Source organism: Mucilaginibacter tolerans, assembly GCF_030519375.1.
In the GTDB taxonomy this organism is placed as follows: Bacteria; Bacteroidota; Bacteroidia; order Sphingobacteriales; family Sphingobacteriaceae; genus Mucilaginibacter.
Genome location: NZ_JAUMKB010000014.1, coordinates 57,672 through 115,342, shown reverse-complemented (window position 1 = coordinate 115,342; position 57,671 = coordinate 57,672). Strand labels below are relative to the sequence as shown.

General features: G+C 42.1%; 56 protein-coding genes and 1 tRNA gene (2 of these 57 cut by a window edge). 23 read left to right on the top strand and 34 right to left on the bottom strand.

What is annotated here, in order from left to right; translation table 11 throughout:
- The 3 genes from Q3A68_RS18200 to Q3A68_RS18190 all read right to left on the bottom strand — a co-directional run.
- Positions 1 to 1,085, bottom strand: the 5' portion of a protein-coding gene (locus tag Q3A68_RS18200) for a glycoside hydrolase family 43 protein (protein WP_302902549.1). It extends 490 nt beyond the left edge of the window; the window shows 1,085 of its 1,575 coding nt (coding positions 1-1,085); it begins with the start codon at positions 1,083 to 1,085; the stop codon falls past the left edge of the window.
- 37 nt (positions 1,086 to 1,122) lie between these two features.
- Positions 1,123 to 3,234, bottom strand: coding sequence for an alpha-L-arabinofuranosidase C-terminal domain-containing protein (locus tag Q3A68_RS18195; protein WP_302902548.1), 2,112 nt, complete (start codon positions 3,232 to 3,234; stop codon positions 1,123 to 1,125).
- 1,296 nt (positions 3,235 to 4,530) lie between these two features.
- Complete coding sequence (locus tag Q3A68_RS18190; RefSeq protein ID WP_302902547.1) at positions 4,531 to 6,201, bottom strand: molybdopterin-dependent oxidoreductase; 1,671 nt, start codon at positions 6,199 to 6,201, stop codon at positions 4,531 to 4,533.
- 523 nt (positions 6,202 to 6,724) lie between these two features.
- On the opposite strand from Q3A68_RS18190, the gene Q3A68_RS18185 reads away from it, so the two are divergent.
- The 4 genes from Q3A68_RS18185 to Q3A68_RS18170 are packed head-to-tail and all read left to right on the top strand — an operon-like array spanning position 6,725 to position 11,024.
- Positions 6,725 to 7,138 carry a hypothetical protein gene (locus Q3A68_RS18185; RefSeq protein ID WP_302902546.1) on the top strand — a complete coding sequence of 138 codons (414 nt, stop codon included), beginning with the start codon at positions 6,725 to 6,727 and terminating at the stop codon, positions 7,136 to 7,138.
- A gap of 9 nt (positions 7,139 to 7,147) precedes the next feature.
- Complete coding sequence (locus tag Q3A68_RS18180; RefSeq protein WP_302902545.1) at positions 7,148 to 8,344, top strand: acetate/propionate family kinase; 1,197 nt, start codon at positions 7,148 to 7,150, stop codon at positions 8,342 to 8,344.
- Positions 8,337 to 10,721 (top strand): phosphoketolase family protein, encoded by a 2,385-nt coding sequence (locus Q3A68_RS18175; RefSeq protein ID WP_302902544.1) that lies wholly within the window; start codon positions 8,337 to 8,339, stop codon positions 10,719 to 10,721. The genes Q3A68_RS18180 and Q3A68_RS18175 overlap by 8 nt, the downstream gene beginning before the upstream one ends.
- Before the next feature lie 24 nt (positions 10,722 to 10,745).
- A complete protein-coding gene (locus Q3A68_RS18170) occupies positions 10,746 to 11,024 on the top strand; it encodes an adenine nucleotide alpha hydrolase family protein (protein ID WP_302902543.1) in 279 nt (92 codons plus the stop codon).
- A gap of 299 nt (positions 11,025 to 11,323) precedes the next feature.
- Here Q3A68_RS18170 and Q3A68_RS18165 read toward each other — a convergent pair whose 3' ends face one another.
- The 6 genes from Q3A68_RS18165 to Q3A68_RS18145 all read right to left on the bottom strand — a co-directional run bounded on the left by Q3A68_RS18165 (position 11,324) and on the right by Q3A68_RS18145 (position 16,101).
- Positions 11,324 to 11,989 carry an AAA family ATPase gene (locus tag Q3A68_RS18165; protein WP_302902542.1) on the bottom strand — a complete coding sequence of 222 codons (666 nt, stop codon included), beginning with the start codon at positions 11,987 to 11,989 and terminating at the stop codon, positions 11,324 to 11,326.
- Positions 11,990 to 11,993: 4 nt separating this feature from the next.
- Positions 11,994 to 12,266, bottom strand: coding sequence for a hypothetical protein (locus Q3A68_RS18160; RefSeq protein WP_302902541.1), 273 nt, complete (start codon positions 12,264 to 12,266; stop codon positions 11,994 to 11,996).
- Positions 12,267 to 12,328: 62 nt separating this feature from the next.
- Positions 12,329 to 13,270, bottom strand: a complete 942-nt coding sequence (locus Q3A68_RS18155) for a site-specific integrase (protein WP_368045689.1) — start codon at positions 13,268 to 13,270, stop codon at positions 12,329 to 12,331.
- A gap of 57 nt (positions 13,271 to 13,327) precedes the next feature.
- A complete protein-coding gene (locus Q3A68_RS23205; RefSeq protein ID WP_368045688.1) occupies positions 13,328 to 13,552 on the bottom strand; it encodes an Arm DNA-binding domain-containing protein in 225 nt (74 codons plus the stop codon).
- Between the two features lie 250 nt (positions 13,553 to 13,802).
- A tRNA-Ser gene (locus tag Q3A68_RS18150) sits at positions 13,803 to 13,889 on the bottom strand.
- Between the two features lie 145 nt (positions 13,890 to 14,034).
- A complete protein-coding gene (locus Q3A68_RS18145; RefSeq protein ID WP_302902540.1) occupies positions 14,035 to 16,101 on the bottom strand; it encodes an HD family phosphohydrolase in 2,067 nt (688 codons plus the stop codon).
- A 212-nt stretch (positions 16,102 to 16,313) separates the two neighbouring features.
- On the opposite strand from Q3A68_RS18145, the gene Q3A68_RS18140 reads away from it, so the two are divergent.
- The 7 genes from Q3A68_RS18140 to Q3A68_RS18110 all read left to right on the top strand — a co-directional run bounded on the left by Q3A68_RS18140 (position 16,314) and on the right by Q3A68_RS18110 (position 24,099).
- A complete protein-coding gene (locus Q3A68_RS18140; protein WP_302902539.1) occupies positions 16,314 to 17,492 on the top strand; it encodes an acetyl-CoA C-acyltransferase in 1,179 nt (392 codons plus the stop codon).
- An 8-nt stretch (positions 17,493 to 17,500) separates the two neighbouring features.
- Positions 17,501 to 18,421 carry a hypothetical protein gene (locus Q3A68_RS18135; RefSeq protein ID WP_302902538.1) on the top strand — a complete coding sequence of 307 codons (921 nt, stop codon included), beginning with the start codon at positions 17,501 to 17,503 and terminating at the stop codon, positions 18,419 to 18,421.
- Positions 18,422 to 18,596: 175 nt separating this feature from the next.
- The gene (locus Q3A68_RS18130; protein WP_302902537.1) at positions 18,597 to 20,099 is read left to right on the top strand and encodes a POT family MFS transporter; all 1,503 of its coding nucleotides are present in this window, start codon (positions 18,597 to 18,599) and stop codon (positions 20,097 to 20,099) included.
- Between the two features lie 94 nt (positions 20,100 to 20,193).
- Complete coding sequence (locus tag Q3A68_RS18125; protein ID WP_302902536.1) at positions 20,194 to 20,925, top strand: polyprenol monophosphomannose synthase; 732 nt, start codon at positions 20,194 to 20,196, stop codon at positions 20,923 to 20,925.
- Positions 20,926 to 21,026: 101 nt separating this feature from the next.
- Complete coding sequence (gene ruvB / locus Q3A68_RS18120) at positions 21,027 to 22,049, top strand: Holliday junction branch migration DNA helicase RuvB (protein ID WP_302902535.1); 1,023 nt, start codon at positions 21,027 to 21,029, stop codon at positions 22,047 to 22,049.
- 72 nt (positions 22,050 to 22,121) lie between these two features.
- Positions 22,122 to 23,198, top strand: coding sequence for a Gfo/Idh/MocA family protein (locus Q3A68_RS18115; protein ID WP_302902534.1), 1,077 nt, complete (start codon positions 22,122 to 22,124; stop codon positions 23,196 to 23,198).
- An 82-nt stretch (positions 23,199 to 23,280) separates the two neighbouring features.
- Positions 23,281 to 24,099 (top strand): polysaccharide deacetylase family protein, encoded by an 819-nt coding sequence (locus Q3A68_RS18110; protein ID WP_302902533.1) that lies wholly within the window; start codon positions 23,281 to 23,283, stop codon positions 24,097 to 24,099.
- Here the strand turns inward: Q3A68_RS18110 and Q3A68_RS18105 are convergent.
- Positions 24,096 to 24,479, bottom strand: coding sequence for a pentapeptide repeat-containing protein (locus Q3A68_RS18105; RefSeq protein WP_302902532.1), 384 nt, complete (start codon positions 24,477 to 24,479; stop codon positions 24,096 to 24,098). The two genes, Q3A68_RS18110 and Q3A68_RS18105, sit on opposite strands and share 4 nt — an antisense overlap.
- A gap of 180 nt (positions 24,480 to 24,659) precedes the next feature.
- Here Q3A68_RS18105 and Q3A68_RS18100 point away from each other — a divergent pair, with 180 nt between their 5' ends.
- Positions 24,660 to 25,142: a nuclear transport factor 2 family protein gene (locus tag Q3A68_RS18100; RefSeq protein ID WP_302902531.1), complete on the top strand. Its 483-nt coding sequence runs from the start codon at positions 24,660 to 24,662 to the stop codon at positions 25,140 to 25,142.
- A gap of 2 nt (positions 25,143 to 25,144) precedes the next feature.
- Here Q3A68_RS18100 and Q3A68_RS18095 read toward each other — a convergent pair whose 3' ends face one another.
- Entirely contained in the window at positions 25,145 to 25,384 is a 240-nt protein-coding gene (locus Q3A68_RS18095) for a hypothetical protein (protein WP_302902530.1), read from the bottom strand.
- An 11-nt stretch (positions 25,385 to 25,395) separates the two neighbouring features.
- Complete coding sequence (locus tag Q3A68_RS18090) at positions 25,396 to 25,863, bottom strand: SpoIIAA family protein (protein WP_302902529.1); 468 nt, start codon at positions 25,861 to 25,863, stop codon at positions 25,396 to 25,398.
- A 103-nt stretch (positions 25,864 to 25,966) separates the two neighbouring features.
- Between Q3A68_RS18090 and queG the strand changes: the two genes are divergently transcribed.
- Entirely contained in the window at positions 25,967 to 26,911 is a 945-nt protein-coding gene (gene queG / locus Q3A68_RS18085; RefSeq protein WP_302902528.1) for a tRNA epoxyqueuosine(34) reductase QueG, read from the top strand.
- Between the two features lie 15 nt (positions 26,912 to 26,926).
- On the opposite strand, the gene Q3A68_RS18080 is transcribed toward queG, so the two are convergent.
- The gene (locus Q3A68_RS18080; protein WP_302902527.1) at positions 26,927 to 27,967 is read right to left on the bottom strand and encodes a 3'-5' exonuclease; all 1,041 of its coding nucleotides are present in this window, start codon (positions 27,965 to 27,967) and stop codon (positions 26,927 to 26,929) included.
- 122 nt (positions 27,968 to 28,089) lie between these two features.
- Here Q3A68_RS18080 and Q3A68_RS18075 point away from each other — a divergent pair, with 122 nt between their 5' ends.
- Complete coding sequence (locus tag Q3A68_RS18075) at positions 28,090 to 30,069, top strand: transglutaminase family protein (RefSeq protein ID WP_302902526.1); 1,980 nt, start codon at positions 28,090 to 28,092, stop codon at positions 30,067 to 30,069.
- A complete protein-coding gene (locus Q3A68_RS18070) occupies positions 30,066 to 31,973 on the top strand; it encodes a DUF3857 domain-containing protein (protein WP_302902525.1) in 1,908 nt (635 codons plus the stop codon). Before Q3A68_RS18075 ends, Q3A68_RS18070 begins: the two co-directional genes overlap by 4 nt.
- On the opposite strand, the gene Q3A68_RS18065 is transcribed toward Q3A68_RS18070, so the two are convergent.
- Positions 31,974 to 32,096 carry a hypothetical protein gene (locus tag Q3A68_RS18065; protein WP_302902524.1) on the bottom strand — a complete coding sequence of 41 codons (123 nt, stop codon included), beginning with the start codon at positions 32,094 to 32,096 and terminating at the stop codon, positions 31,974 to 31,976. It lies immediately after the preceding gene.
- Between the two features lie 29 nt (positions 32,097 to 32,125).
- On the bottom strand, positions 32,126 to 32,695 hold the full coding sequence (locus tag Q3A68_RS18060; protein WP_302902523.1) for a C40 family peptidase: 570 nt from the start codon (positions 32,693 to 32,695) through the stop codon (positions 32,126 to 32,128).
- A 113-nt stretch (positions 32,696 to 32,808) separates the two neighbouring features.
- Here Q3A68_RS18060 and Q3A68_RS18055 point away from each other — a divergent pair, with 113 nt between their 5' ends.
- The gene (locus Q3A68_RS18055) at positions 32,809 to 33,228 is read left to right on the top strand and encodes a hypothetical protein (RefSeq protein WP_302902522.1); all 420 of its coding nucleotides are present in this window, start codon (positions 32,809 to 32,811) and stop codon (positions 33,226 to 33,228) included.
- 8 nt (positions 33,229 to 33,236) lie between these two features.
- On the opposite strand, the gene mutS is transcribed toward Q3A68_RS18055, so the two are convergent.
- The 4 genes from mutS to Q3A68_RS18035 form a co-directional block, all read right to left on the bottom strand.
- The gene (gene mutS, locus Q3A68_RS18050) at positions 33,237 to 35,846 is read right to left on the bottom strand and encodes a DNA mismatch repair protein MutS (RefSeq protein ID WP_302902521.1); all 2,610 of its coding nucleotides are present in this window, start codon (positions 35,844 to 35,846) and stop codon (positions 33,237 to 33,239) included.
- A 100-nt stretch (positions 35,847 to 35,946) separates the two neighbouring features.
- Positions 35,947 to 36,411: a DoxX family protein gene (locus Q3A68_RS18045; RefSeq protein WP_302902520.1), complete on the bottom strand. Its 465-nt coding sequence runs from the start codon at positions 36,409 to 36,411 to the stop codon at positions 35,947 to 35,949.
- 142 nt (positions 36,412 to 36,553) lie between these two features.
- Complete coding sequence (locus Q3A68_RS18040; protein ID WP_302902519.1) at positions 36,554 to 36,796, bottom strand: 4a-hydroxytetrahydrobiopterin dehydratase; 243 nt, start codon at positions 36,794 to 36,796, stop codon at positions 36,554 to 36,556.
- A gap of 853 nt (positions 36,797 to 37,649) precedes the next feature.
- On the bottom strand, positions 37,650 to 38,687 hold the full coding sequence (locus Q3A68_RS18035) for a right-handed parallel beta-helix repeat-containing protein (RefSeq protein ID WP_302902518.1): 1,038 nt from the start codon (positions 38,685 to 38,687) through the stop codon (positions 37,650 to 37,652).
- Between the two features lie 266 nt (positions 38,688 to 38,953).
- Here Q3A68_RS18035 and Q3A68_RS18030 point away from each other — a divergent pair, with 266 nt between their 5' ends.
- Both Q3A68_RS18030 and Q3A68_RS18025 read left to right on the top strand, forming a co-directional pair.
- Positions 38,954 to 39,337: a ribosomal maturation YjgA family protein gene (locus tag Q3A68_RS18030; protein ID WP_302902517.1), complete on the top strand. Its 384-nt coding sequence runs from the start codon at positions 38,954 to 38,956 to the stop codon at positions 39,335 to 39,337.
- Positions 39,338 to 39,384: 47 nt separating this feature from the next.
- The gene (locus tag Q3A68_RS18025) at positions 39,385 to 40,116 is read left to right on the top strand and encodes an oxygenase MpaB family protein (RefSeq protein WP_302902516.1); all 732 of its coding nucleotides are present in this window, start codon (positions 39,385 to 39,387) and stop codon (positions 40,114 to 40,116) included.
- On the opposite strand, the gene Q3A68_RS18020 is transcribed toward Q3A68_RS18025, so the two are convergent.
- On the bottom strand, positions 40,117 to 40,416 hold the full coding sequence (locus Q3A68_RS18020) for a DUF3175 domain-containing protein (protein WP_302902515.1): 300 nt from the start codon (positions 40,414 to 40,416) through the stop codon (positions 40,117 to 40,119).
- A gap of 2 nt (positions 40,417 to 40,418) precedes the next feature.
- Positions 40,419 to 40,682, bottom strand: a complete 264-nt coding sequence (locus Q3A68_RS18015) for a hypothetical protein (RefSeq protein ID WP_302902514.1) — start codon at positions 40,680 to 40,682, stop codon at positions 40,419 to 40,421.
- Between the two features lie 140 nt (positions 40,683 to 40,822).
- On the opposite strand from Q3A68_RS18015, the gene Q3A68_RS18010 reads away from it, so the two are divergent.
- The 3 genes from Q3A68_RS18010 (at position 40,823) to Q3A68_RS18000 (ending at position 42,673) form a co-directional block, all read left to right on the top strand.
- Positions 40,823 to 41,203, top strand: a complete 381-nt coding sequence (locus Q3A68_RS18010) for a hypothetical protein (RefSeq protein ID WP_302902513.1) — start codon at positions 40,823 to 40,825, stop codon at positions 41,201 to 41,203.
- 255 nt (positions 41,204 to 41,458) lie between these two features.
- Complete coding sequence (locus Q3A68_RS18005; protein WP_302902512.1) at positions 41,459 to 42,142, top strand: DUF4397 domain-containing protein; 684 nt, start codon at positions 41,459 to 41,461, stop codon at positions 42,140 to 42,142.
- 96 nt (positions 42,143 to 42,238) lie between these two features.
- A complete protein-coding gene (locus Q3A68_RS18000; RefSeq protein WP_302902511.1) occupies positions 42,239 to 42,673 on the top strand; it encodes a hypothetical protein in 435 nt (144 codons plus the stop codon).
- Between the two features lie 57 nt (positions 42,674 to 42,730).
- Here the strand turns inward: Q3A68_RS18000 and Q3A68_RS17995 are convergent, their stop codons facing one another.
- The 5 genes from Q3A68_RS17995 to Q3A68_RS17975 form a co-directional block, all read right to left on the bottom strand.
- Positions 42,731 to 43,492 carry a flagellar basal body-associated FliL family protein gene (locus tag Q3A68_RS17995; RefSeq protein ID WP_302902510.1) on the bottom strand — a complete coding sequence of 254 codons (762 nt, stop codon included), beginning with the start codon at positions 43,490 to 43,492 and terminating at the stop codon, positions 42,731 to 42,733.
- Between the two features lie 25 nt (positions 43,493 to 43,517).
- Positions 43,518 to 44,075 carry a DUF6252 domain-containing protein gene (locus Q3A68_RS17990; protein ID WP_302902509.1) on the bottom strand — a complete coding sequence of 186 codons (558 nt, stop codon included), beginning with the start codon at positions 44,073 to 44,075 and terminating at the stop codon, positions 43,518 to 43,520.
- 212 nt (positions 44,076 to 44,287) lie between these two features.
- Entirely contained in the window at positions 44,288 to 44,854 is a 567-nt protein-coding gene (locus tag Q3A68_RS17985; protein WP_302902508.1) for a GNAT family N-acetyltransferase, read from the bottom strand.
- On the bottom strand, positions 44,841 to 47,138 hold the full coding sequence (locus tag Q3A68_RS17980; RefSeq protein WP_302902507.1) for a glycosyl hydrolase family 95 catalytic domain-containing protein: 2,298 nt from the start codon (positions 47,136 to 47,138) through the stop codon (positions 44,841 to 44,843). The genes Q3A68_RS17985 and Q3A68_RS17980 overlap by 14 nt, the downstream gene beginning before the upstream one ends.
- Positions 47,139 to 47,175: 37 nt before the next feature.
- Complete coding sequence (locus Q3A68_RS17975; protein ID WP_302902506.1) at positions 47,176 to 49,233, bottom strand: glycoside hydrolase family 36 protein; 2,058 nt, start codon at positions 49,231 to 49,233, stop codon at positions 47,176 to 47,178.
- Between the two features lie 146 nt (positions 49,234 to 49,379).
- Here Q3A68_RS17975 and Q3A68_RS17970 point away from each other — a divergent pair, with 146 nt between their 5' ends.
- On the top strand, positions 49,380 to 49,709 hold the full coding sequence (locus Q3A68_RS17970; RefSeq protein WP_302902505.1) for a YbjQ family protein: 330 nt from the start codon (positions 49,380 to 49,382) through the stop codon (positions 49,707 to 49,709).
- Here Q3A68_RS17970 and cls read toward each other — a convergent pair whose 3' ends face one another.
- The 4 genes from cls to Q3A68_RS17950 form a co-directional block, all read right to left on the bottom strand.
- Positions 49,710 to 51,152 (bottom strand): cardiolipin synthase, encoded by a 1,443-nt coding sequence (gene cls / locus Q3A68_RS17965; RefSeq protein WP_302902504.1) that lies wholly within the window; start codon positions 51,150 to 51,152, stop codon positions 49,710 to 49,712.
- A 17-nt stretch (positions 51,153 to 51,169) separates the two neighbouring features.
- Positions 51,170 to 53,593, bottom strand: coding sequence for an alpha-L-rhamnosidase-related protein (locus Q3A68_RS17960; protein WP_302902503.1), 2,424 nt, complete (start codon positions 53,591 to 53,593; stop codon positions 51,170 to 51,172).
- Positions 53,594 to 53,658: 65 nt separating this feature from the next.
- Entirely contained in the window at positions 53,659 to 54,204 is a 546-nt protein-coding gene (locus Q3A68_RS17955) for a pyridoxamine 5'-phosphate oxidase family protein (RefSeq protein WP_302902502.1), read from the bottom strand.
- Between the two features lie 5 nt (positions 54,205 to 54,209).
- Complete coding sequence (locus Q3A68_RS17950; protein ID WP_302902501.1) at positions 54,210 to 54,407, bottom strand: hypothetical protein; 198 nt, start codon at positions 54,405 to 54,407, stop codon at positions 54,210 to 54,212.
- Positions 54,408 to 54,672: 265 nt separating this feature from the next.
- On the opposite strand from Q3A68_RS17950, the gene Q3A68_RS17945 reads away from it, so the two are divergent.
- Positions 54,673 to 54,885 carry a hypothetical protein gene (locus Q3A68_RS17945; protein WP_302902500.1) on the top strand — a complete coding sequence of 71 codons (213 nt, stop codon included), beginning with the start codon at positions 54,673 to 54,675 and terminating at the stop codon, positions 54,883 to 54,885.
- Positions 54,886 to 54,989: 104 nt separating this feature from the next.
- Here Q3A68_RS17945 and Q3A68_RS17940 read toward each other — a convergent pair whose 3' ends face one another.
- From Q3A68_RS17940 to Q3A68_RS17925, 4 genes are all read right to left on the bottom strand, one after another.
- Positions 54,990 to 55,367 carry a cupredoxin domain-containing protein gene (locus Q3A68_RS17940; protein ID WP_302902499.1) on the bottom strand — a complete coding sequence of 126 codons (378 nt, stop codon included), beginning with the start codon at positions 55,365 to 55,367 and terminating at the stop codon, positions 54,990 to 54,992.
- Between the two features lie 117 nt (positions 55,368 to 55,484).
- The gene (locus Q3A68_RS17935) at positions 55,485 to 56,351 is read right to left on the bottom strand and encodes a creatininase family protein (RefSeq protein WP_302902498.1); all 867 of its coding nucleotides are present in this window, start codon (positions 56,349 to 56,351) and stop codon (positions 55,485 to 55,487) included.
- Positions 56,352 to 56,421: 70 nt separating this feature from the next.
- On the bottom strand, positions 56,422 to 56,895 hold the full coding sequence (locus tag Q3A68_RS17930) for a CYTH domain-containing protein (protein WP_302902497.1): 474 nt from the start codon (positions 56,893 to 56,895) through the stop codon (positions 56,422 to 56,424).
- A 4-nt stretch (positions 56,896 to 56,899) separates the two neighbouring features.
- A protein-coding gene (locus Q3A68_RS17925; RefSeq protein WP_302902496.1) for a CHAD domain-containing protein crosses the window boundary here: on the bottom strand, positions 56,900 to 57,671 show its 3' portion. 17 nt of this gene lie beyond the right edge of the window; the window shows 772 of its 789 coding nt (coding positions 18-789); the start codon falls outside the window, past its right edge; its stop codon occupies positions 56,900 to 56,902.

The window sequence follows — 57,671 nt, the reverse complement described above, 5'->3', positions numbered from 1 at the left end:
GTGGTGAGTCGTAAATATCCTTTCCGCGCTGTAACAGACCACAAGCTATTATCCGGGTTATGGTTCCATTGCCAAACCAGTGGTAATGCCAGTGCGCGTTTTTTACGGGTAAACTCGTCCGAAGCCACAATGCCCGGGATCAAACCTTTGCCGGCCGGCAGGTCGAGTGTATCGGTCACTTTGCCGCCAGTGCCCAAAACGGGCCAGCCATCCACCCACTTTACAGGCACCAAATAGGGAATACGGCCCACCGAGCCATAATCACGAAACAAATAAGAATACCATGCCCCATTTGGCGCTTCGACCAATCCGCCTTGCGCCACACCCAGATCCTGGAGGGCAATTCGTCCTTCATACGGACCGGTGATCTTATCTGCCCGGTGTATTGTAACAGTGCGTACGCTGCCCTTTGGCCATGTAATATTGAAAAGGTAATATTTGCCGTTTATCTTAAACAGCTGAGAGCCCTCCGGACCGAGGCCGGTACCGCCCGAAGGCTCTCCTGCCTTTTCAACGATAATTTTGTCCGTTCCGCCGAGTTTTATACCGGAAAGATCATCCTTTAATTCAACTAATCTTAAATCTCCGCTCCCGCTGATCATATACACTTTTCCGTCATCATCAAAAAATAAGGAGTGGTCACCCAGGTCGGGGGCAAATGACCTGGCTTTCCACGGACCTTTTTTGATATTTTTAGTACTGTAAATGTGCGTTTTATTGGTATTTGCAGAAAATGTGCTTACATAATAGGTGCCATTATGGAAACGAATAGAACTTGCCCACGACCCCTGCCCATACATGTTTTTGCCATTTGTGAGATTCGTTGCGTCAATATTTGCTAAAGTATCATATGCATAACCCACCGTCTTCCAGTTCACAAGGTCGTTCGACTTCATAATTGGTACACCGGGACTCATGTGCATCGTTGTGCTGCTCATGTAATAGCTATCGCCTACGTGTACTATTGATATGTCCGGTACATCTGCATAAATAATAGGATTAGTTGCTTTTTGTGCATATAAACACGGCGCTATAAGCGTGATAATTAAGGCCGTCATCCCTAACCTGTAGATCGCATTTCTCATATTGACTTTTTTTCCTGGTATTCTTACCTGGTTTTAATTATTTTGTTAATGTATTTATTTGAAGCACGCTTACTGAATATGGATCAAAAGTCCTTGTAAATTTAGCGCCGGGCACTTTTACTTTGGTGGTAACCGGAACTATTTTTACCGGATCGTTTATCGTGTTCGTATCTCCCGGTTTATCACCTTTTATTACTACGATGATACCCTCGGGAGAAAGCTTTCCGGCCCCCTTCAGATCAATATCAACCTGCTGCGGCTTTCCTGTTGCATTTACTACTTTAAGAAACAGTTTTCCCGTTTTTGTGTCCCGGGTGGCTACATAAAACATGGCTGGTATAGGTTTGGGCATGTTGTTCGCCGCGCTGTCCTGCTTGGTGGCAGGCCGCGTTTGGGTTGGTATATTTACACCTGCCACGGGAACCACCTTATTGCCGATATAGCTGTTAAACATCTTCTGCACATAATATGATGGCGAACCAAAACTTGTCAATGCATCATAACCTATCAGGTTTGATTCCCATTGCCATGCTTTCGGCGCAGTTGCGGTAGCCTTATTTACATTTGCAAATAAAGGCGCATAGCATGAGCGGATAACCAGGTCCGAATTTCGCTCCATACCGGTCATCCAGGCTGCATCGCCAAGGGCGGCATTCAAATTGGTGGTGGGCATGCCTTCTGTTGTTGCCCATTCACCTACAAACACTTTATATCCTTTGCGATCATAGTTATCATAATGTGCCGCGTCCTCTTCCATCCCCCAGGCATTGCGGTAATAATGTTCATCTACAATTTCGGGCTTGCGAATTGTTAATTTACTCCTGGTCCCAAGCCAGTCCTTACCGCCGATGGTTGCTATACAGTGAAGGTTAGGATATTTGGCTTTAATGCCATCATAAAACTGGGCAAAACGTCCGTCGTAACTGCCAGACGCGTCAAACCCATCTTCGTTACCAATCTCCACATAGCTGAGTTTAAAAGGTGCCGGGTGCCCATCGGCTGCACGCTTAGCGCCCCAGTAGGTGTGTATATCGCCCGTAACATATTCAATTTCATCAAGGGCATCATCTACATATGGCTTTAAAAGCGGGCCTGCGTCCACATGGTCGCCATCGAGTGAATAGCCGGCATGAACGGCAAGCAGCGGTTCCATTTTCAGGTCTTCGCACCATTCTAAAAATTCAAGTAAGCCCATTCCATCAGTGGGGCGGTATCCCCATGAGCCTGTATGGCCGGGACGATTTTCAAGCGCGCCTAAAGTGGTCTTCCACGGGAACGCATCATTTAGTTTCGGGCCTTCAAGAAAATTACCACCGGGGAAACGTAAAAAACGGGGTTTCATGTCGGCCAGTAATTTCATTATGTCTACCCGGTTCCCATTTGGGCGGTTATGATAAGTTGGCGGAAATAACGAGACGAGGTTAAAATAATAAACCCCGGTACGGTCTGTTGAAATAACAAAACGGGCGTCAGTTGTTGGTTTAACACCAGCGCCGGTTGTTAATTTAAGTTCATATTTTTTCCAAAAGGCACTTTTTATCAAATTAATAGTACCCGAAGCATATACCGTTTTACCGTCGTTGCTTTCTATACTTACGGTTATTGGTCCGGCCGTGTTATCAGCAATTACAGGGACTGCAGTTTTAGGTGCGGGAGCCCATTGCTCGTTCAATGGCTTGCTTTCCATACCTTTAATATAAAAAGAGGCGTTGTAAGTTGTATTAGGCAAAACCGGTATGCCCCAATAACCTTCATTTGCAATACCGACCCGGCCACCTCCGGTATCAACCAATAATCTTAAACAAGTGGTTAACGCGCCATTAATTGCATGGCGCCGCTCATCTGCAGGTATATAGTTGGGGTTTGCGGCAACTAGTTGCATTGTAGCCTTTGCGCCACCTTCCTTGATTACGCCCCATGCTTCCGGCGTATTTGGGTTGTCTTTAAATATTCTGTTTCTGATCAGCTCGGCATACAAGCCCCCATCGTACGAATGGTTGATCTCTTCGGTCATCAACCCATACAGTTGTGGACTTACATTTGCGCCGGGCTTAGTTAAATCAAGTGTTAGCTTAGGGGTCTGTGCTTTAAGGCTTGTTGCTGTGAACAGGAACAGGCACAAACTTGAAATGGGGAATAACTTTTTCATCGTGAAATTTAATATTATTTATTGTGTTTTTTACACTTATTTTACAGGGCCAACGGGTCATTTCCATTGTTCGGAACACGCCCAAACATTGGCATACTTTTTTCTAAAATCTATTTAGCAATATTTGAATTGGTACCAGGTTTATTGATTGAGCGGTAAAACTAAAGAAGAGATAATTTAATGATGAGAGATAAAAGTTAAAAAATAGGGCGCTAAATGTTAACTTGTAAAAAAAAGTACATTTTTTAAATGCCTTCCTAATGACTATGCTTCAAAATTTTGCAATACAATGCTTTGAAGCCAGAGCAAGGCAAAGCTGTTTCGACCGGGTCAAAACGGGGCTTGCCGGGACATAGTCCTTCCCGTAACTAATAGTTTGGCCCTTCACTGCATTTGTAGCTACTATGGCCGCTCCTGACTCCTGGACGCTCAGCCGAATGTCTCCATCGGGGTTGTTACTTAGCAGAACCGCGTGCCCGTTCAGCTAACGTCCCGTTCAGGTCTCCCCGGGTAATGCGCCTCTACCTTCCCGCTTATGTCTGCCACATCTACCCTCATGCCTTCCAGGTAAGTATTGGACTTCGAAGATGTTGGCCTCCTTGTCCGGCATGAAAGCCTCGTATGCGGTTTCTGTTCGTCAAACCAGCGTTTTGCCTAATGCTTCCTTCAGATTCCGGGTCGCCCCGCACACCCTTGCCTTCGGCTAATCGTTCCCCTTACCCGGCCCATAGTGGACTTCCACCACGGAGTAAAAGCGCCCTGCCGGGCGCACCAAAAAAAAGCCTATAAATATATGATTTACAGGCTTTTGGTGTTTTTTGACTATCCAATCAGCGGTGAGGGAGGGAATTGTATGCCTCTTAAACCGAATTGATATTCAATACTTTACGTGGTTCTTATTTCTTACTCGCCGAAAAACTCACCACTTATTTAATACAGATTAATTGCAAATCTATCATACAAATATAAGTATTATTGGATTGAAAGTCTACAACCATAGCCTAATTGAATGTGGCCTTCAAATAAATAAAATCTCTCTGCAGACCAATGAATAGCTTGCCCTGCTTTTTACAATGAATACCAGTCTATTTTCATATTTGGTGCGCAAAAAACGTATTAGGGTATATTAATATAATTAGCACTGAGTGAGTATTCGTTATTGGGAAAAAAGCGATAAAAGATTAGTTCATTATCGCTTTTGACAAACTAATTTTTCCGCGTCCGGCCCATATACAAATGAAAGAGGAACTTAGAGTCCTACTTTCGCAACCGTGAAACATTTCCAACAAATTGGCTCTACGTATCAGCCAGCAGGTCAAAATATTCGTCATCTTCATTTTTACCGCCGTAACCTTTACCTACGAATTCAGCCGTTTCTAAAAATTCGATCTTATTGATCCATTTCACCATTTTGTAGCCCAGCTGGTTTTCAATTCTTAGTCTGAGCGGCGCGCCGTACTTTTGCGGCAGCGACTGGTAATTCATTTCCCAGGCGAGGATAGACTCGGGTTTCAAGCAATTATCCAAACTGTGGGTATCATAATAATTCCCGCCGTATAGGCCCTCGCCAAAAGAGTAAAATATTACGGTAGTCGCGGACGGATGGGGTTTAACAAGTTCCGCGAGCGCTTTGATCGGAATGCCGCCCCATTCGGCAATACCCGACCATCCTTGGATACAATGGTGCATCGTAATATTTTGTTCCAGTCCCAGTTCTTTGAGCTTTTCGAGCGATAGCTCTACCGGATTTTCAACCAAGCCGCCTATTTTAAGCTTAAAATCTTTAAAATCATTAGCTGCCAGGTTTCGCCATTCGGCTGATTCGGGCATTTTGCCGTTTACCCAGAAATAAGGCGATATATCTTTTTTCGTAAAATATAGCTTTGGTTTTAACTTATTAATAGAGTTAAGCCATAAAATGCCATTAATATCGGCCTCTGTTTTTTGCAGCAAACGGGGCCTTTGCCATGAAACCCAATGGGCGAAGAAACCAAAAGCCACCGTAAATAAAACAATACCCGCGCCAATATAGAGGCCTGTATGGCTAACCGCATTATCAGTACCGACAGTAATATGGTTCATATTACGGGTTAACCCTGTCGCCGCAACCATCGCTACATGAATGATGATAAAACCCACAAATGCCAGCATAACCAAAAAATGAACAGAACGGGCGCCCTGCCGGTTGCCAAATAGTTTGGGGACCCAGTGAAACCTGTTCTCGATAGCGGGGGACATTGACATTCCGCTAAGCATGGCTACCGGCGCTAAAATAAAGACCACGGCAAAGTAGGAAATTTGTTGCAAGGCATTAAAATGATAAAACCCGTTTGGCTCGATAGGCATGTGAAAGGTGGCATAATGCACGAAGACATTCCAGGAATCTGGCAATATCCGCCACGATACTGGAACTAACCGCTTCCATTGATCCGTAAGGAACAGGAGCGCAACACATACCACGCCATTGAAAAGAAAAAAAGGAACGGTTATAAAATGCCAGCAGCGTGCCAGCCCTACCGAATGGCGGTAACCCGGCAGACCTGCTACCGGATTTAAATAACGGCCATCCTCTTTAGCCGTATAAACCCTGTCGTCAGGAACTTTTACCGGGGTAAAACGAATCCACTCTGAATGCGGCGAACAGCCACGGTTCCAATACAGGCGGGGATGATCAGCCAGTATGGAAAGTCCGCTCCTGATGATAAGTACTAGGAAAAAGAAGTTAACCCAATGGCTGAGAGATAGCCATAACGGAAATCCTTTAGGGCCTGTTGGAGTTATCGCAGGGAAGGCGACAGAAGGGTCGGATGGTAAACCGAACACCAGGTATTGCATCCATGCAAGCCCGACTGTTGCCATCAATAGTATAAAGAGTATAATAAGTGCATAGGGATTAATACCTATAAACAAGCGCCTGTCATCTGGAAATTTTATTGCGTGTTCGGCTTCAGTAAAGTAGGTAAACATTATTACTTGTAATTAAGTGTTAAATTGGTTTTACTTCAACCTATATGAAGCAGGTGCACAATTTGGGCATATATGATTTAAAGCCTTAGGAAATCAGACCTTTGAATCGTTATGGTTCACTGCAAGAGGCTTTAAAAGAGCTTATTTGTAATTTACAATCTCCAGCCTCCCTAAACAGGGAACGGTATTTATTCCTTTAAGTTTTTAATATAATTATCAACCAAAACTATTTCCCTCAAAATTTATCCATGCTTTATTTAAAAGATGTTGCAAAGGAAATAATCATTGGTTTTCCTGCGAATATCAAATTATATTATAAAAAACAATTGTTGTTAATCGAAGTTATCTTAAGCATAACGCTCATAAAGGACAGGCATAAAAATCAACACCTGTTTTACGCAAAAATGAAGGCTTAGATTGACAGCACCTTTCATTTTTCTATAATCACCTCCACTTAGGAATTGCCATTATTCTACTACGGTGATATTTAAGTTTTACTAACAATTTTACAGGAAACCAAAGCATGAAACAGCGCAATTATATCCGATACTTCCGTGTTTTTAAGAATGACACTGTTGTAACAGAAGTTTCTACAAACGATTTTCAGCCTTTAAAGTTTAAACCCTTTAAGAAGGATTGGCTTATTGGAAACACTAAAGATGTGTTTTGCGCTATCGCAAGCGTTAATTATAGCTTACCAATTGATGACGCGTTATTTTATGGTTACAGTACACGGGCCAAAGCCATGGAAATGGCTAAAGCAGGCGCATTGGCGCATATTAACGCCTTAATAGTTATGGGCAAAGATGGGGAACTGGCCCTTTATGAATATCGTTTTCATCATTACCAGGACCTCACCGTCAGTTTGGTTGAGGCAAATATTCACGAAGCGGAACCTAAAACCGCAAATGCACGGCTTGAAAAAGAAATTCAATAAACACCAATCATGATACTTACCATTAATGGCGGTTCGTCCAGCATAAAATTTGCTTTGTTCGAGGTGGACAACTCGCCCGAAAAAGTATGTTACGGCCAGCTAACCCGCGTGGGTACTACCGGCACCAGGTTTACCGTAAATAGCGACGCTACCTCTTTGCCGGTTACAGCAACAACTTACAAGGGTGCTATTGATTTCCTGGTGGAATGGCTCGAACAAAATATAACATTTTCTGATGTTAAAGCCATCGGCCATCGCATCGTGCACGGCATGCAGCATACCGAACCCAGCCTGATCGATGCCGAACTATTGAAAGACCTGAAAAATATCGGCGCCTACGATCCCGATCACTTGCCTTTTGAAATACTCCTGATAGAAGGGTTCAAAAAAAATCATGCAGAGATTAGTCAATTTGCCTGCTTTGATACGGACTTTCATAAAGATATGCCGCAGGTAGCAAAGCTACTACCCATTCCACGCAGGTTTGATAGATCAGGCATCCATCGTTACGGATTTCACGGACTCTCCTACCATTACCTGATGCAGGAACTGGAACACTTAGCAGGCAGACAAATAGCAGACGGTCGTATCATCATTACCCATTTAGGAAACGGTGCCAGCCTCGCCGCTATCAAACATGGTAAAAGCGTCGATACCAGTATGGGCTTCACACCTGATTCGGGCGTACCGATGAGCACCCGCACCGGCGATCTTGATCCCGGCGTTGCCTGGTTCATGATAAAGTCGGAACAGCTTACGCCCAAACAGTTTAATCATCTGATCAGCAGCGAATCCGGCTTACTGGGCATTTCGGAAACCAGCGGAGATATGCACGACCTGTTGGAACTAGAAGCGACCGATATACGTGCGGCAGAGGCAGTAAGCTTATTCTGTTACCAGGTAAAAAAATGGATCGGCAGCTTTGCCGCCGCTTTGGGCGGCCTTGACACTCTCATATTTACCGGCGGTATCGGCGAAAATGCACCGTCCATACGCGCAAGGATCTGTGAAGGCCTGGGCTTTTTGGGCGTAGAGCTCAATGATGAACGCAACCAGAAGAATGCGCACTTCATATCCGCGGCAAACGGCGTAAGCGTACGCGTCATGCATACCGACGAAGAAATGATGATCGCAAAATTAGTTTGCGACAGGATGGACCTAACCACAACACAAAAACAGAACACTAAAGACATACACCATGCTTGATACAACTGAACCAACCGTAACCGAAACACTTTCCGACGCGCAATTGCAAAAAATGGATGCCTATTGGCGCGCTGCCAATTATTTATCAGTCGGGCAGCTTTATTTACGCGATAACCCGCTTTTAAAGGAGCCCTTAAAGCTGGAGCATATTAAAAATATGCTTTTAGGCCACTGGGGCACCACCCCCGGACAGAACTTTATCTATACCCACCTTAACCGCATCATCAGGCGGTACGACCTGGATATAATCTATGTTTCGGGGCCGGGGCATGGCGGGCCCGCTGTGGTGGGCAGCACTTATTTAGAAGGCACGTACACCGAAGTCTACCCGAATATAACACAGGATGAAGACGGGCTAAAGAAACTTTTTACGCAATTTTCTTATCCGGGCGGAATATCCAGTCATGCCTCGCCGCAAACTCCCGGTTCCATTCACGAGGGCGGCGAACTGGGTTATTCCCTCAGCCATGCTTTTGGTGCAGTACTGGATAACCCCAAGCTGATCGTGGCCTGCGTCATAGGGGACGGCGAAGCAGAGACCGGGCCGTTGGCTACCGCCTGGCATTCCAACAAGTTCATGAACCCGCTTACAGATGGTACAGTATTGCCGATACTGCACCTCAACGGTTATAAAATATCAAATCCTACGATGTTAGCCAGGATCTCACACGAGGAATTGGAGCAATTAATCCGGGGCTATGGCTGGAACCCCATTTTTGTGGAAGGCGATGACCCCGCATTGATGCATCGCGCGATGGCGGAGGCTCTGGATTATGCGGTTGACCGCATATTGCAAGTAAAATATGATGCCCAGCACCCGAACGGGCAACGCCCGCGCTGGCCAATGATCATTTTGCGTTCACCCAAAGGCTGGACCGGCCCCAAAGAAGTAGACGGCTATAAAATTGAAGGTAATTTCCGGGCCCACCAGATCCCGCTGGCTGTTTCGGCAGCGAGCCCGCCCGAACACTTGAAAATCCTGGAAGAATGGATGAAAAGTTACAGGCCGGAAGAGCTATTCGATGACAAAGGAAAACTGCTGCCTGAACTGCAAATGCTGGCCCCTAAAGGCGAGCGTCGTATGGGTGCTAACCCACATGCAAACGGCGGCCAGCTATTGCGTGACCTGCGTTTGCCTGATTTCCGGAATTACGCGGTGACAGTTGATGCTCCTGGCACTGAAGGCGAAGGCGATACTTATGTATCCGGCCGTTTCCTGCGTGATGTTATTAAAGAAAACCAGGTCAACCGCAATTTCAGGATTTTTGGCCCGGATGAAACCGTATCCAACCGGCTGGATATCATCTTTGAGGCCACTGATCGCCAATGGACGGCGCCCATTGCTGAAAGCGACGAGTTTCTGGCTGCCGATGGCAGCGTAATGGAAATGCTGAGCGAACACCAGTGTGAAGGTTGGCTGGAAGGTTACCTGCTGACAGGAAGACATGGTTTATTTAATTGTTACGAAGCTTTTATACATATCATCGATTCCATGTTTAACCAGCACGCCAAATGGTTAAAGGCAAGTTCCGAACTGTCCTGGAGGCGAAAGATCGCTTCCTTAAATATCTTGTTGACCTCAACCGTTTGGCGGCAGGATCATAACGGATTTACGCACCAGGACCCTGGTTTCATTGATCATGTGGTGAATAAAAAAGCAACCATTGTGCGGGTTTATTTACCACCCGATGCCAATTGCCTGTTATCGGTGATGGATCATTGTCTGCGCAGTTATCATTATGTCAACGTAATCGTTGCCGGGAAACATCCGGCCCCGCAGTGGCTGAACATGGAACAAGCTGTTGAACATTGTACACGAGGAATCGGAATATGGAATTTTGCCAGTAACGACCAGGAAGCCGAACCGGATGTGGTGATGGGCTGCAGCGGTGATGTACCTACACTGGAAGTATTGGCGGCAGTTTCGATCTTGCGCGAACACTTACCGGAGGTTAAAATCAGGGTTATTAATGTGGTTGACTTATTTAAATTGGAAAAAAGTACAGAACACACTCACGGATTAACCGATGCAGACTATAATGCTTTATTCACCACCAACAAACCGGTAGTGTTCGCCTTTCATGGTTATCCGTGGCTGGTACACCGCCTAACTTATAACAGGGCGAATAATGTCAATATGCATGTGCGGGGCTATAAGGAAGAAGGAACGATTACGACATCCTTTGATATGACCGTATTGAATGAAATGGACAGATTCCACCTGGTCATGGATGTGATCGACCGCCTGCCGCAAACGGGAACGACAGGCGTTTATTTGAAGCAATTGCTACAGGATAAACTGATCGAGCATAAACATTATATCAGTGTTCACGGTAAAGATATGCCCGAAATACTCGACTGGAAATGGATCAATTGATCCTAATCATTAAAACCAAAAACAATGAAAACAATCGCCATATTAACCGATTTTTCGGAACGGGCAGAAAACGCAGCTAATTACGCATATCGTCTTGCGCAATCATTACAGGCCGACATCATATTATATGACTCTTTTTTAGTACCCTCAGCCAGCCCTTTAGCAGCTCAGATCGCGTGGCCAATGGAAGATTATGACCAGTTATATAAAGACAATGAAAGATGGATGCGGACAAAGTTATTGAACAAGTTGATGATTACCAGCAGTAACAGCCTAATAGACACAAAAAAACCGATAAGATAAGCTGATGAACAGAATAGCCCTTATTCAACGGTTAAGCAACTGAAGTGTTAAACCGGGCAAAGCATCAAGGCCGGGCCTCCGCTGAAAAATAAACAAAAAGCCCGCTTGCTATAGCCTTGATGCTTTGTCCCGGTTTGGCCTATCTTCGCGGTGCCGGTGAATAAGGGATCACAAGTAAAAGCAACGGGAAAGAAAGGTGGTTGTGAGTGGGCGACCAGCTTCCTTTAGCGGGTCAGGAAAAGCTGTTTTTACAATGGAGCATCGCGGAATGTAAAAATGGCTTTCCCTGAATGGGATATTTACCGACCCCGGCTATAACCCGAGTCTTGTTCCTCATCATTATCTTCATTCCTTGGATTACCTCTATAGCGGTTAGCGATATTGATAACCGTTTGTTCTACGGATGTAGGAAGGTTCGTGCTGAGGTAAATAAGCTCTTGTTGTTTTATACTTAATATTGATTTAAATTCACTAAAATCTTTTGAACCATCAACTATCTCCAGATTGTCAAAGCTGTCAGCATAACGTTCGAGATAAAGCAGCCCTTCATCATAATTTAGCTGGATATTTTTATGATCTACAAAATGTCCGCCATTCAGCACTCTTTTATTTACCCGGTAAATAGATTGTTCAATACTGTCCAAAGTCAAATAGACCATGTTTGTGGTATAACCACGGCGCTTAAATTGGGTGGCTATATCCACTAATTCTTTATCCCTAAAGTTAGTTTCTAAAGTGAAATGCTGCCTTTGCCTGACTGCTTCATTAGCCTGGTTAAAAAATTCCTGTGTCGCTGTGTCGTATACCTTTTTCTTAGGCATACCAGGTGATTGGGCCTCTATGCGGGCAATAACTTTATCCACGTCAAAGATAATGGCACCGGGATTCGACAACTCTTTGGAAAAAGTCGATTTTCCTGCACCATTCGGCCCCGCGACATATAACAGCTGCGGGTTGTTTGACATAAGATCAAAGGGTTTTTACAAAGTGTTCTTTTCCTGTATGATCCATCCATATCAACTCCTTCCTGTCGCGATATTCATGTACCGCATGTGCGTTTGTCGGGCAAACTAACGGATCGAAATAAGTGAGGTAGCTGTTTTTTGCAAACGCTTCTTGTTTAATCTTTTCATAGGCCGGACGCAGTCTTTCCCGCAGTTGTTCGTCCGATAGCTCGAAGATCGGAACTGAACGTAAATCTTTTAAAGTGCTGCTGCTCATACTTGGGTGTTGTGTTCTCAAACAAATATAGTTATTAGTAAATTGATGTTTTGCTGGCTTCCCAGGTTTTTGTAATTCATTTATCAACAAACGCCTGCTTTATATTTCTCTTTTAATAACGCCATGTCCTTGCTGACTTTCATGTCTAATATCTTAGCATAGTGCTGTGTGGTTTTGATATTGGTATGCCCTAACATTTTTGACACTGATTCAATAGGCACACCATTGGATAAGGTGACTGTGGTTGCAAAGGTATGCCGGGCAGTATGGTATGTAAGCTCTTTATCGATGCCGCAAACGCTTGCTATTTCTTTCAGATAGGCATTCATTTTTTGATTAGTTGACACAGGTAAGGCTCTCCCATTAATTTCGCAAACTGGGTGAAATGCATACTTATCTAATATGGCGAGTGCAGACGGTAATAACGGCACACGAGTTGGTGTATCAGTTTTTTGACGTTTTGTGTAAATCCACATTTCACCATCCAGCCCTTTTTCCACCTCTGCCTTTTTCAATTTTTGTACATCCGCATAAGCCAATCCAGTGAAGCAACTGAATAAAAAAACATCCCTTACCTGGTTAAGCCGGACCGTTTTGAAGACCTTATTAGCTATAAGGTCAATTTCATCTTGATTCAAAAATACCCGATCGACAATCTTTACTTTCGATTTGTAGTTTCTGAAGGGATCTTGGGTAAGCCATCCACTGGCCAAACAGAACCGGATAATCTTTTTGAAATTCTTGACGTATTTCAGAGCAGAGTTGTTGGAACACTTTTTTTCCGAGCGGAGGTAAAATTCCAAACTGGTAATGAATTCGTGGTCAATTTTCTTTATATCAACATCAGGTGCTTTAAACTTCCAATAAATATAATTTTCTGTGTGCTTAATTGTAGTCCGGAAACAAGTCAGCGTTCCTGACGAATAGCCGTTTCCAATCAGAGCGCCCATATTGTTATTGTGCTCTCTAAAAATCGTTAATAGCATAATAGCCTTTTCATCATTACCCAAAAACCTATTTTTCAATTTTTCTGCTGTTATAGCTATCGCTGCTTCTGTTAGCTCCTTGTGAGCGTCGTAAACCTAATGTTGAAGACCATCGAGGTAGGCGTTGAACGACCTGATATTTTCAGTTGTTCCCTTTAGACGGCCAGAATAACTGTTCCATAAATTAGGATCACATTCGCGGTTGGAAGTAGCTTCCGCACGTTCACCATTAACAGTAATTCGGATATAAATTGGCACGAGGCCTGATACATAGTTTTTGGGCTTTTTTAAATAAAAAAGCAAGCTGAAATTAGTTTTCATGTTTTTGACAATAAAAAGTGAAACAAAATTAAGCTTGCAACTAATCCTAAACAAGATGTTCAATTATCAAACATCTTGATAATCAAATAAATAAGCCGATTTGGTGAGTAAGAATTTTCGAGGTCTCAACTCACCGAATTACTCACTTTTTTATTATGATTTAGTGCATAAAACGGCAAGTTGATCTAAAAATAAAAGCCTGCAATCATTTGATTTGCAGGCTTTTATCTGTTTTTGATATTGAAATCAGCGGTGAGGGAGGGATTCGAACCCTCGGTACAGTTTCCCGTACGTCAGTTTAGCAAACTGATCCTTTCGGCCTCTCAGGCACCTCACCTTTTTAAAAACAAATGCCTGTTTTTGGGACTGCAAATATAGTGATTCGTCTAAATCGTCAAAAAAAAATATTAAGGTTAAGTGGTTGATTAAGTTAAGTAGTTGATTGAGTTGAACTTATTCTGCTTAATGCCCGTATTGCAGTGTCAATAGTCAACCCTGACATGATAAATACTTCCGAGCATCCGTTTAAAGATCGTCTTGATAGTTTCTATATCCTTTAGTGTTATGTTACTGTCTTTCAACTGATCCTGGTTCAGTTTGTATTTTACGATACGGTCAACGAGGTCGCTGATGGATTTTTCGTCAGGCTCACGTAATGAACGGGACGCGGCCTCCACTGAATCAGCGAGCATCAAAACACCTGTTTCTTTTGAATATGGGATTGGCCCCGGATACCGGAAAATATTTTCGTTAACAAACTTTTCTGGGAAGTTTTTCAAAAACGACTGGTAAAAATAATCTACCCTTGTATTGCCATGGTGTGTGCGAATAAAGTCGACGACGATCTCCGGCAGATTAGCTTTCCTCGCCATTTCTATACCCTTGCTTACATGGCGGATGATGATCTGTGCGCTTTCTTCATACGACAGCTTATCATGAGGATTAAAACCGGGACTTTGATTCTCGATAAAGTATAACGGGTTCTCTATTTTACCAATATCGTGATATAATGCCCCTGCTCTTACCAATAAAGCATTGCCGCCAATGGAAAATATAGCATTCTCGGCAAGGTTAGCTACCTGTAAGGAATGCTGGAATGTTCCCGGGGCGGTGAAGGCCAGCTCGCGTAGTAATGGCGCGTTGGTATTGGTGAGTTCAATCAGCGTAATATCCGATGTGATGGCGAATACCTTTTCGAAAGCATAGATCAGCGGATAAGCCAGCAGCGTCAACAAAACGCTTACTACAAATGGCACAAAATCCATCCAGTCTATATTACTGAAACTACCCTCACGGATAAACGATATACCCAAAAATGACAGAAAATAACCAAAGGTTATGATCACTGCCGAAATCAGGAATTGCTCACGGCGTATCAGGTTTTTGATGCTATAGATAGATACCATCCCCGCTGTAATCTCAAAATAGGCAAACTCAAAACTATTAGGCACAAAAAAGCCTGCTACCAATATCACAAGAATATGGATGTTTAACGCCAAACGGGTATCGAACAGTATCCGGATGATGATCGGAACAATACAATAAGGGATATAATACAGGTTAGGCAATTGCAGCCGTATAGCCAGCGACAACGAAGCCAGCATTGCCGTTACTACCAATAAGATCAGGCATACCAGCCGGTTATCCTCATAAATATCGCGACGGAATAAATACAGGAATACCACCAGCAAACAAATGACCAACGACACCAACAGAAATTGCCCCAACAGCACCAGGCGGCGGTCACCATTCACACGGGCGTTATCCTCAAATGCTTTCTTAAAGGATTCCAGTTTTTGGTAGATAACGTCATTGATGACCGACCCTTTACCTACTATCACCTCCCCTTTTTGCACCATGCCACGCGTTTGAGATAAACCTTCCAGGGCCTCTTTTTCCAACCTGGTGGTAAGCTTATCGTCATATTTCAGGTTGTTCTGCAGGCGATCCTGGATCAGGTCGAGCAAAAACGTTTTATCAATATCCTTGCGTCTGCTCAATTGCTCATCACAGTAGGCCAGAGCCTTCTCTTTGGTGTACAGATCGGCTGTATTCTTATCCGTAGCAACATTCTTATTCAGTATCGTAATCGGATAATTCTGCTGATTCTGCTGATATTTCGGGTTCAGACTTAAAATACCTGTGTCATAAATTTCTCTAAGCAGATCTCCGCCAGTATTTAAATACGTCTGTTTTTTCTTGTCATTGATGCCCGAATCATGCCATTTTATTTCCAGGTCATTCTTAAAACCATCCAATTGAGCCTGTTCCAATTCGCTATCCCATTGATAGATCGGTGTTATGCTGTGAAGTGCTGCCCGCTGGTCATTCTCAATTTCAGGCTGTGTTTTAAGAATAGCAAAGTTATAAGGCGATACCAGGTCCTTTTGTGTCCATATACGTCCCCGATCATATTCATACCTGAATTTGGCCTGTTTTGGAAGGGTAAATACAATAAGGCAAATACTGGCGGCCATCATCAAATACTTTACATTATCAGAGTATTTGCGCAGGATCGCCTTCTGGCGGGTATTCGATAGTTTAGCCATTGAATGAATTAACCATTCAAAAATAGTAATATTTTGGTTGAGTGGTTGATTAAGTTAAGTGGTTGATTAGGTTACATGACCGGGAGATTTAGAATAGTTGCAGAAATAACATAATTAACTTAATCCAACTCACCCAACCAAATATTATGCATGCATAGCATTTCGTTTAAGTAAAAAGCCTAACTTTGCCTCACCAATTCAGAACAGATTCAATGAAAGAAGTATATATCGTATCGGCTACACGCACCGCTATCGGCAGTTTTGGTGGCGGTTTATCGTCGTTATCAGCTACTCAGCTTGGCGCAACTGTTATTAAGGCGGCAGTTGAAAAAGCAGGCTTAAGACCCGATCAGATACAGGAAGTTTATATGGGAAACGTCCTGTCGGCCAATGTAGGCCAGGCGCCGGCAACCCAGGCAGCTATATTTGCCGGACTACCCTATCTACCAGCAACTACTGTAAACAAAGTGTGTGCATCAGGCATGAAAGCTATTATGCTGGCGGCCCAAAGTATCCAGTTGGGTCAGAACGATATTGCGGTAGCCGGAGGTATGGAAAGCATGAGTAATGTACCTTATTACCTGGATAAAGCCCGCAATGGTTATCGTTTAGGCAATGGGCAGATAATCGACGGTTTAGTAAAAGACGGCCTTTGGGATGTGTATAACGACTATCATATGGGCTCGGCAGCCGAATTATGTGCCGAAGAATGCAAAATAAGCCGAGAAGACCAGGATGCCTATGCGATCGAATCGTATAAAAGAGCCCAAAAGGCACAGGCCGAAGGTAAATTTAAAGATGAGATCATCCCTGTCGAATTAAAAGATAAAAAAAGCGAGGTTACTTTATTTGCCACCGATGAAGAACCTGCTACTGTAAAATTTGATAAAATACCTTCCCTAAAACCTGTCTTTAAAAAAGAAGGTACCGTGACAGCTGCTAATGCCTCAACTTTAAATGACGGCGCCGCAGCTTTAGTATTGATGAGTAAAGAAAAGGCCGATGAAATGGGGGTAAAACCCTTAGCCCGCATTGTATCCTTTGCCGATGCGCAGCAAGCCCCTGAATGGTTTACTACAGCTCCATCAAAAGCTATTCCTCTGGCTTTGCACCAGGCTGGCTTATCATCAGATCAGATAGATTATTTTGAGATAAACGAAGCTTTCTCCGTTGTATCAATTGCTAATAACCAGCAATTGAACTTAGATCCAGCCAAAGTAAACGTTAATGGCGGTGCTGTTTCACTTGGTCACCCACTGGGCGCTTCAGGTGCGCGAATTATTGTAACTTTATTGCACGTATTACAACAAAACGGCGGTAAATTTGGTGCAGCCGGAATTTGTAACGGCGGCGGCGGCGCCAGTGCAATGGTTATCGAAAATTTGCGTTAATAGAAATAATGAAGAAAATACTGATAGTGTGTTTAATAGCGGCAACCTTGCCGCTATGTGTTTTTGCGCAGCATTCCGACGATAGCGGCAATACAAAGCAATTGATGGTATTCCAGGATAGCCTGGCCCATCTCGGTAAACAGTTTATTAATAATGACACCGAAATGGAGCGCATGAATGCCAATACGCAATTTATACAAACCCTGGTACAGGCGCTTAAGATCCCTCATTCCTTTAATTTTCCATTTGATTCTGTAAAGGCTGTAAGCATTCTTAATTCTCCTGATAACCGATATCGTATCATTTCATGGCATGTAGCTTTTGATGATGGCAGTTACCGTTTTTACGGCACCATACAAATGAATACCGGCGAGAACTTAAAGATGTATCCATTAACAGATAACTCGCCTTATATTAAAAATGCAGAAGATACCGTAACCAGTAATAGTCAGTGGTTTGGTGCACAATATTATAAGATCATTCCGGTATATTCAGGTCAAAATCCTTACTATGTCTTATTAGGATGGAAAGGTAATACAGTAAAATCAACTAAAAAAGTAATCGAAGTACTTTCATTTAACAGAGAAGGTAAACCGATGCTTGGTATGCCCGTATTTATCGGCAATGGCAAAACGCGTAAAAGAGTGGTGTTTGAATATGCAAGGCAAACCTCTATGCTACTAAACTATGATGAGAATCAGCACCTGATCGTATTTGATAACCTGGCGCCACCTGACAAAAAACAGGCAGGTAAATATGAATTGTATGGCCCCGACCTAAGCTACAACGGCTATCGTTTTAAAGACGGGCACTGGATATACGTCGACAATGTAGACATGAGAAACGCTCCGAGCAATCAGGATAACAATTATATAGACCCCAAGAAACAAGCGGAAATTGACCGCTCTACCGCAGTGCCTGGTAACTGAGGTGAATGGTTGAGTATGTTGATCGAGTTCATTCTTGCACCGGTTAACTCAATCCAACCTAATCAACTTATAACATAATCAGCCAAATAATTATTATCTTCACTGGAATAGTACCGATATAAAATTTTGATTTAAAGGAATTATACTATTTTAGCCCAATTTTCAATAAATTAACATGACTCAAAATCTGGCAGAGGCTCCTGTAGCTAAAAAATCAAGATTTCCCAAAAGTGTGCCCTTTATTATCGGTAACGAAGCTGCAGAACGCTTCAGTTTTTATGGAATGCGTTCCATATTGACGCTATTTTTGGTAAATCAATTTTTTAACCCTACCCACAACCCGTCATTATCTACTGTTGCTGATGCAAGGGCTAACTCTTTAAATCATTATTTCGTAATGCTGGCCTATGCACTGCCTTTTGTGGGTGGTTTGGTTGCTGACTGGTTTACAGGCAAATACAAACTAATTTTATATATTTCCATTGTATACTGTTTAGGGCATTTGCTGTTATCAATATTTGATACCAATCTGGATGGGTTTACTTTTGGAGTAATTGTAGTGGCTATAGGTGCTGGTGGTATCAAATCTTGTGTATCAGCCAACGTAGGCGACCAATTTGATGCAACAAACCAGGACTTATTATCAAAAGTATATGGATGGTTCTATTTTGCCATCAATTCAGGTTCCATGTTTTCCACTATTTTAATTCCGTGGACATATAAAAATTTTGGCCCAAAATGGGCGTTCGGCGTCCCAGGGATATTAATGGCTCTTGCTACCGTTATTTTCTTCTCCGGGCGCAATAAATATGTAAAAGTTCCACCTGCCGGTGTGAACAGGAATAATCTGGTATTTATAACATTTTACGCTTTAACACACTGGGGCCAAAAAAAACCGGGGCAATCAGTTTTGGATGTCGCCAAGGGTGAATATGATCCTGAAAAAGTCGAGGGTATAAAGGCGGTCTATCGTGTAATGGCCGTATTCTTCTTCGCACTGGCATTTTGGGCTGTTTGGGATCAATGTCTTTCGGAATGGGTGCTTTATGCCGACAAAATGAATCGTACAATAAATCTTGGCTTTACAAGCTTCACGGTTCTGGCTGGCCAGGTGTCTACTGTTAATACCGTATTTTTATTATTATTTATACCATTATTCAATTACTGGATATACCCGGCACTTGACAAACGCGGACTTAAAACCACGCCGTTGCGGCGGTTAGGCTTCGGTCTGGTACTTACAGCTTTATCCTTTGTGGTAATTGGTTTAATACATACTAATTTAGATGCAGGTGGCTCACCTTCTATATGGTGGCAGGTATTAGCCTACGTACTGCTATCGGCAGCCGAGGTGCTGGTCTCCATCACTGGCTTGGAGTACGCATACACTCACTCTCCAAAATCAATGAAAAGTACCATGACTGGGATATGGTTTCTGGTCGTTTCGGCCGGCAACTTAATTACTGCATTGGTAAACGGCTTTATCGCAAAGGGTGGATGGTGGACAGTTCACCTTAAGGGCGCAAATTACGAATGGTTTTTTGTTTCCTTCATTATGGCTTTCATAGTAGTATTTATGTTTGTCGCTCCACGATTGAAAGAGCATAATTATATCGAAAATCCGGAAGATGAACCTGTTATGCAAAACCAGGTGATTGCCGACACAAACAATTTGTAACATTTTATCACGATTTTCTTGTCACCATTTTCAAGCAATTAATTAATAGATTACCTTTGCCTGCTTAAATCTTAGATTAACTTAATATCCGACTGTGCCTGATAGCATTGTTATTATACCAACCTATAACGAAATAGAAAATATCGAACGGATCATCCGAAAAGTATTTTCTTTGCCTCATGATTTCCATGTTTTGGTCATTGACGATGGCTCACCTGACGGCACGCCGCTGATCGTCAAGCAATTGCAAAAAGAATACCCCGAGCGGCTCTTTATCGAAGAACGTGCTGGTAAACAGGGCTTGGGCACCGCTTATATTCACGGTTTCAGGTGGGCTCTGGCACATCAGTACGATTTTATATTCGAGATGGATGCTGACTTTTCGCACAATCCCGATGACTTACTTAGGCTACGCCAGGCTTGTATCGATGGTGCAGATGCCGCTATAGGATCCCGTTATATTAAGGGCGTTAACGTCGTTAACTGGCCCATGAGCCGTGTGTTGATGAGCTATTTTGCATCCGTATATGTCCGTTTTATTACCGGCATTGATATACAGGATTCAACTGCCGGTTTTATGTGCTATAAGCGCCGCGTATTGGAAACATTGCAGCTGGATAAGATAAAGTTTGTAGGCTACGCCTTCCAGATCGAAATGAAATACACCGCCATCAAACATGGTTTCAAAGTAGTTGAAGTACCTATCATATTTACCGACCGCACCGAAGGCACCTCAAAAATGTCAACCAAAATATTTCGCGAAGCCATTTTCGGTGTGATCCAGATGAAAATCAATAGTATTTTCAGGAAATATCCGGAAGGATGATTGATTTCGAATTTCGAACGTTCAATTTCAAATTTATTTTTCTGATCCTCACTTCAAATTCGAAATCCCAAATTCGAAATTAAATGCTAATTTCGTTGGCAATGAACGAGCATCTTGACCCTGACCGCGAACGCCTCTCTCCTGCCGAAAGAGATATTGAAAAAGTATTGCGCCCGCAGGCATTTGAGGATTTTACCGGTCAGCATAAAATATTAGCCAACTTAAAAGTATTTGTTCAGGCTGCACGCCAGCGTGGCGAAGCGCTTGATCATGTTTTATTGCACGGTCCCCCGGGATTGGGTAAAACCACCCTCTCGTACATCATCGCCAATGAGATGGGCGTAAACATCAAGATTACATCAGGGCCGGTATTGGATAAACCAGGTGACCTTGCCGGTCTGCTCACCAATCTTGAAGCTGGCGATATTCTTTTTATCGATGAGATTCACCGCTTAAGCCCCTTGGTTGAAGAATACCTGTATTCAGCAATGGAGGACTTTAAGATCGATATCATGCTGGAGACAGGCCCTAACGCCCGTTCAGTGCAGTTATCATTAAATCCGTTCACTTTGGTAGGTGCAACTACCCGTTCAGGCTTACTTACTGCCCCTTTACGTGCCCGTTTCGGAATTAATTCAAGACTTGAGTATTACGATGCTAAACTTTTGACTACCATAGTTTTAAGATCAGCAGAAATACTAAAAACACCGATCAGCGAGGAAGGTGCGTATGAGATTGCCCGACGTAGTCGCGGCACCCCTCGTATTGCCAATGCTTTACTCCGTCGCACACGGGATTTTGCCCAGATAAAAGGCAATGGCAACATTGATACCGATATAGCTAATTATGCGCTTAATGCGTTGAATGTCGATCAGCATGGATTGGACGAAATGGATAACAGGATACTGCTCACCATTATCGATAAGTTTAAAGGCGGTCCCGTCGGTTTAAAAACCATCGCAACTGCCGTGGGTGAAGATGAAGGGACAATTGAAGAGGTATATGAGCCATTCCTGATTCAGGAAGGTTTCTTGATGCGCACAGCACGCGGTCGCGAGGCAACAGACAATGCTTACAAACATTTGGGCAAGCCACGTACTGGCGGTAACCCGACTTTATTTTAAACTGTTATTTTTCTGTTACATCTCCTGATAGTTTGAAAATCTTATTTCTTTTGTCGTGTTCATTTACGTACCATGAAAAATAAAATACTCCTGACTATTGCTCTACTATTTAGCGCTTTTGCTAGTGCATCAGCCCAAAAGCTTAAAGTATGCGTAGCCGGCCTTAACCACGACCATATTTACAATATCCTAAATGCTTATAAAAACGGCCAGGTAGACATTATCGGCATTGCCGAACCAAACCAGGAGCTATGGAAAAAATACGGCAAGCAATTCAACCTGCCCGATGCCGTATTTTATACCGATCTGAAAACCATGCTAAAAGGCAAAAAGCCTGATGCCGTGTTAGGCTATAATGCCGTTGGGAATCACGTAGACGTTGTAGAGGTATGCGCCCCTCTCGGCATCCCTGTAATGGTGGAGAAGCCGTTAGCAGCCACTTTAGATCAAGCTAAACGTATTGAGGAATTGGCTGACAAATACCATATCAAAGTATTGACCAATTATGAAACAACCTGGTACCCATCGTATAACGATGTATATACTTCTGTAAATAGCGATAGTATCGGATCGATTAAAAAAATGGTGGTACACGACGGTCACCAGGGGCCTAAAGAGATTGGATGCAGCAAAGAATTTTTAGCATGGCTCACTGATCCGGTATTAAATGGTGCGGGTGCATTAAACGACTTCGGTTGCTATGGCGCCGACCTGATGACCTGGTTTATGCACGGGCAACAACCTATCGCTATTACGGCCATTGCAAGACATTACAAACCAAAAGTTTATCCCAAAGTGGAAGATGATGCAACCATACTGGTTGAATATCCGGGTGCTACCGGGCAAATAGAAGCATCCTGGAACTGGCCATTCTCTATTAAAGACCTGGAAGTATTTGGCGAACGTGGCTATTATCATGCTTTTAACGGTACCGAAATTAACAGCCGCATGCGCGAAAACAAGAAAGGCGCGAAGACTGTTACCTCACTGCCCCCGCCCATCAACGATCCTCTGATCTACCTGGCCGCAAACCTGAAAGGTGAAATAAAAACTGATGACCAGTCGTCATTAAAATATAATATGGTGGTAATGAAGATATTGGATGCGGCCAAAAGATCGATAAAGGAAGGAAAGCGGATAGTTTTATAAACAGTACCGGATATTGTTAACATTTAACGGCGGGGTAACCTTATTTTATTTTAATTTCGCCGTTAATAAACATTCACCTCTTATGTCAAAATTTACATCTGCTCTTGCTGTGCTTGGCCTATTTGCAACAATTACCTGTCAGGCTAAACCAACAGAAAATCCAACATCGTCACTACCTTTTGTAGTGATGCCTCAAAATAATGCAGCTATTATGGGTCGTAAACAGGTGCCTATCTTGTGTTATCACCAGATACGCGACTGGAAACCCACGGACTCTAAAGTATCAAAAGATTACATTATTCCACCTGCGGCTTTTAAGTCACATATGAAATTGCTCGCCGACCAGGGTTATCATACCATTCTGCCCGATCAATTGTATGATTATCTCACCAAGGGCACGCCGCTGCCGAGCAAACCCATCATGCTCACCTTCGATGATACCGATAAGGATCAGTTTGATATAGCCCGCCCCGAAATGAAGAAATATGGTTTTAAGGGTGTATTCTTTATCATGACGGTATCGATTGGCAAAGTAAAGCATTATATGAGCTCTGAACAGATCAAGCAACTTTCTGATGAAGGCAACGTCATTGCCAGCCACACCTGGAACCACAGCAACTTTAAAAAATTATCGACTGCAAAAGATTGGGAGACCCAATTGGATAAACCGACCAAAAAGCTTGAAGAAATTACCGGAAAACCTGTAAAATATTTTGCTTTCCCGTTTGGTGTATGGAACGAGGCGAACCTGCCTCAGCTACATAAACGCGGTTTTAAACTGGCATTTCAATTAGCGGAAAAGCGTGATGCCAACGATCCATTGATGACCGTGCGCAGAATATTAGACAGCGGATACTGGTCAGACAAGGCCCTGCTTAACAGCATCGAGCATAGCTTCTAAGAAGACCTTCCGACAGTATACTGATTGATCAGTTCTTCAATCAGTATACCGTTTATTTTTAGCCCTTTTATATTACAATTAGTCAGCTCAACGTCACTCAGATCGCAATTGGCCAGTGTGCTTCCATGCAGGTCACAGTCTTCAAAACGTAACGGGCGTTGCCTCGCTTCCCGATCATACATCGGGTGATCTTTCGGCGGCATACCGATGTTATGAATGTAAGCGCCTCCTAATTGTGCGCCTTCAATCTCCAGGTCGCTTAGGTTGGCGTTCACAATTTTAACATTAGCCATCGCCACATCAAAAAAATCAGAGTTATTCAGCATGGCATTTTTGGCAATAATTATTTTGCAATCTTCTTTTATTTCGATGGTATCCATAGTGATTTGTTATACTTCAAATGTCCTCAATTATGTACTGAAAATGAAGCCATAAAACTGACAAAATCGGGGTGTTTTTACGACACTTAATGGCTCTAAAACAAGTATTTTCTATTAACCCTTTTGGGGTGATTTTTAAAATTAAATTTCATAATTACCTGATTATGTGTATATTCAAGCATGATCCGGCAATTATCTTATTACAAAACAATCCTTATTCTGATGTTTTTGAGCCAGTTTGTACAAGCGCAAACAACAGATCTGATTAGTGAGCATTTCAAGCTTTTGAACAGTCATAATATACAGGCATTAGCCTCTGAATATACTGACGATGCCGAGATATTTTCGCCCAACTGGCAAGGCGCTAAAATCGGTCCGGCAGGAATTACCGAGGTTTATAGCCGTTATTACAAAACGACACCCGATCTTACTTATACTGTCACCAATACCATAAAGTCAGGCGACAATATTATTGTTCAATACTCATGGGGTGGCACCATGGCCAAGCCAGAAAATGGTGAGCCTGCTTATATGGAAGGCAAAAAATATACGCTTCAATGTTGTGCCATCTTTGTGATCAAAAACAACAAGATAATAAAGGAGACCAACTATTTTGATCAGGTAGCGTATTTACGCCAGGTTGGCTTCTTTGATCAGCGCTGATCTTACAGTACATATTTTCTGGTTTCGGGATCTTTTTTAGAAGGTTTTTCTTCTGTCGAAGGTACAGGTTCCCTATTATCATTATCATGGGTACCAGTAGGCACCTGCTTCTGATCCGGTTTATTCTGATCGGTTGACTGCTCACCCTTCTCTAAATAATTATCCCCGTCCTTATTGGTTATCGAGTCATCCTTATTCAGGATTTGTTCATCTTTTGGACTATTCATCGCTGCATTTTCCATAAAATTAATCTTTAAAGGTTTTCGCCTGCAGGGCCTTGCCCTTTGTTTGATGACCGCGATTTAATTTCTTCTAATACATCACTTACGGAGATCGTTTCTTCGAAATCGTCTTCATGCCTTTCAGATATCCATGCAATCGCTTCAGGTAGTTCTATAAGTTTATACCCCCGCGAATTACCGGGAATAAAATGTCTGAATACATCGCTGAACCATTCAACGCCCTTTTGGTCGGTAACGATAGCCACCCTTTTCCATTTAGTAAAATTTTTCAGCCCAAGCTTAAAATCTTCCCACCAGGCAGCTGTGCTGAAATTCTGCACGTCAGTCTCCAACACCAATAAATAGTTGATCTCTCCCTGACGCTTTACTAACTCTTCCATATGCGGGATCAGTACCCGTTCATAGTCATCTTTGTTAACTTCTCCTGTGGCAAGTATGCCAACAACATGATCCGGTAGATCATTTATATACTGTAACATCGTCGTATTTATTAATAGAACTATATTGTATAACAATGAGGAAAAGCATCTGTTTTGGGTTAATGAAATGCCTGATCCTTGGTTTATACTATCTTTGTATAAAATGCAGCAAAACAAACAGGTTTATAGTAAACTGATTAAAACCGAAGCCAAAAAGCTCGGCTTTTTGTTTTGTGGCATTTCCCAGGCCGGTTTCCTGGAAGAAGAAGCCCCAAGGCTTGAATCATGGCTGAAACAAAACATGCAGGGCGAAATGCACTACATGGAAAACTATTTTGATAAGCGGCTCGATCCGCGGTTATTGGTAGATGGTGCTAAATCAGTCATTTCTTTAGGGTTGAATTATTACACTAATCAGCAGCAATCAGACCCTCTAGCCCCTAAGATATCCAAATATGCATATGGAGTTGATTATCATGATGTTATTAAGGATAAATTAAAGAGATTATTACAGGTAATTAATGAAAAAATTGGTGAAGTTCATGGCCGTGCCTTCGTTGATTCGGCGCCAGTATTAGACAAAACCTGGGCAAAAAAAGCAGGATTGGGCTGGATTGGCAAAAACACCAATCTCATCAATACCAAAAAGGGCTCCTTCTTTTTTTTAGCTGAGTTGATTGTAGATATTGAACTTGAATATGATATCCCTTCCACAGCTGAGCACTGCGGTACCTGTACCCGTTGTATCGACGCCTGCCCTACGGAAGCTATTGTGGCCCCTTACGTTGTTGATGGCAGCCGGTGTATATCTTACCTTACCATAGAGCTTAAAAATGAAATACCCCAGGAATTTAAGGGCAAAATGGATAACTGGATGTTTGGTTGCGATGTGTGCCAGGATGTTTGCCCCTGGAACCGTTTCTCCGTTCTGCACCATGAACCAGCGTTTGAACCCCGAAACAAACTGTTGGAAATGAGCAAAAAAGAATGGGAGGAGATTACCGAGGATGTATTTCAAAAAATATTTGAAAAATCCCCGGTAAAAAGAACAAAATTTACGGGCATAAAACGAAACATCTCGTTTTTAAAAGATCAACCTGATCTCTAATCACTAACCCGAACCTCACCCCTTCTTAAATTTATCTGCCAGCATTTTTAGCATGTCCTCATTCACAGGTTTTGCTGGTTCGTCTTTTTTTGGCGGACGATTGTGATGTTGGTTATTATGATTATCTGGCCTACGAAATTCTTTTTTATGATTATCAGCAGGCCTGTTGGTTGCGGCATGTTCGGTGTGTTGAACCGGCTTGACCTGTTCCGATTTAGGTTGTACGGGTTTTTCACGACGTTCTGCTACTCTTTTCGCATTCCAACGAGTGTATATTTCCTCCAGTTTGCGTTTGGTGTACAACGGAAAATCGCCTTGCATCATCCATGCATAATAGCTTGGTTCTACATTAAAAACATCTTCTACCTTTTTGCCTTTATGTTTCCCAAAATTGAACAGTTCCTCACCTTGTTCATTGTAAACCATACGTCCCGCAAAATCTACCGGACTGTTCAGGTTGGTAAATTTATGGAGCGCTTCAATATCATTTACAATAGGTTTAGTGCTGTTACCCTTTTTATCGACGAACTCTGCATCTTTATATTTCTCAATCTGAGCCAATAAAACTTCCATAGTAGCGCGTGTATCAGCTTCTGCGGAGTGAGCGTTGATTATCTCTTTATTGCAGTAGAATAAATAGGCCGCCTTTAAAGTGCGTTGTTCCATCTGGTGGAAAATGTTCTGCACGTCAACAAAGTGCCTGTTCTCAATATCAAATGCTATCCCGGCACGTAAAAACTCCTCCATGAGCATTGGTATGTCAAATTTGTTAGAGTTATATCCTGCAAGGTCGCTATCCCCAATAAAGTCAGCGATTTCGGCGCCTAATACAGCAAATACCGGGCTATCTTTAATATCGTCATCATATATTCCGTGTAATAAAGAAGTCTCAAGCGGGATAGGCATGCCAGGATTGATACGCCAGGTTTTCACTTCTTCTTTTTCGTCCGGGTTAATTTTTATAACAGATATTTCTACAATACGATCAATTCCAACATTAGTTCCGGTAGCTTCCAGGTCAAAGAATGCAAGCGGGCGTTTCAGATTTAATTTCATTTTTATTTATAAAGCAAGGCAAGCAAAGGTCTTAAAAAGTTTTAACAGGTAAAATTTTTTCGGCTATTTTATATTCCGGCTAAAAGCCTAATTTTACACATGCCTAAATTTTTGTAACAATTATGCAAAAACCTTTACTTTTTTTAATAGTCCTTTTTATCTCAGCAACTGCGTTTGCGCAGGATTTTTCATATGGGGAACCAGATGTTGCCGCACTTGATATGAAGAAGTATGATAAAGACACAGCGGCACACGCAGTGGTCTTAAGGGAACATGGAACATCACGAATAAATATTACAAACGATTATCATGTGAGACTGGTCTTTGAATATCACTCCAAAATAAAATTTTTTGATAACAAAGAATTCGAGAGAGAGGGCACCTTTGTGATACCTGTTTATAATAGTGATGGTATGGCGTATGAGGAGGTAGAAGACGTAAAAGGAGTAACATTTTATAAAGATGAAAATGGAGTTATACAGAAGGCAGAGTTAGATCCTCAAAAAATCATAATGGAAAAAAGGGATAAACATTATACCCTGGTAAAATTTACGATGCCTGCTTTACGGAGTGGTTGCACTATTGAAGTAAGCTACCGTTTTATAACACCATATTTCCGCACCTTTCATCCATGGCATTTTCAGGGTTATATTCCAAAGGTATATTCCGAATATGAGGCACATATACCAGCTTTATGGAGTTTCAACGCCTCATTAAGGGGTAGTTTAAAACTCACAAAAAATACAGCAAGTATTGAAAGCAAGTGTTTTACGTTCGGCGCTGGTTCAGCAGATTGTTCAGATTTAGTATATGGGATGAGCGATATTCCTGCCTTTAAACCGGAAGATTATATGACTGCAGAAAAAAACTATAAATCTGCAGTATATTTTGAATTAGAGGAAGAGACAGATTTACAAACAGGTGCAAAAACAAAATACGCGAAAGAGTGGAAAGACATTGATTATGACCTGAAAACGGAGAGATGGTTTGGTGGGCAGCTAAAAAGAAGCGGGCTAATGAAAGACCGGATAGCGCCCATAATAGCCGGAAAGACGGATCAGATGGAAAAGGCTGAAATCATATATAATTATATCAGGAGCACCATCAAATGGAATGAAGATGAAGACTTTGGAAGTGAGGATGGTATCCGCCAGGCGCTCGTAAATCATACAGGAAATGCAGGTGACATCAATCTTGCACTTGTAACTGCGTTGAATGCTGGTGGTATACCTACTGAAGCGGTATTATTATCAACAAGAGAACATGGCAATATAAACAAACTCTATCCAGCCATCGGAGATTTTAACTATGTAGTAGCCAGAGCCACTATAGGCGATAAGAGTTACTTAGTAGATGCCACAGAGCCATTGTTACCATTCGGGATGTTACCTATGCGATGCCTCAATGACCAGGGGCGTGTTTTTAGCTTAAATAAACCATCATTTTGGATTGACCTGAGCACCAATCAGCGTGAAAACATAACGTATGCACTCGATCTTACTTTACAGGACGACGGAAAAATGAAAGGAACCATTACCCGGTTTTCCATCGGTTATAGCGGTTACTTGAGAAGGAAAGAAATAAAAAAATTTAATTCGGTAAATGAATATGTAGAAAGTATTGCCGAAAAATTACGTAAAACAAAAGTAGTTAAGTCGGATATTATAAACATCGATAGCCTGGATAAACCGGTAGGCGAAACGTACGAAGTGGAAATGAATATATTTGATAATTTAAAACATGATCACCTTTCCTTTAGTCCATTCTTATTAAACCAGCTTACTACCAATCCGTTTAAATTGGCAGAACGTGATTTCCCGGTAGACTGGGGAATGCCTTCAGATGAGCGTTATATTATTAATGTTCATCTTCCACAGCATTATGTTTTGGAAAACCCACCACAGGCCATGGCAATAGCTATGCCCAACAAAGGCGGAAATTTCTTCACTGCATTCGATGGGGATAGTCAGAACTTTAGTTTCTCTTACGATACGCGGTTCAACAAGTCTGTTTACAGTCCCGAAGAATATCCATATTTAAAAGAGCTTTACAACAAGATCATCCTCGCTCAAAAAAACGAATTTGTGTTTAAGAAGAAATGATGAGAAGAATAGTGTTAGCCCTGAGTTTGTTGTTTTTTTGTGGCGCGGTGAAAGGGCAGAACAACTATGCCGCAAGTCAGATTCCCAAAGATCTGTTACCATACGCCAGCGCCATTGTTCGGAATGATGAAAGAACAATTGAAATAAAGGACCTCGATAACGTGACCTGTCATGTAAAAAAAGCTGTTACTGTATTGAACAAAAACGGGGACGACATTGCGCACATGGCTATATTTTATAACAAAAGCATTAGTGTAAAGTATATCAAAGGTGTAGCTTACGATGAATTTGGAAAAATGATAGCCAAATTTGGCGAACGCGATTTTTCTGATGAGGCCACTGGTGATAGAGGTACCCTTTTTCAGGATTACCGGGTGAAACATTATATCCCCTCCATTACCCAATACCCATACACCATTGAATATGAGTATGAATTGAAACACAAACAGACATTGGATATTGAAGATTGGGAACCACTCAACGAATCTAACATGGCAGTTGAAAAAAGTTCATACAAGCTAACTTGCAAGCCTGATTTTAATATCCGCTACAAAGAGGTCAATATTTCTCAAAAGGCTGAAATCAGTTCAACTAAAGATGGTCTTAAAACTTATTCCTGGCAAATCAAAGATATAAAAGCTTTAAAAAACGAACCTTTTAGTCCAAATTGGCGCACTTATCTTACCCGGGTAATAGTTGCTCCAGAGAAATTTAGTTATTATGGCATCCAGGGCTCTTATACCAACTGGGAGCAGCTGGGAAAATGGCAATACGATAAGCTTTTAGCAAATAGGCAAAGTGTTCCTGAGGAAACAGCTGCTTATATTAAAGAAATAACCAGCAACCTAAATGATCCAAAGCTCAAAGCACGAAAAGTATATGAATATATGCAGCATAAAACGCATTATGTCAGCATACAGATCGGCATAGGGGGTTATCAGCCTTTTTCGGCATCAGAGGTAGACAAAGATGGTTACGGAGATTGCAAAGCGCTATGCAACTATACCAAAGCATTGCTACAGGTGGCGGGCATTGAATCTTATTACTGTATTGTTTATGGTAATCATCGTGAAAAAATCGGTATGATGCCTGATTTTGCCAGCATGCAGGGCAATCACGTTATCCTGTGTCTGCCATTTAAAAATGATACAACATGGTTGGAATGCACCAGCCAGCAAATTCCTTTTGGGTTTTTGAGCGACTTTACCGATGATCGTCTTGTATTGGCCTGCACACCTGAAGGTGGCAAGCTGATGCACACTCCCAAATACTCGTCGGAAGAAAACCTGGAAAAAAGGAATGCAGACTTTGCACTAAATGAAGAGGGCGAGCTTACCGGAAGAATGCATACGATATTCAAGGGCACTGATTATAACGACCGCGAGGACATTATTGACGACGCTTTAACCGAGCAGATTAAACGCATCAAAAAATGTTACCCTATCAACAACATGGAAATAAAGAAACTGGAATACAAACAAGATAAAAGTATAAACCCCAGCACCAGCGAGAACATAGAATTATCGGCAAAAGAATATGCAGCTTTAAACAACGGCAAAATTTATTTTTCGCTTAATTCAGTTAACCGGGCCCAGCCTTTGCGTCAATTGGTGACCCGAATTAACCCGGTTTGTATCAATCGGGGCTTCACCGAAGTGGATGATATCACTTATACCCTGCCCAAAGGTTACCACCTGGAATCAGAACCATTAAAAAAGCACATTGATAAACCTTACGGAAGCTTTATAATGACAATGAGCATGGATGGGGATAAGCTGATTTACCACAGAACGTTTCAGTTAAGGGATGGCAACTATAGCAAAGATATCTACCCGGATATGGTCGATTTTTTCCAGTCGGTGGTCGATACGGACGAATATAACGTGGTGCTGTCTAAGCAATGATCAGCTGAAGATGATGATACCCAGAATAATGCCTACCACCATAATCACATAAAGTAGGATTTCGGTAGTCGCAAAACGCTTATATTTCGTCCAAAAGTCGTAACGTTCCTTTTCTTCGGGCATAGCATCACAAAGTTACATAATTTCAGTTATTACTTACTATCGGGTGTGTTGGCAACATCATCGGCAGCTACTATTGCACCGCACCTTGAAAAATATTTGTAGGTATAAGGGTCGTGTAATTTGGTAATGGTAACCCCTTTTGTAGAACTGGCATGTACATAATACCCGTTTTGAAGATAAATCCCCACATGGCTGAATTTCTTGCCGTCATAATCGAAAAATAAAAGGTCCCCTTCCTGCAATTCCTCCTCATATTTGCGCTTGATGATGAGCACCTGCTGACTGGTAGTACGTGGTATATTGATACCGTACACCTGTTGCTGTAAAAGAAACGACAGTCCTGAACAATCTATGCCATCATGATCCAAACCGCCAAAACGGTAAGGTGTACCCATCCACTGATCAATAAAGGCATATAACCGGCCATTTTGTATGGAATTGACATCCACTCCCATTATTGCCGAATACTTTTCGGCGACAGATGCCTGCGGGGCTACTACCTCACCCGGTTCGCCCCTCATTACCGCACGACGCGAGTGACAGGCTGATAAAATCAAGGTTGCTGCAAAAAGGATAATCAGGTTGTACTTTTTGATCATGAGCTAAAAGTACAGATATTGCTTAATGGTTAATCGCAGGGGTTTTTAACATATCCACATTTGAATTTTAGATTAATGAATTACGATTTTAGTAAAACCTGGATATTGGTAGTATGAAAACCTTATTCTCCATTGTCTTAGTTTTATTTTATATGAATGTCTATAGTCAAACGCTATCTTTTGAGGAGATCATTCACATTCGTAATCACAAGGATTTAAAAAAGTATATGACATCCAAATCTTTTCGATTTTTTAGTTACCAAGTGGAACATGAGGAAGACGTTCAAATGTACATCATTAATAAAGGCACCGATAAAGAAGAAAGTATTATTTTACGAAGTCAGCAAATTTCCTATCAGACCAAGAACTCAGCTTTCGTCAAAAATTTGGTGAAGCAAATCCAAAGCAAATATCCAATAGTTACAAATTATGAAGACTCAATTTACCGGTTTGGCGATACACATACGGTCATTACCGCTACTATTTACAAAAAACCAAATGGAGTTAGCTTTATAATAATCTATTGGAAATAATCTCCTACCTACCCTTTTATCAATCGCTGAATTTCATCCAGTTTCATCAAAGCCTCAACGGGAGTTAGCGTATTGACATCGAGGTTGTTCAGTGTATCGCGGATTTTTACCAGCACCGGATCGTCAATACTGAACATCTGCATTTGCACGGCCTGTTTCTGCACTTTGCGGATACTTTCCTTGATATGCTCGCCCCCGGTGCGTTCATTTTCCAGTTTCTTTAATATCTCATTGGCGCGCGCCAGTACTTTCGGAGGCATGCCTGCCAGCTTGGCCACATGGATACCAAAACTGTGTTCGCTGCCCCCGGGAACCAATTTACGCAGGAAAATCACCTGGTGGCCTACTTCCTTTACGGTTACGTTGAAGTTTTTAATCCGCGGATGCGAATTACTCAACTCGTTCAACTCGTGGTAATGGGTAGCAAATAAGGTTTTGGCACGTGCTGTAGCATTATTATGCAGATACTCGGCAATGGCCCAGGCAATAGAGATACCATCATAAGTAGATGTACCGCGACCGATCTCATCCAACAGAATCAAGCTACGGTCGGACAAGTTATTCAATATGCTCGCCGTCTCGTTCATCTCCACCATAAAAGTTGATTCGCCTGATGAAAGATTGTCCGATGCCCCTACCCTTGTAAATATCTTATCAACTAAACCAATAGATGCCTGCTTCGCCGGAACAAAGCACCCCATTTGTGCCATCAACACAATCAGTCCCGTTTGTCTCAGCAAAGCCGATTTGCCCGCCATGTTCGGCCCGGTAATGATGATGATCTGCTGTGATTCGCTGTCTAGGTAGACATCGTTAGTAATGTATTCTTCTCCAAGTGGTAAATGCTTCTCGATCACCGGGTGACGACCTCCTTTGATATCGATGATCTGCCCCTCGTTGATCTCGGGCTTTACATAATAGTTTTTGATGGATATAGTAGCAAAATTGAGCAACACATCCAGCTTGGCTATCAACTGTGCATTAAGCTGTATTGGCTTAATATATTCGGTAAGTGAGTACAACAGATCATTATACAGCTGAGTTTCGAGCGCAAATATCTTCTCCTCTGCACCTAATATTTGTTCTTCGTATTCTTTAAGCTCAGGGGTAATATAACGCTCTGCATTTACCAGCGTTTGTTTGCGTATCCAGTCAGACGGCACTTTATCACGATGCGCGTGCGTTACCTCCAGATAGTACCCGAACACATTATTAAAGGCAACTTTAAGCGATGGTATCGCTGTTTGTTCCGCTTCGCGTTTTTGTATCTCTAATAAATATCCCTTACCACCGAAGGCAATCTTTCGCAGCCTGTCCAATTCTTCACTTATCCCTGTATTAATCACCGAGCCTTTGATCAAAGCAATGGGCGGTTCAGGTTGTAACTCCCTCTCTATTTTTTCGCTCATCAGTGAGCAAGGGTTCAACTGCTCTGCAATGGCTTTTAGGGGCTGATTATCCGTTTCCTCACATTGTTTTTTTATTGCCTCAATTGCCCGCAAAGCCTTTTTAAGCTGACAAACTTCACGCGGATTAGCTTTTTGCAACCCGATTTTAGAGATCAATCTTTCCAGGTCGCCGATCTGGCGGATATTCTGCTGTAGTTCATCCCGCAAATCATCCTGGTTCACCAGGTATTCTACTACTCCCAACCGGTCGTTGATCGGCTTGATCTCTTTCAGTGGCATCACTATCCATCGCCTTAACAAACGTGCACCCATTGGCGAACAAGTTTGATCCAGCACCTCCACCAATGTATGCGCATTCTCGTTTGATGAGCCAACCAGCTCCAGATTTCTCACGCTATAACGGTCAAGCCACAGGTACCGGTCTTCCTCTATCCTGCTGATGGCTGAAATATGTTGCAAGTTTCGGTGTTCTGTCTCGTTCAGGTAATGCAGGGCCACACCGGCAGCTACGATGCCAAGGTTCAGTTTATCGATACCAAAACCTTTTAATGATTTTACGCCAAAATGCTTTAGCAGCGTTTCCTGAGCATAATCACCACTGTAGGGCCACTCATCCAGCATGTAGGTATAAAAGCGGTCGCCATACAGCTCTTTAAAATCATGATAACGACTTTTAGGGAAGATCACTTCACTCGGACTAAAGCTTTGCAGCAGCTTATCAATATAAGCGCCGTTTCCCTGTGCCGTATGGAATTCGCCTGTCGAAATATCGATCAGGGCTATACCAATGCTGTTCTTTTCAAAATATAAGGATGCCAGGTAGTTATTGCTTTTTTGCTGAAGGATATTGTCGCTGACGGCTACTCCCGGCGTTACCAGCTCAGTTACGCCCCTACGGACAATGGTCTTGGTGGTTTTCGGGTCTTCCAACTGATCACAGATAGCAACGCGCTGGCCAGCTCTTACCAATTTGGGCAAATAGGTTTCCAAAGAATGATGGGGGAAGCCCGCCAGCTCTATATGAGTAGCAGCACCATTGGCACGTTTGGTAAGCACAATACCGAGTATACCGGCGGCTTTAATGGCATCCTCGCCAAATGTCTCATAAAAATCACCCACACGGAACAGCAGCAAAGCACCGGGATATTTCCCTTTGATCTGGTTATACTGTTGCATCAATGGCGTTTCTTTGCCCGAATCTTTTGCCAATAGTTTATCCTTTTTGTTAACGGGTAAAGTTAATTTATTGGCCTGTGATTGCCGTATTTGTTGAAAATTCGGGGCAGTGTTAGTTATTGCAGAAAACTATTCAATAGTTCTGTTCTATAATCAGTCCGAAGTAGGCTGTCCATACAATAAAGAATACCTGCATGGGTATGCGCAGCCATAAATAGTTGACACCCCTCCCCTCGTATGTAGCGGTTTGGTAATCAACACTCTTATAAGCAGCGTTAATATTTGCAGGCAATATAAGCAGGAAAAACAGTACAAGCAGATCGGCAGAAAGGCGGCGGGTTGATGGAATGCACAACCCAATGGCAAATAAAGCCTCAACTACCCCGGTAACATAAACCAGCATTCTTTTTCCGGGAATAAAGCTGGGCACCATCAGCATCATACCTTGCGAATAAATAAAGTGCCCCAATGAGGTAAACACCAGCATGGCAGCCATACCCAGATTGCCTGCTATAACGTAATCCCATCCACCTGAAATGGCATGCGTGATCGTCAAAACAATTGCCGAAGCTACAAGTAAAACAAGTAATGGCTTCATGATAAAGTCTTTGTAGCATGAAAGATAAGAATTTAAATTCTAAAATCTAAATTCTACAAAACCTAAATCCTAAGCTCTAAATACTAAATTAAAAATCAAGCTGTGAAGTTCTAAAATCCGAAATAGAAAATTCGAAATTATTCTATACCAGTTTATCAATCCCCTCAGCCAACTTCAGGTCTTTATCGGTCACAATGTCTCCGGCATCATGGGTGCTGAGCCATATCTCTACCTTGTTCCAGGTGTTTGTCCATGTTGGGTGATGGTTCATTTTCTCGGCGAGTAGCGCTACCCGGCACATAAACGAAAAAGCGTTGGAGAAGTCTTTAAAAGTGAAAGCTTTATAAAGCTTATTGTCTTTTTCGAGCCACATGATGATTGACATTTTGAATAAAACGATTGAAGTTAGCACTTGTTTCGATCATCCGGAGAATTTCCGGTGATCTTCTCCAGTAATGGCTCCGTTAGTTACTCTGGTTTATCCTCCAGACTATTATAAACTAAAAGAGAAATACAAATTCAGTTGTAAAAGGGTCTACTGTAAAATTTACATCCAATTCGACAGCCAATCAGGGAGTCAATGCGACAGCCGTTTTGGGAATCAATCCGACAGACTATCATAAAATAAAAAAAAACTAAACTTAAAATAGTAGAAGTAAAAACCGACTACCTCAAAATTTGATACTAAAGCTGATGCTAATGCTGAGGTAGATCCTGGTGTTAAAACTGATGACTATTATAAACTAAAAGAAAACCAAATAAGAGAAGTTGAAAAAAGAACTAACCTGTTCAAAAAATTAAGTCGTCCCCTTAAACATCTCTTTGCAGGGAGGTAAAAAAAAAGAAAAAGTTGCGCGAAAAAGAAAGTTTCGTTTGTGTATGCTAATTTTTTTAGCTATCTTAGTAATGTCATCAGGGACTTACATGCCTCCACTTCAGCATCGCGCAGCGTTGTCGCAAATCACTGTAAATCAGCATTTACAATCATAAAAGCATCATTCTGTTAATTGATAGTTCGGCCTGGCAGGCCCGGTAGTCTTAACCCCGTTCAGAAGAAACGACGGCGGGCGTCCGCGGACCCGGAATGAGTGTCATCAAACGAAAAGGATCCTCTGTAAAAATGCACCAAACCATTTGCTTTTTGAGAAAAAAAGCCCTCCTGCCCATTGAAAGTATTTTTCACAAAAAAGCCCCCTGCAATTGCTTACAGAGGGCCAGCTGTTATTGAAATTGAAATTTTAGTTTAATGTGATAATTGTGCTTGGCAGTATCGCCGAAGAAATAGCGGCGCCACCGGTATTAGTACCCCACCCGATAGGAGTATAACCTGCTTTCGGGTCAACCCACATATCCATTTCTTTACCTGAAGTTTGGTAATACCTCACTTTATTATAGCTAATGTTTATATCTGTACTGGTTGTACCGGAGTAGTTACCGTAGCATAAACCGCAGTTTGAATATGGAGTAACTGCCCCATAAATAGTGTTGTGATCCATTTTAATGTGTGAGCCACCCTGCACCTGCATACCCACAAAGCCGCCATTCACTACAATGTTGTTTCTGGCTACCTGATACGATCCGCCTACATCGCCTAAAACGATAGCCGCTCCACCACCGCTTGTATTATAATACTGACCACCTCTTATCCAGTTGCCGATCACCTGTATTGAGTCTCCCGGCAATCCGTTTGATTTATATACACTCAATCCATCTTCTGGTTTACCGATGCCGGCGATATCTTCACAATGGTTGTTGTTGATCTGACAGCCACCGCCGCTCACATTCACAAACTGAACAAAGTTACCCCCAGGGAATGGTCCGTTGATATTTTTGATCTGATTACTGTTGATCTTGATTGTTGAAGAATTTTCTACGTGTACACCTGATACACCGCCGGTAACAAAGCAATTGGTCATCGTGATGTTTTTGCAATTCCCGGTTATGTAAACCTCATACTTGGTAGCATTAGCCAAGTGGCAATTGGTGATCGTTACATTGCTGCAATTGTTCAGGTAGATACAATAAGTACCGCCTGTAATAGATAAACCACTGATGGTAAAATTGCTTTTGCCATAATAACTTACTGCCGAAGAAATAGCATAGGTACTGGCTAATGAACTTGTAGTGTTAACAGCTTCCATTGAATTAGAAGGAGTGACCGTTTGATTAGCAGGTGCAATTTGTTGATCTTTCTGACACGATGTTAATCCTGCTGATAATAAAGCGGCTACACCTACAGTAGCCGCCATTGAACGTAGTTTGTTTTTGGGGGACATAATAATAGTTTTAAATTAATTAGGCCCTCTTCTACGGCTGGAGATATTGCAATGTTTAGCTGTTTTTGCCTTTTGGTTAATTTAATTTTCCACAGAAGCAAATAGTTATTCACATGATTAAATTCAACGACCATGCAACTCATTAAATATCAGCCTATTACATTTTTAGTATATTTTTTTAACTAATAATTTAGTAATTGAAGATCATAAACCGCTTGACAGTAAAATGAAAAATCATTTACTTTGCAATACAGAGTACTTTTAAAATGAAATTTTATTCAGGTTACTTTTTGGTTACAGAACTATTGCTGGCAGTTGAATTATTAATCGGCATTTACTTGCATGATGATTTTGTCCGGCCATATGGGGGCGATTTCCTGGTGGTAATATTATTGTACTGCTTTATCATGAGTTTTGTTGAAATACCAGTAATAAAAGCTGCTATGGGTGTATTGGTATTTTCTTATGCTATTGAGATATCGCAATATTTTCATCTCGTGAAACTATTAGGATTAGGGCATTCACATATAGCATTACTTATCCTAGGAAACAGCTTCTCGTTTACGGATCTATGGTGTTATACATTGGGTATTGTGCTGGTATTGTCTGTTGAAAAAATACGAACCGGACGGAAAATGAGTTTAAATTAAGGGAGAGGAAATTAATGAGCGCTTATTTTGTTGACAAAAATTCAATTGTGAGTCAGATTTGGGGCAAAGCCGACACTATCCTGTTCATTTTTGCAGGAGCCTCAGCTGAATTTGCATTAAATAAATCTGTCGACTGGCTTTATTTTACCGGTCGCCTCCCCTCCGATCCTCTTGGCCGCTTATTCAGCACAGTAACTTATGCCCGGCGAATCCTGTTTTCAGATTACGATGGTGCACTACACGCCATAGACCAGATCACAGCAATTCACAAAAATGTGGAAACCGGCAGAGGTATGAAGATTCCCGATGAAGCTTATCTGGACGTTTTATCCTTGCTGATTGATTACTCAATCCGGTCTTATGAGTTATTAGAGCGAAAGCTTTCGGATGCTGAAAAAGAAGAAGTATTCGAAGTTTTTTACCGCGTAGGTAAACGCATGGAGCTTGTTGACTTAGCAAAAAGTTATGATCACTGGCTTATAAAACGCGAGGCGCAATTAACCACCGGCTTATATTGCAGCGATTTTACAGTTGATCTTTATCGCCAGTACCGCAAACATCTGGGGTTTATCCGTTACTTTGTATTAATACAAGCTCAGTTATTATTGGTTCCGAAGCCCGTTAAAAAGCTGCTCGGATTGGGAAGTGTCCGCTGGTTATCGCCGGTGTTAATTATTTATAAATTGTTCCGTCTTGTTAACCTGCAAAATATCCTGAAAAATGCCATTCTGCCGCCTGCTTATGTGGCACAGGTACAGGCGATGGATGGAATAACATAGTTATTTTTTATCCCGTCCAAACAACTTTCTCAACTTGTTCTTTGCTTTTTCCAGTGGCGCACGTTGCCGTCCGGACAAACTTCGTCCTGCCCGGTTCTCGTAAAAGTTCAACATCGACATGGCACTTTGAAATGGCGATGCCTTTCGCCGGCGGCTTTGCTCAGCTGATCTTTTCAAAGATGCGGCAATTTTATCGGGATCTTTTGATTTAAATACCCCTTCTTCCAATGTAAGCGCATCGCTCTCGTTCGTCACTTTCGCCGACCATTTACGGGTCTTCTTTTTTGATTTTACCGCCATACTTATTTCTTTTTAGGTTCTGCTTTCTTTTGGGTTGTGTCCTTCGCGCCATTGGTGCCGCCCGACCCGCTATTATCCAGGCTTGAAGCATCCCCTGTTTTATCGGTTACTGCTGCAGTATCATTCTTCATTTTTTCAATTTTTGCCGTGTCGGCACCATATCGATTACCCACCGTGTCCCTTTCTGAATTTTTGTCAGAATGATTGATGCATGCCGCCAGTAATGCGATTACCAATATTAGGCAGACCATACCTATCTTTTTCATAGTAATTCTATTTGTAGATATAACAATTCCGAATTATGGCAGTTTCAGAATATTAACTGTTAACCAAATTAATTTAATTAAAACATAATAAAAACAGCATTGTTATTCTTTTAATTAATATTTTATTCAATACAGACATTATGAGAAAATTAAGTGCATTTATTATGGCGGCCGTTCTTGCCGGAGTCTTGGAGGTTGCCGCAGCAAAGAGTGAGCATTATACAAACGGTACTGCGGTGATTACCAATCACACGGCAGCTGTTTCAGATACTATTCCGACCAAAAAGAAAAAAAGAAAAAACGATACAACTCCTACGCCTGCCCCTGTTCCAACCCCTAACCCAAATCCACCTACGCCAAATCCTAACCCTAACCCAACCAGCCCAAGTCCAAATCCGCCAAACCCTAGCCCAAATTCGCCTACAAGCCCTAACCCTACGTCGCCATCAAACCCGACAACACCTCCTAGCACCCCGAGCCCTACGGCACCAACAAGTCCAACAACGCCTCCAAATCACTAATGCAGTGATTTGCTGATTGTTTTCATATAATACAAATGGCCGGTACAACAACTACCGGCCATTTTTTATTATAGTGGTCGTTTGTGTACAATATTTGAGACGATTAACTGCAAAACTTAAAATCAGTTAATGGTTCAAAGTAAAGAAGCTATTTAATTAAATATCAGTTAATTATTTAAACCAAAAGAACAAACTCCAGATTGCTTGGCTCTGCATTTGACAGAAGGTTTGTGAAATAGTATAACAAATCATTTTATGAAAACAGCTTCCAAATCAAGAAACCTCAGATCATTATCACTATCAATAGTTGCAGTTGTATTGCTGGCGTTGGTATTAAGTTCATGCTCAAAGAAAAATGATGCAAATGAAAACATGTCGGCTTATGTTAAAGTAACCAATGCCGCAGAAGGCTCGGCGGCACAGGATTTTTATCTGGACGATAAAAAACTAACTGCTTCAGCCGTAAGTTATGGATCAAGTTCGGATTTCGTGGCCGCTAGTACCGGCAATCACCAGGGAAAATTTGAAGACTCAGGCACAACTACAGTCAATACTTCATTTTCATTATCGCTGCAAGCAGGCAAATACTACAGCGTATTTTATGCTGATGGAAAATCTTACGGCAGCTTTGAAGATGACAGAACAGCACCTCAGTCCGGCAAGATCCGTGTCCGTTTTATTAACCTGTGCTCCGCTTTAAGCACCGCTGCCGATTTCGGTATGACTACCGGATCAAAAATAGCATCAAGCCTGGCTTATAAAGCAGCTTCGATTTATTACGATATTGATGCGGCTGCCGCTCTTTCGCTTTATGCAACAGGCTCATCCAGTGCTTTGCTTAGTATACCTGGCACTTTCGAATCCGGGCATATTTATACCATTTATATCTCTGGTAGCACTACAGCAAACATTGCAGCCCACGTTGTTGCCGAAAATTAATGAAGTAATTGCCATCAGACAAATGCCTGTCGGTATTACGGCAGGCATTTGTTATTTCTGGTACGGTAAGCCGGACAAATGATATTATCTTTGCGCATGGATTTTCAGGATATAGATGAACAGCAACCCCAACAGCGACAAGTAGCCATTTATTCTAAATGGGCCATTTTGGCCTTTTCTGTATTTTTTGCACCACTTATGGGCGGAATATTGCTCATGATTAACCTGCGTTCCGTAGGATTTAAAAGACAAGCAACCGGTATATTATTATTCTCTATCGCTTATCAATTTGTGGCAGCTATGGTAATTGGCAGTGTGCTGAAGTTACCTGCCAATATAAACAGGATGGCATTACTTCACAATACACAATTTATTATTTACAGCTTGGTGTCTCAGATAATAGGCGGAGGGATACTGGCTGAATATTTCTACAAAAAGTATTTTCCGGACGACAACTACAAATACAAAAGTGTGTGGCGTCCATTAGCTGTGATCCTTATTATTACACTGACTATCGGCCTGCTTCGGTAAATAAAAAATCCCGCTCAGCATTCGCCAGGCAGGATTTCAGGAATGATCCGGAATTTATTACAGTCCGAAGTTAAGACCTATGGTGGTGTTGATGGTATTAAATGGTTGCTTAGTTACTATCCTTCCGATGTTTGTTGTACGGTCCTGATTAGTAACTGATGGGCCTTGTGAGTAAAGATATGCTCCCCGAAATGTCAAGAACACATTGTCACTCAATTTATAGCGCAGAGCGGCTGTTCCGCTATAGGCTAATACGGTAGAGGATGTACTCTTTTGATAAAATGTTGCTGTCTGATCTGTAACACCACTTAGCGTGATACTGGTTTCAGGCATTGAGAAAACCTTTAATATACCTGCTGAAGCTCTTAGGTCCAACAAAAACTTTCCTTTTGCAAAAGTATATTGCGGTCCCAACAGGATATTTACTGTTTGATATCTCTTTGTCGCAGTTATATTCGAATAATCAGCGCTGAAAGACCTGGTATATCCGGCTGCAAGGCTATCAGCGTTGGCCTGGTTCAATTCGCCGTTATCCTGATAAGTAATAGCCCCGCCTAAACCAAGATTTTTATAAAAATACCAGGTCCCGTCCAACCCATAGGTTAACCCCTTTTTGGCAAAACCTGCTTTGTTATTGTAGTAATCGGCTTTTTTAAAATCACCCAACGGATTAGATACCCCGCCAAAAAATCCAAAATAACTAACCTGGGTAGGCGTCGGCGCCGGGGTCTGGGTCTGTGCGTGGGCACCTGTAGCAATAAGTGCAAAAACTGCTATAATTAGTCCTGTAAATATTCTCTTGATATTGTTTGGATACATGTGATGCTTGTTTAAAGTTTCGGGATCAATTGCTGGTGAAGGTGTATGGCAAGTTGGTAAATTCTCCGCCCAAAATATTATCAATGGTGATAACCGTGTTCCCGGTACTATCCACAGATGATGAACGGGAATAAAAATGAAAAGTGCCCGTAATTTGTTTCTTAACTGAGTCAACCGAACTAACAATTATAGTTCCGCTACCCGCTGAAACGGTACCGTGCGGCAAAAAAACATATTGTCCGTTAGAATATACCTGTGTGTTATAGTCGACAAGCACTGAAGACGCATCTATATCATAGGTTCCAATTGTAAAGCCGGGTGTATTAGAAGCATTATTAAGTTTAATGGTCATGATTATCTGCTTCTGGGACTTGGTGCCCTCCAGCAGAAGAGTTTTGGTGCTATTAGCTGAGTTATAAGTTATCGTATTAGTTATGGTATCCGGTGCCCATACCGTGCTGTTAATATTAGCCTGGAGAGGTTTGGTTGTGTATGCACTACCGTAAATGGTATCCTTTTTACAACTCTCTATTATAAATAATCCGGCTAACAAGAGAAAAGTGACGAGTCTAAGTTTATTCATATTTTTTTATTTACGCTGATAACGGGTTTTCTATTTTTTAATTATTTCGGTAACCATTATTTTACACTATTTAACATTTCGGCAAATACGGCATAAAATGCTATAAAAGGCGAAATAACGAAATAATTCTATTAATAATAAACGATTTGAAAACTGGCTGCAAAGTTGGGGCTTTTACAACTCAAATTCCAGAAACCGGAATTAGATTGCCATTATAATTTTGGAGCGCTACTTATTTTGTATACAGTATGTCTTTTCAGCCAATGTCCGTCAGCAATTGAGGGGTGGTCAAATTCTCCCGTTTTACTCATTCCGATCCGCTGCATCACCTTTTCTGATCGTTTATTATGAATAGAGGTAAATGAATAAATCGCGGCGAGATTAAGTTTATCAAATCCAAAATCAAGACAGGCCAATGCAGCTTCGGTTGCAAAACCCTGTCCCCAGTTTTCTTTGCTCAACCGCCAGCCTATTTCAATACAAGGTGTAAAATAAGCATCAAATCCGGGTTCGCATACGCCGGTAAAGCCAATAAATTGATGATTGTCCTTCCTCTCTACGGCAAAAAACCCATATCCATGCTGACCAATATAAGCAGCTATCTTTTTTATTTGAGCCAAAGTCTCAGTGGGGGTTTTCACGGAAGGGAAAAACTCCATTACTTCCAGGTCTGAGTTCAGCCTGATATACGGATCCTGATCGCTTTCTTTCCATTGGCGCAGAATCAGGCGCGGTGTTTCAATAATGGCGTTTGGCATAATAATATCAATTCTGACCATTGACAATGGAAATAAGGTCTCCCGGTTTACATTCAACTTCAACCAGTGTTTTGCCGTCCTGATCTTGACGGATTTTCACTGATGATTTGCTTTGCACTTTTACCTGTTTTACCGGAATATCCGCTTTAACAATGCATCTGCCCCCTTTTTCACTTTTTATTTTAATAAGCGCCATGTTTCCATTGTTCTTTGATGCACTCACCAGGAACGCTCCTTCGGTGCGAAGGTTTTCAAACCTGATATCCTTCCATTCAGTTGGTACAGCGGGCATAACTTCTATAAAACCTGCATAGCTTTGTATTAGCATTTCTTGCAAGCCTGCCGCAAATGCAAAGTTCCCTTCAAGGGTGAAAGGACGATATTGATATTTTGAGTAGCCGGATTTTGTCTGATCACCATTCAAATGGAAACTGTTAACCGAACAAAAAGCTTTTGCAAATATCTGCAGATCTTTGGCTGCCCCATAACCATCCTTAGCCCTTGCTTTCATATTAGCGAGCCAGGCATACGAGTATCCGCACCAGTAAGCGGGACCTATACTATCTAATAAACGAACACTATTCTTTATAACGTGTTGCGATTGCTTTCCGTCCTCCCATTTTATTAATCCGAGCGGATGGATAGCCATCATGTGCGAAAAATGCCTGTGCGACTGGTTATAAGGCATCGTCGGCGAAAACATCAGTTCGTCGTTAGATGTTATTGCAAAATCTCCAAACTCCGACAGTACCTTTCTCCAATGAGCAGCGTCATTCTTTAACCCCATTTCTCCGGCTAACTCAGCTGCTATTTTGAATGTCGACTTCATTAGCGCCAGGTCATAATTGGTATTCTGCGGAAACCATGCATTTAAATCATTATCATTTATTTCCGGACTCGAACTGATCGGTAATTTGCGAAAGCCGTCATCCCCTTTAAAGGTTAAACTTTCAAGGAAAACAGCCACATCCTTCACCCATGGATAGGCCCTGGTTTTAAGGAAATTTCTATCCATACTATAGCGCCATTGCAAATAATAATGCTGGGCCAACCAGGAGGATACAGTAGGTGACAGAGAATACTGGATCCAGCCGCCCATTTCGGTTCCATCTAATGTAGTTACTCCCGGTACTGCTAAACCCTCTTTCCCGAAATACATTTTTGTATAGCGCTTGTAGTTGGTTTTATTTTCATCCAAATGATCAAGATAAGCTATGCCTTCCTGCAAGTGATTGCCAGCGTAGCAGGGCCAGTAACTTAGCTCGGTGTTCAGATCATGATGATAATCCCCCTTCCATGGTGGTATCCGCCCGTTATCGGCTGTCCATACCGCCTGTAAAGAAATTGGCGGCGCTCCCTGTCTTGACGCTGAACCAAATTTATACTGTTCCAGATAATATTGTTTTTCTATTAAAGTATCAGGTACATGAACAGCAGATTTATTCCAGAAGCTGCGCCACCATAAGGCGTGTGCCGCATAAGTATCTGAATAACGTTTTTTCAACGCCTGTTGAGTTACGATAAATGCCAAGGTATTTATTTTTTTACCGGGATATTGTGAGGATATACTCCAAACGCCTTCAACTATCCCAGCACCTATTTTCCGCCATCTTACATTAATTTCATAAGTAAATCCGCCCCAGCCTTTCTGTAGGTAGCTAATGCTATTGCCATTGCGTTTAATAGTTCCCTGAACATACCCTAATCGCGACAGATCGTCGCCACCAACCGGGTCACCGGATGTTTTTACTGCTCCCTGGTACCTGGGCATTATCAGTTGCGGTTCAAAGTCAGTCTTTAAATTTTCGAACCTGAACCAGCCAACAGGCTCCGTTGCATGAACAAATGTTCTTAGTGTAATCCCATTCGTCCATTTTACTTCGCACAAGGCATCATTTATAAATAGGTGGACTGACCGCACTTGCCCCCAATTTTTAATATTAAACTCCAATGCACCGCCCGGAATGCGTGAAGGCGCCGGTTCCCGATCATATGGCGCATCCAGGTATTGTTGTACCGGTGCATAGTCTTTTGACTTTTCGTGATCGATAACCCATTGATAATTAAACTCCTTTCGATGCAAACCTTTCATCGGGCGCATATCCCAAAGGTCAGCCCTGTCTAAAGAAAAACGCAGACGCTCCCCCTTTTGCCAAACTAATGCACCAAGCATACCATTTCCCAGCGGGATTGCTTCATCCCATTGCTTCGCAAGTGTATCAAAATGTAAATCGTGATTCGATTTTTGACCAAAACTCACGTTAAGCCATAAAAGGAATATTAAGCCCGGAATTATTTTTTTCATGCAGAATATCTAAGCTAGGTGATGTTTTACGATTCGTTTATTTATAATTCACTTTCCAGTTCACAATACCACCTTTATCCGAAAACAGTGTGATCTTTCTTATGTCCCCATCTTTTTCATTGGTCATCAACATTGCATTTTTCACAGATATTCCAGTGAAATTAAACTGCTTATCTTCGTGTATGTAAATGGTGTATTTATCGTTGGCTACCACTTCACTTGCACCTTCCAATGAACGGTTTTTCCATTCCACATCATTCAGTTCTAATCCACCACAACTAATATGGCGATTTGTGGCTAATAATTGTGGATGAGCCAGTTTTTCGCGAAAACAATATACCTGGCAGTTGATAGCTGTGTCTATCCTGCCAGGGATAAATTGCGTTTTAAAAACGCCTTCATATTTTTTTGACCAGAATTCAAACACCAGGTACTCCTTCTTTTCATCTAACCCCAATTCTTTAAATGGCAGCACTTTATCCCGTTCATCCAGCCGGCCCAGAACTACCCAATTCTCAAATGGCTTGTTGATCTCCAGTTCAAACAACCCGGTTGTAGTGGTACTGCTGGCATCAAACGGTCTGGGGCCGCTACCGCTCATTTCCACGTCGGCCTGGCTAATCAATGCCGACCGCGAAGGATCAACATCGTAAACCTGGCCCGGTTGGGTATATAAAACCGGGATAGATCGACGCGCTGCTTCAATTAATGGGGAATTTTGGTATTTCTCCGGCTTATCCGTCAGCATAAATAATGAACCTGTAAGCGAGGTGGCGGTGCAGCTTCTATAAGCTTCCTGTGCGCTTAACACAATATGATCAGGGTCATTTCGCCATATGATATTATTGTACGAGTTAAATTGAGCCAAACCAGCATAACTATAGCCGTCGTTTCCTATCCTGCAGCCATCGGCTATTCCTACCAGCTCCGGCCTGATGCCCCAACAAGCCAATAAAAACTTATCTCTCCCGGCTTGCTTTCTCACTTCTTTGGCTACATTTCTGAAAGCTTCGTCCCTATCGATGTTCTTTGCTTTAAAATAATCCTTGTGGGAGTTATAGCCTTCATATTTTAAATGCCTGATGGCATCTAATTTAAAATAATTAAATCCATCGTTATTTAATCCTTTATAAACAGGGGTGATGAGTTGTTGAATAGTTTCCGGGTTACCCCCATCCATCACATAGCCTACCCAGTTGCCTAAAGCAGGGGCCCCGGTATGATCTTTTACAAATAATTCCTTGTTTTTAAATGCAGCCGCCGAATCTGCAAATGACACGTTGGTCCAAACACCCGGAGTTAGCCCTTTTGAATTGATATAGCTTGCCAGGTTTTTCAAACCGGATGGAAATTTCTTATTCGCCTGCAGCCAGGTATCAGGCAAGCCGACCGGTAATTGTTGATAACCGTCATCGATCTGAAGATATTCGAGTCCAAACGGCTTTAGCTTTTCGCTGATCACATCAGCTGTTTCCTTTATCTCCTTTTCATTTATCTGATCAAAGTAAGCAAACCAACTACACCAACCCACCACCGGCTTTTTCCATATGTTATAGGCTGACGGGTTAAAATAGGAAAGCCCCCTGTGTTTTTGATAATACAGCGGCCTGAAACGGATTACTATTTCCCATCCCGAAACGTCCAGATCGTATCCTTTATCCCGTGGTATGATCTTCACTTTAGAATAAAACTTATCGACAGAAAATAACCAGTCCTGGCTACGCTCGTACACCGCATTATTTAACAAGCTTGTACTTTTGCCAAACACATGTCTTACTACTTTTATAAGACCGTCGGCAGGTTCACTTTCGCAGGCGACAGATTGCTCGCTGCCGGTAATATGAGCGTTTAACTGAATCGGCTTTAATTCTTTTGTACGTACCGTGACAATTTGATAAGTGCAGCCGTTCACGGTTTCACTTTGTTGCTGAACTATATAAGATGATCCGGTAGTTGATACCTTGCCCGAAAAAATTGCGGCGTGGTCATAAACTATAAAAAGCGAATCTTTTTTATGTTCAATAAGGGCAGTTTTTTGAGAAAAACAGGAAAATGCCGAGAGCACCAGCGCCAGCGTTATTGGAAAAAATCTCATGTAACTATTTAGGGTTTATGGCGTCAAAAATAGGATTAGTTTTAAAGTAAACACATTACTATTTAAACAGATTGCAGTCGTATTTTATCAATACAATTGAATTACATTTGATTTCATTACCAATCACCTAAAAACACATTAATAAAATGGATCATTCATTAATAACCACCAGTAACGAGTTAGTGGGTTATAAAATCGTTAAACATCTTGGTCTTGTACGTGGCGTGACGGTGCGCAGCCGTAGTGTACTGGGCAATATTGCCGGTGGCTTCCAGTCTCTTTTTGGTGGCCAGCTTTCGATTTATGTTGAACTTTGCGAAAATGCCCGTGAAGAAGCCTACCAGTTGTTGATACAGCACGCACAGGTAATGGGTGCCAATGCCATCATCGCTATGCGTTATGATGCCAACGAAATCATGCAGGGCGTAACCGAAGTATTGGCTTACGGTACAGCTGTAGTGGTCGAAAAAGTATAATTAAAGCAGCGGCGACATTAGCCTGGCCAGCTTCTCAGGCAGTTGTTTATAATAGGGACGTTTTTTCCAGGTATTGGGGCTTATTTTTTTAGCCTGTTTAATATCGCTATAAAAAACGTCCCTTAATTGTTTGGCGGTAGCAATATCATAGATCATGCTGTTTACTTCAAAATTCAGATCATAACTGCGATGATCCATATTAGCTGTACCAATGATCGCCATCTGCCCATCTGACACTAAAGTTTTAGCATGAACAAACCCTTTCTGATATAAATAGATCTCGACTCCTACAGCGAGCAAATCGGCATAATAAGAACGCGCGGCAGCATTAACGAAAGCTGAATCTGATTTGTCGGGTACCAAAAGCTTAATACTTACCCCACTCATAGCCGCTACATGTAAGGCATCCATAATCGCCTCTCCCGGAATAAAATATGGCGTAGTGATCAGCAGCTCCTTTTCTGCCAGCCCAATAGTTTGTACCATTGAAAACATAATTGTTGGCGCATCTGAATCCGGGCCGCTGGCAGCTATCTGCACTGTGGCTTTGCCGTGCTCGGTGGGTTTGGTACAAAAGAAATCGCGTTCCAGTTTTAAGCGCTTACCGGAGCAGAAATTCCAGTCTGAAATAAACAAATACTGCAGGTAATATACCCCGGGGCCGCTAATCTTCACATGGGTATCCCTCCAGAATAACTGCCCGGGCTTGTTTATATATCTGTCGCTCACATTGATGCCGCCTATAAACCCTACACAACCATCTACCACAATTATTTTACGGTGATTGCGATAATTTACCCTGTTGGCCAATAAAATAAAATGAATCTTATAAAATGGAAAAGCATCAATTCCGGAAGCTTTCATCTCGTTAACAAACGACCGCCGGATGGAGCGGCTACCAAAATCATCATAAATAAAGCGCACCGCAACACCTTCCTGTGCCTTTTGTATCAGAACATTTTTGATCTCCTCGGCTATATCGCCATCTTCAAAAATATAGTACTGAATATGGATATGATGCTTTGCCCTCCGGAGTGCCTCCAACACTTCAGGGAATTTATTTTCACCATTGATCAACAGTTTTACTTCATTACCGCCGGTCAAAGGGCTCATACCATCCTTCAACAGATATAATGCCAGCTTTCTATGTTTTCTGATGGCCTGTTCCTGCGTATCCAACGCCTTCTCCGATTCAAGCGTTATCCGTTCACGCAGGTCGGCTAATACCGTTTTATCACGCACTATTTTTTTATTGTAAAGCTTGTTCTTTCGCCAGTTTGTCCCAAACGCAAAATAAACAGCTATGCCAACCAAGGGTAAGAATATAGTTACCAGCACATAAGCCAGTGCTTTATCGTTAGAAGGGGTATTGTACACAATATGCAGACAAATGACAATGATCAGCAGGGTATAACCTATGTCAATCAGCAGTTCCGGGTTCATTATTTACAATGGTGATGCTAAAGTGTTAAATTATTCTCTCCTGGCTTCAAACCATACTCTTTCCCTTTCCATACCAGCGTCCCCGGTACGCCCCCGGGTAAAGTAACGGTTATATGCCATTTATTGTGTTGCAGGGCATATTGTACGCTGACAGTACCTTTAGGATGAGGTATTTCACCGCCAATATGGGATATACTGCCCAAATGTGGTTCTACCTTTACTTTTCTGAATCCCGCTGCATCGCTCTCTATTCCCAATACAGTGCGGTACAGTTCGATATTCGGGCTCGATCCCCAGGCATGGCAATCAGAGCGTGATGCCGCAATATCAGACATTTCGGCCCAGGTGCTCATCCCCATTTTAATATTATCGCGCCATATACCCAACCAGCTGATGTAATCATTACCTAACCCGGCCTTAATAAGTGCCTGATGCAGATAATACTTAAAGTAAATGGATGCCGGGATAAGTGAAGTATCCGACAATAACTGATGTGCTACCTGCACAGTTTCTACCGGAGTAGTAACACCTGTCAGAATAGCCAGTGAATTAGCATGTTGCGAAAATACATCTTTCTCAGGACGGTCGGCAAACTCATTCCTGGCAGTTACCCAATATTTTGCACGGATGGTTTGTTTTAGTTGCGCTGCTCTTTGCTGATAGGTAGCTGCATATTCTTTGCTACCCAGCTTGCTTTCCAGTTCAGCAGCGATTTGGTAAGCCCATAACAATTGCAGATCGAGTACTGATGAGTTGCCATTCTCTCCTATCGGACCTACTCCTGCGTTCCAGTTTTTTTTCGGGTTCAGGGCCTTGCCGTTTGCCCAATCAGTAAATTCCCAGTACGGCGGATTATTCAGCGAGCCATCGGCCTGCTGATAGTGGTTAAAGAAGCCAATCACGTCCCTTGTGCCCTGCAATTTATCTTTTACAAAACCACTGTCATCCCGATACAGGTAATAATCATACAGCATACCTATCCACCATAACGAAAAGGTTGGTATTTGCTGCATTACCGCCGTTGGATATCTGCTCTGTGTTATTCCTTCAGAAATACGGGAGTGATCCAACAAGGTAATAGCATTACGTGCAAGCCTGTCATCGCCGCTATTGTAGTATGATACCAAAGCTTGTATACGGGTATCGCCAACATATTGCAACTGCTCGTAATATGGGCAATCCATGTATGTTTCCCAGGCACATAAGCGTGCCGTGCGCCAGCCTATTTCCAATATTTTAGTAAGAGTATCATCCTCAGTCTCCAGTTTGGCATTATACTTAAATGGATAACCAGTGAACATACTATACAAGTCATCTATCACCAATGGCTCGTCTTTAGTTTGAATGATCAATTGAATGTACCGGAAAGTACGCCAATTAAGTGGCGTAAATTGCTGTCCGTCGCTGCCATCACTTATCAGGCTATCTTTACGGCCGACAAATCTCTTTCCTTCTATTTCATCACGATTACCTTTAACCGTTTGCGCCCGCCAATCTTTACTGTTTTTACCTTCAATCTCAATTTTGTACATCCCTTCGGCATAGCTTAATAAGATACCTGCATCCTTACCCTTGCTAAAAACGATGGTTGGATAGGCATTGGTGAGGTAGGTTTGATCGAGCAGTATAGTTGCTTTGGTGTGTGCCGCTATAGTAACTGGCCCTTTTTCCGCAGGAAATATTGACGGCAAGCTAACACCATCTTCCTGGCGCATTTTCTGCAGGCGCTGCATTACCAGATCACGTGCAGGTATAGGCGATGGCACCAGCATCCAACCTTCTATAAATGTAAACTTGCCTTTGGGTGTGCCGTCGGATACTTTTAACGCCGCCTTCCATTTGGAGTCGTCAAAATCAGCCTGCTGCCAGTTTTTGGGATGCAGTTTCATCGTTATCTGTTCACCCGGGCCAGCGGCATAATAACTATAAACCAGCAGCACGGGCAAGGGCACATAAGACGAATCGCGGAAGCATTTCCAGCTTGAGTTGGTATTGATCTGTTCTTCTGTTTCTGTATGTCCCTGCAAAATAAAACCTGTACGGAAAGTCATCTGGGCAGTTGGCCTGATAAGTCCCTCATTAAAAGCAATCGCGCTAATCACATTTTTTCCTTCTTTCAGATAAGGCGCCAGATCCACAGTTTCATAGTTCCAGTAATAATAATCACCACGTGCCGGGCCGATAGAGACCAGCGTACCATTCACAAATAATTTGTAGCGATTATCACCTGATACATGCACCAGGTACACCGGCGGCTTTGTTGTTAAATTGATCGTTTTCCTGAACAGGCATATCTCATAATCAACTCCTGTGCCGCCCGGAACAGTTATCCATTGGGCATTCCAGCGGTCGGGTTTATCCGTCGGATTAGCAGTTTGAGCATAAGCCCATGTATAGGTAAATAAGAGTAAAAGGAATGGTAATAGACAGCGGTTCTTCATTATAGGTTTATTTAGATGAAAGAAGGCGTCTAAATTTAATGAAGAGAATTGATTATTTGCGCTTTTTAAAATAATGCGGTGGGCAAACCATCCATGCTGATGCGGTTTTTTTCGGCTTTATAGGCTTCCAGGCCATCCTCCCCTTTGTTTAATGCCCATTTTTCAGCATGATCACGTTCACCCAGATATTCATACAATGGCACGCTGAAACCGCAGGAAGTTTGCACTTTGTCTATCTGGGCAACAATAATCTGCCGTGTAGCGAGCTGTAAGTGAAAATGTTGTACCAGATCCTGCCAATCAGAGTCTCCTGGCAGAATGGCACTACCATGTCCATATAATCTCAAAATGTTGGGCGGCCCTTCAAATGCGCAAAACATAAATGTAATACGTCCATTTTCGAGCAGGTGGGCCGATGTTTCATTGCCGCTTCCTATGATATCCATATAAGCGACCTGATGATCTGACAACACCCTGAAGCTATCGCTGCCCTTTGGCGAAAGGTTTACATGCCCATCCAAACCAAGTGGGGCACTGGCCGCAAAAAATATTTTTTGTTTGGCTATAAATTCCCTGTGCTGATCTAGGATGCTGTCATAAAATTTGGCCATGAGAACTATTTAAAGTACGACAGTGGAATCTCCTTCCACATACCATGCGAAAGATTGCCAGTAAGCAATTCATATATCAGGTACAACGGCCAGAAGATATAAGCAAGTATCAGCAGGATGATGTTATGATTGTAATACCAGTTAACCATTAAAGCGTATATACCTAAAAGTAGATAGGTAATACTTGAGTCTCTTTTATTCATAATAGAAGTTTTGGCTATACAATAATAACAATTTTGATGCGTAAAATGTTACTTAATGGCTTTTGATACAGCAACAAAATATACATGTGATTTACAGCAATATATTTACGTTTACATTAAGTAGGTTTCTTAAAAATAAAACACTTTTTGTTGAAAACAACCTAAAAGTGGATAAAAAAAAATTACGCCAATAATAAAAAATACGTTTATTGGTAAACAATTCTACTTAATTAGGGTTAACATAAAAAAATTAAAACAACTTATCATGGCAACAACAGGGAGCGGAATAACCGCGTATTCAGTAAAAACCAAGACTAAAAATGTTCCGATGATCGATCCGGTTATTGATGTAAAGTCAGGCAGGTACATTGCAAGTGGTAAAGATAGTGCAGGCAATAAAATGTCAGCTATCATGAGTAAAGCTACCGCCGAAGGTCACATTAAAAATGGCAATGCTAAAAAAGGCATCGGCTGGTAGTCAATCTCCTCCTGATCATGCCGCTGGCATCTGTGATGCTTTGGTACAAATAAATAAGCCCTGCTACCAGGACGGTAGCGGGGCTTATTTTTGAGTATACTTTTTTAGTTACCAACTATAACAGTGGCATTGGCCATCATAGAATGTATAGTGCAATGATAGGTATAGGTCCCTGCCGTTGAGAACGCTTTTTTAAAGGTCTGATCGGTGTTCAGGCTTCCGCTGTCAAAGCTTCCACCAAGATCGGTGGCTGTATGCGGGCTGGCATCTTTGTTTGTCCAGGTGACCGTACCTCCTATTTTAACATGCACGGTCGCTGGCGAAAAAGCAAAATTTTCTATACTTACTGAAGCTGCTGCAACAGGGGTATTTCCGGAAGATGTTGGATTCATTGAATTATTGGAGCTCTTACCACCACAACCTGCCAACAAAAAGAGGCTGCATGCTATCACGAGAGCCAAAGAAATGATTTTAGTTTTCATAAAAATGTGTTTTAACTGTGTATGTATATACAGTCATCACGCATTCATACGAAAAAGGGTTGCCTCAAGGTTAAGAGATTCGCCCGGCTATGATATAATCGAGTGAATCCCAATGAATTATTTTACCAGGTTATCTACCCTATCATAATATTCGTTTTGCAGCTTGAGGGTCGTTTCATCGGCCTTTACTTCTTTTAAAGCCTTGATGAACGAAGCGATTTCATGATCGGTAATAAACTTCCCAAACTCAGGTGTTGCCTTGTCGCCCTCGCCTGCATAATGGTTCGGATAGGATGCATACCACCAGATGGGCGTATACAAATTAGGGATGTTCAATCTTTTCTGATCGGCTCCTGACTGTGCGGTTGCCCTGTCCATACGCATCAGGTCGGGACGATAATACATCAATACCGATGTTTCACTTTCGCCTGCATGCTGATCGGTTTTCATATCTGATTTATGCATCTGGCGGTATTGTTTGGCATAGTCATCGTCTGTACCAGGTGTATAAAAATAGATGACGTAGTTGTGCCTTTTATTCAGAAAAGACTGCATGAAAAACCGGATAAATTCCGGATTGCCACCATGTCCGTTTAAGATTACTATTTTCTTGAACCCATTACGGGCAATCTCATCGCAGGTAGCTTCCAGCAAGTCATATATTACGCGGCTTGGCAAAGCAAAAGTGCCTAATTGTTGTTTGGCTTCATTGATCTGCCCATAAAAATAATCGGGGAATACAACAGCATATTCCTGCTTAGTTGCTCTGGCAGCCCATTCGCGAACATGGATCAAGTCAGTCCCGATCGGCGAATGAGGACCGTGCTTTTCTAATATGCCAAATGGTAAAATGCAGGTTTGTGATGATTTGTCTAAGGCAACAGGAAAATCAGTTGCTGTCAGTTCGTCCCAGCGGGCTGGGACATCCTGTGCGAAGGCATAACCGCAAACAAAAAAAAGGACAAAAAATAGAACAGTTTTCATACTCAGGGTGATTGGTTAATGCTATGAAGATAGCAAATCGGGAAAAGATTTATTGCAGATAACCAAATTATTACACGCGCCAATCCTTGTATGGATATATCGACAAGCTTGCATTGGTATAACGTCCGTCATAGGTCACTTCAGTGGTTACCCAATCAGGTTTTTCGAATTCTTCTATTTCGCTTTTTAGTTCAATTTCGGCAACGATTAAGCCATCATTATCGCCCGAAAAAACATCCACTTCCCATATTTTACCTTTAAATGGAACCAGGTATCGAATTTTCTCGGTACCATTAGTAGTAAAGGCTTTTAATATTTCAAGGCCATCATCCAGTGGAATTTCATATTCATACTCTTTACGGCTTAGGCCGGATATCTTGCTTTTAAAGTTCAGGTATCCTTTCTTATCCGAGACTCTTACCCGGATAGTTTGCTGATCATCCCGCAGCATATACCCCTGGCGGTAAGAAATGCCCATCGGTTTTTCTACCCCCTCCCATTTTTCATGGTCTACCAAAAATTTGCGTTCTATCTCGAGTCCCATTGTTTTAATGCATGGTCAATTGTTGTGCCAGGATAGCTTTTCGTTCAAAATCGTGTGCCAATGCAGCAATGGCTCTTTTTAACCGGGTATTCTGACTTTTGATTTTTGTAATAACCGGTTTTGAATTAAACCCGGCTGAAGAAAACAATTCCATCGCCAGCACATTATCATGCCAGTCGCCTATAAGTGTCTGCAATTTATCGAGGTAATCATTACTGATCTGTAGTTTGCCGTCTAATGCATCGTGAGCTATTTTACGGTTGTACATCAGGGTTTTAATCTGTTTACGGGTAGCATGCAATTCATCGGTAAACTGGAGGTTTTCTAATGATGAAGCAATACTATACAGTTTCGTTTTATAAAACTGCACAATGTCCTTATTATCTACCGGCTCAAGGTCGTCACCTATGTCATTATAAGCGGTCTTCATTGTGTTCAGATATTCTTTCCCAAGCTCTTTTACCTCCTGTGTGCCTTTTTCTATCTCATACAAATGATTCATGAAAAAGTCTTCATTCTTAAACTGAAAACGCTGGCCATATTGCAGATTGATAAAGGCATTGCGTATCTCGCCACAACGTTTAAATATCTTCCTTACCGGTTTAAAGTCTCTTTTTAAAGGATGTTTTGTTGAATTGATGTCCAAAAGCTCCAGCATGGCCCGCAGTTTTTTTACCTGCACGCGAAAAAGGTGCAATTCTTCCTGCTCGCCACTCTCTATAAATTTCTTCAGATGATCGGTCATTCCCGCCCACTGATCTTTGAAATAGATCTTT

Bases quoted from the DNA above. Each gene is read 5' to 3' on its own strand.
- Q3A68_RS18195 (WP_302902548.1), bottom strand. From the start codon at position 3,234: ATGAAAAAGTTATTCCCCATTTCAAGTTTGTGCCTGTTCCTGTTCACA.
- Q3A68_RS18190 (WP_302902547.1), bottom strand. From the start codon at position 6,201: ATGTTTACCTACTTTACTGAAGCCGAACACGCAATAAAATTTCCAGAT.
- Q3A68_RS18185 (WP_302902546.1), top strand. From the start codon at position 6,725: ATGAAACAGCGCAATTATATCCGATACTTCCGTGTTTTTAAGAATGAC.
- Q3A68_RS18180 (WP_302902545.1), top strand. From the start codon at position 7,148: ATGATACTTACCATTAATGGCGGTTCGTCCAGCATAAAATTTGCTTTG.
- Q3A68_RS18175 (WP_302902544.1), top strand. From the start codon at position 8,337: ATGCTTGATACAACTGAACCAACCGTAACCGAAACACTTTCCGACGCG.
- Q3A68_RS18170 (WP_302902543.1), top strand. From the start codon at position 10,746: ATGAAAACAATCGCCATATTAACCGATTTTTCGGAACGGGCAGAAAAC.
- Q3A68_RS18165 (WP_302902542.1), bottom strand. From the start codon at position 11,989: ATGTCAAACAACCCGCAGCTGTTATATGTCGCGGGGCCGAATGGTGCA.
- Q3A68_RS23205 (WP_368045688.1), bottom strand. From the start codon at position 13,552: ATGAAAACTAATTTCAGCTTGCTTTTTTATTTAAAAAAGCCCAAAAAC.
- Q3A68_RS18145 (WP_302902540.1), bottom strand. From the start codon at position 16,101: ATGGCTAAACTATCGAATACCCGCCAGAAGGCGATCCTGCGCAAATAC.
- Q3A68_RS18140 (WP_302902539.1), top strand. From the start codon at position 16,314: ATGAAAGAAGTATATATCGTATCGGCTACACGCACCGCTATCGGCAGT.
- Q3A68_RS18135 (WP_302902538.1), top strand. From the start codon at position 17,501: ATGAAGAAAATACTGATAGTGTGTTTAATAGCGGCAACCTTGCCGCTA.
- Q3A68_RS18130 (WP_302902537.1), top strand. From the start codon at position 18,597: ATGACTCAAAATCTGGCAGAGGCTCCTGTAGCTAAAAAATCAAGATTT.
- ruvB (WP_302902535.1), top strand. From the start codon at position 21,027: ATGAACGAGCATCTTGACCCTGACCGCGAACGCCTCTCTCCTGCCGAA.
- Q3A68_RS18115 (WP_302902534.1), top strand. From the start codon at position 22,122: ATGAAAAATAAAATACTCCTGACTATTGCTCTACTATTTAGCGCTTTT.
- Q3A68_RS18110 (WP_302902533.1), top strand. From the start codon at position 23,281: ATGTCAAAATTTACATCTGCTCTTGCTGTGCTTGGCCTATTTGCAACA.
- Q3A68_RS18105 (WP_302902532.1), bottom strand. From the start codon at position 24,479: ATGGATACCATCGAAATAAAAGAAGATTGCAAAATAATTATTGCCAAA.
- Q3A68_RS18100 (WP_302902531.1), top strand. From the start codon at position 24,660: ATGATCCGGCAATTATCTTATTACAAAACAATCCTTATTCTGATGTTT.
- Q3A68_RS18095 (WP_302902530.1), bottom strand. From the start codon at position 25,384: ATGGAAAATGCAGCGATGAATAGTCCAAAAGATGAACAAATCCTGAAT.
- Q3A68_RS18090 (WP_302902529.1), bottom strand. From the start codon at position 25,863: ATGTTACAGTATATAAATGATCTACCGGATCATGTTGTTGGCATACTT.
- queG (WP_302902528.1), top strand. From the start codon at position 25,967: ATGCAGCAAAACAAACAGGTTTATAGTAAACTGATTAAAACCGAAGCC.
- Q3A68_RS18080 (WP_302902527.1), bottom strand. From the start codon at position 27,967: ATGAAATTAAATCTGAAACGCCCGCTTGCATTCTTTGACCTGGAAGCT.
- Q3A68_RS18075 (WP_302902526.1), top strand. From the start codon at position 28,090: ATGCAAAAACCTTTACTTTTTTTAATAGTCCTTTTTATCTCAGCAACT.
- Q3A68_RS18070 (WP_302902525.1), top strand. From the start codon at position 30,066: ATGATGAGAAGAATAGTGTTAGCCCTGAGTTTGTTGTTTTTTTGTGGC.
- Q3A68_RS18065 (WP_302902524.1), bottom strand. From the start codon at position 32,096: ATGCCCGAAGAAAAGGAACGTTACGACTTTTGGACGAAATATAAGCGT.
- Q3A68_RS18060 (WP_302902523.1), bottom strand. From the start codon at position 32,695: ATGATCAAAAAGTACAACCTGATTATCCTTTTTGCAGCAACCTTGATT.
- Q3A68_RS18055 (WP_302902522.1), top strand. From the start codon at position 32,809: ATGAAAACCTTATTCTCCATTGTCTTAGTTTTATTTTATATGAATGTC.
- Q3A68_RS18045 (WP_302902520.1), bottom strand. From the start codon at position 36,411: ATGAAGCCATTACTTGTTTTACTTGTAGCTTCGGCAATTGTTTTGACG.
- Q3A68_RS18040 (WP_302902519.1), bottom strand. From the start codon at position 36,796: ATGTCAATCATCATGTGGCTCGAAAAAGACAATAAGCTTTATAAAGCT.
- Q3A68_RS18035 (WP_302902518.1), bottom strand. From the start codon at position 38,687: ATGTCCCCCAAAAACAAACTACGTTCAATGGCGGCTACTGTAGGTGTA.
- Q3A68_RS18030 (WP_302902517.1), top strand. From the start codon at position 38,954: ATGAAATTTTATTCAGGTTACTTTTTGGTTACAGAACTATTGCTGGCA.
- Q3A68_RS18020 (WP_302902515.1), bottom strand. From the start codon at position 40,416: ATGGCGGTAAAATCAAAAAAGAAGACCCGTAAATGGTCGGCGAAAGTG.
- Q3A68_RS18015 (WP_302902514.1), bottom strand. From the start codon at position 40,682: ATGAAAAAGATAGGTATGGTCTGCCTAATATTGGTAATCGCATTACTG.
- Q3A68_RS18010 (WP_302902513.1), top strand. From the start codon at position 40,823: ATGAGAAAATTAAGTGCATTTATTATGGCGGCCGTTCTTGCCGGAGTC.
- Q3A68_RS18005 (WP_302902512.1), top strand. From the start codon at position 41,459: ATGAAAACAGCTTCCAAATCAAGAAACCTCAGATCATTATCACTATCA.
- Q3A68_RS18000 (WP_302902511.1), top strand. From the start codon at position 42,239: ATGGATTTTCAGGATATAGATGAACAGCAACCCCAACAGCGACAAGTA.
- Q3A68_RS17995 (WP_302902510.1), bottom strand. From the start codon at position 43,492: ATGTATCCAAACAATATCAAGAGAATATTTACAGGACTAATTATAGCA.
- Q3A68_RS17990 (WP_302902509.1), bottom strand. From the start codon at position 44,075: ATGAATAAACTTAGACTCGTCACTTTTCTCTTGTTAGCCGGATTATTT.
- Q3A68_RS17985 (WP_302902508.1), bottom strand. From the start codon at position 44,854: ATGGTCAGAATTGATATTATTATGCCAAACGCCATTATTGAAACACCG.
- Q3A68_RS17980 (WP_302902507.1), bottom strand. From the start codon at position 47,138: ATGAAAAAAATAATTCCGGGCTTAATATTCCTTTTATGGCTTAACGTG.
- Q3A68_RS17975 (WP_302902506.1), bottom strand. From the start codon at position 49,233: ATGAGATTTTTTCCAATAACGCTGGCGCTGGTGCTCTCGGCATTTTCC.
- Q3A68_RS17970 (WP_302902505.1), top strand. From the start codon at position 49,380: ATGGATCATTCATTAATAACCACCAGTAACGAGTTAGTGGGTTATAAA.
- cls (WP_302902504.1), bottom strand. From the start codon at position 51,152: ATGAACCCGGAACTGCTGATTGACATAGGTTATACCCTGCTGATCATT.
- Q3A68_RS17960 (WP_302902503.1), bottom strand. From the start codon at position 53,593: ATGAAGAACCGCTGTCTATTACCATTCCTTTTACTCTTATTTACCTAT.
- Q3A68_RS17955 (WP_302902502.1), bottom strand. From the start codon at position 54,204: ATGGCCAAATTTTATGACAGCATCCTAGATCAGCACAGGGAATTTATA.
- Q3A68_RS17950 (WP_302902501.1), bottom strand. From the start codon at position 54,407: ATGAATAAAAGAGACTCAAGTATTACCTATCTACTTTTAGGTATATAC.
- Q3A68_RS17945 (WP_302902500.1), top strand. From the start codon at position 54,673: ATGGCAACAACAGGGAGCGGAATAACCGCGTATTCAGTAAAAACCAAG.
- Q3A68_RS17940 (WP_302902499.1), bottom strand. From the start codon at position 55,367: ATGAAAACTAAAATCATTTCTTTGGCTCTCGTGATAGCATGCAGCCTC.
- Q3A68_RS17935 (WP_302902498.1), bottom strand. From the start codon at position 56,351: ATGAAAACTGTTCTATTTTTTGTCCTTTTTTTTGTTTGCGGTTATGCC.
- Q3A68_RS17930 (WP_302902497.1), bottom strand. From the start codon at position 56,895: ATGGGACTCGAGATAGAACGCAAATTTTTGGTAGACCATGAAAAATGG.